At 64.4% G+C, this 56,487-nt stretch carries 51 protein-coding genes and 2 pseudogenes (1 of these 53 only partly in view); 22 read left to right on the forward strand and 31 right to left on the reverse strand.

All coding sequences use genetic code 11. The features are described 5' to 3' along the window. Nucleotides 1–179: 179 nt before the first annotated feature. The 9 genes and pseudogenes from EAV90_RS41785 to gltX all read right to left on the reverse strand — a co-directional run. Nucleotides 180–251: pseudogene (locus tag EAV90_RS41785) on the reverse strand (hypothetical protein); the annotation flags it as partial. A 174-nt stretch (nucleotides 252–425) separates the two neighbouring features. After that, nucleotides 426–1,193 (reverse strand): SDR family NAD(P)-dependent oxidoreductase, encoded by a 768-nt coding sequence (locus tag EAV90_RS25355; protein ID WP_122403059.1) that lies wholly within the window; start codon nucleotides 1,191–1,193, stop codon nucleotides 426–428. Continuing rightward, complete coding sequence (locus tag EAV90_RS25360) at nucleotides 1,190–2,299, reverse strand: ABC transporter ATP-binding protein (RefSeq protein WP_122403060.1); 1,110 nt, start codon at nucleotides 2,297–2,299, stop codon at nucleotides 1,190–1,192. Before EAV90_RS25360 ends, EAV90_RS25355 begins: the two co-directional genes overlap by 4 nt. Before the next feature lie 10 nt (nucleotides 2,300–2,309). Next, nucleotides 2,310–3,167 carry a carbohydrate ABC transporter permease gene (locus EAV90_RS25365; protein ID WP_162500260.1) on the reverse strand — a complete coding sequence of 286 codons (858 nt, stop codon included), beginning with the start codon at nucleotides 3,165–3,167 and terminating at the stop codon, nucleotides 2,310–2,312. Further along, a complete protein-coding gene (locus EAV90_RS25370; RefSeq protein WP_162500261.1) occupies nucleotides 3,160–4,083 on the reverse strand; it encodes a carbohydrate ABC transporter permease in 924 nt (307 codons plus the stop codon). Before EAV90_RS25370 ends, EAV90_RS25365 begins: the two co-directional genes overlap by 8 nt. After that, nucleotides 4,080–5,366 (reverse strand): ABC transporter substrate-binding protein, encoded by a 1,287-nt coding sequence (locus EAV90_RS25375; protein WP_122403063.1) that lies wholly within the window; start codon nucleotides 5,364–5,366, stop codon nucleotides 4,080–4,082. Before EAV90_RS25375 ends, EAV90_RS25370 begins: the two co-directional genes overlap by 4 nt. Before the next feature lie 58 nt (nucleotides 5,367–5,424). Next, entirely contained in the window at nucleotides 5,425–6,603 is a 1,179-nt protein-coding gene (locus EAV90_RS25380; protein WP_174221580.1) for an ROK family transcriptional regulator, read from the reverse strand. 232 nt (nucleotides 6,604–6,835) lie between these two features. Beyond that, the gene (gene gltA, locus EAV90_RS25385) at nucleotides 6,836–8,137 is read right to left on the reverse strand and encodes a citrate synthase (protein WP_122403065.1); all 1,302 of its coding nucleotides are present in this window, start codon (nucleotides 8,135–8,137) and stop codon (nucleotides 6,836–6,838) included. A gap of 146 nt (nucleotides 8,138–8,283) precedes the next feature. After that, the gene (gene gltX / locus EAV90_RS25390; RefSeq protein WP_129145025.1) at nucleotides 8,284–9,708 is read right to left on the reverse strand and encodes a glutamate--tRNA ligase; all 1,425 of its coding nucleotides are present in this window, start codon (nucleotides 9,706–9,708) and stop codon (nucleotides 8,284–8,286) included. A gap of 154 nt (nucleotides 9,709–9,862) precedes the next feature. Here gltX and EAV90_RS25395 point away from each other — a divergent pair, with 154 nt between their 5' ends. Next, entirely contained in the window at nucleotides 9,863–11,539 is a 1,677-nt protein-coding gene (locus EAV90_RS25395) for a glutamine--tRNA ligase/YqeY domain fusion protein (protein ID WP_122403067.1), read from the forward strand. 97 nt (nucleotides 11,540–11,636) lie between these two features. Here EAV90_RS25395 and EAV90_RS25400 read toward each other — a convergent pair whose 3' ends face one another. From EAV90_RS25400 to EAV90_RS25410, 3 genes are read right to left on the reverse strand one after another with little or no spacing between them, the layout of a single operon-like run. Further along, entirely contained in the window at nucleotides 11,637–12,122 is a 486-nt protein-coding gene (locus EAV90_RS25400) for an adenosine-specific kinase (protein WP_122403068.1), read from the reverse strand. A 34-nt stretch (nucleotides 12,123–12,156) separates the two neighbouring features. Further along, on the reverse strand, nucleotides 12,157–12,837 hold the full coding sequence (locus EAV90_RS25405) for a phosphoribosylanthranilate isomerase (protein WP_122403069.1): 681 nt from the start codon (nucleotides 12,835–12,837) through the stop codon (nucleotides 12,157–12,159). Nucleotides 12,838–12,857: 20 nt separating this feature from the next. Further along, nucleotides 12,858–13,859, reverse strand: coding sequence for a ribonuclease Z (locus EAV90_RS25410; RefSeq protein ID WP_122403070.1), 1,002 nt, complete (start codon nucleotides 13,857–13,859; stop codon nucleotides 12,858–12,860). Between the two features lie 118 nt (nucleotides 13,860–13,977). Between EAV90_RS25410 and EAV90_RS25415 the strand changes: the two genes are divergently transcribed. Continuing rightward, complete coding sequence (locus EAV90_RS25415) at nucleotides 13,978–14,427, forward strand: YbhB/YbcL family Raf kinase inhibitor-like protein (RefSeq protein ID WP_122406644.1); 450 nt, start codon at nucleotides 13,978–13,980, stop codon at nucleotides 14,425–14,427. Nucleotides 14,428–14,445: 18 nt separating this feature from the next. Here the strand turns inward: EAV90_RS25415 and glnA are convergent, their stop codons facing one another. Both glnA and EAV90_RS25425 read right to left on the reverse strand, forming a co-directional pair. After that, nucleotides 14,446–15,876, reverse strand: coding sequence for a type I glutamate--ammonia ligase (gene glnA / locus EAV90_RS25420; protein ID WP_122403071.1), 1,431 nt, complete (start codon nucleotides 15,874–15,876; stop codon nucleotides 14,446–14,448). Between the two features lie 124 nt (nucleotides 15,877–16,000). Continuing rightward, entirely contained in the window at nucleotides 16,001–16,183 is a 183-nt protein-coding gene (locus tag EAV90_RS25425; RefSeq protein WP_122403072.1) for a hypothetical protein, read from the reverse strand. 243 nt (nucleotides 16,184–16,426) lie between these two features. On the opposite strand from EAV90_RS25425, the gene EAV90_RS25430 reads away from it, so the two are divergent. Further along, on the forward strand, nucleotides 16,427–16,789 hold the full coding sequence (locus EAV90_RS25430; protein ID WP_162500593.1) for an SPW repeat protein: 363 nt from the start codon (nucleotides 16,427–16,429) through the stop codon (nucleotides 16,787–16,789). A 193-nt stretch (nucleotides 16,790–16,982) separates the two neighbouring features. Here the strand turns inward: EAV90_RS25430 and EAV90_RS25435 are convergent, their stop codons facing one another. After that, on the reverse strand, nucleotides 16,983–18,311 hold the full coding sequence (locus EAV90_RS25435; protein WP_122403073.1) for an MFS transporter: 1,329 nt from the start codon (nucleotides 18,309–18,311) through the stop codon (nucleotides 16,983–16,985). A gap of 398 nt (nucleotides 18,312–18,709) precedes the next feature. On the opposite strand from EAV90_RS25435, the gene EAV90_RS25440 reads away from it, so the two are divergent. Then, nucleotides 18,710–18,943 (forward strand): DUF2171 domain-containing protein, encoded by a 234-nt coding sequence (locus tag EAV90_RS25440; RefSeq protein WP_122403074.1) that lies wholly within the window; start codon nucleotides 18,710–18,712, stop codon nucleotides 18,941–18,943. A gap of 96 nt (nucleotides 18,944–19,039) precedes the next feature. After that, nucleotides 19,040–21,317: pseudogene (locus EAV90_RS25445) on the forward strand (ComEC/Rec2 family competence protein). 122 nt (nucleotides 21,318–21,439) lie between these two features. Here the strand turns inward: EAV90_RS25445 and EAV90_RS39680 are convergent. The 6 genes from EAV90_RS39680 to EAV90_RS25475 all read right to left on the reverse strand — a co-directional run bounded on the left by EAV90_RS39680 (nucleotide 21,440) and on the right by EAV90_RS25475 (nucleotide 27,211). Further along, the gene (locus tag EAV90_RS39680) at nucleotides 21,440–21,874 is read right to left on the reverse strand and encodes a hypothetical protein (protein ID WP_162500262.1); all 435 of its coding nucleotides are present in this window, start codon (nucleotides 21,872–21,874) and stop codon (nucleotides 21,440–21,442) included. A 552-nt stretch (nucleotides 21,875–22,426) separates the two neighbouring features. Further along, nucleotides 22,427–23,128: a transcriptional repressor LexA gene (lexA, locus tag EAV90_RS25455; protein WP_129145026.1), complete on the reverse strand. Its 702-nt coding sequence runs from the start codon at nucleotides 23,126–23,128 to the stop codon at nucleotides 22,427–22,429. Nucleotides 23,129–23,303: 175 nt separating this feature from the next. After that, entirely contained in the window at nucleotides 23,304–24,515 is a 1,212-nt protein-coding gene (locus EAV90_RS25460) for a molybdopterin molybdotransferase MoeA (protein ID WP_122406647.1), read from the reverse strand. A 549-nt stretch (nucleotides 24,516–25,064) separates the two neighbouring features. Continuing rightward, nucleotides 25,065–25,268 carry a hypothetical protein gene (locus EAV90_RS25465; RefSeq protein ID WP_122403076.1) on the reverse strand — a complete coding sequence of 68 codons (204 nt, stop codon included), beginning with the start codon at nucleotides 25,266–25,268 and terminating at the stop codon, nucleotides 25,065–25,067. Nucleotides 25,269–25,424: 156 nt separating this feature from the next. Beyond that, a complete protein-coding gene (locus tag EAV90_RS25470) occupies nucleotides 25,425–26,048 on the reverse strand; it encodes an HAD family hydrolase (RefSeq protein ID WP_122403077.1) in 624 nt (207 codons plus the stop codon). Nucleotides 26,049–26,077: 29 nt separating this feature from the next. After that, nucleotides 26,078–27,211 carry an alpha-hydroxy acid oxidase gene (locus EAV90_RS25475; RefSeq protein WP_122403078.1) on the reverse strand — a complete coding sequence of 378 codons (1,134 nt, stop codon included), beginning with the start codon at nucleotides 27,209–27,211 and terminating at the stop codon, nucleotides 26,078–26,080. A gap of 303 nt (nucleotides 27,212–27,514) precedes the next feature. Here EAV90_RS25475 and EAV90_RS25480 point away from each other — a divergent pair, with 303 nt between their 5' ends. Then, complete coding sequence (locus EAV90_RS25480) at nucleotides 27,515–28,852, forward strand: S41 family peptidase (RefSeq protein ID WP_122403079.1); 1,338 nt, start codon at nucleotides 27,515–27,517, stop codon at nucleotides 28,850–28,852. A gap of 83 nt (nucleotides 28,853–28,935) precedes the next feature. Here EAV90_RS25480 and EAV90_RS25485 read toward each other — a convergent pair whose 3' ends face one another. Continuing rightward, nucleotides 28,936–31,671 (reverse strand): bifunctional diguanylate cyclase/phosphodiesterase, encoded by a 2,736-nt coding sequence (locus EAV90_RS25485; protein ID WP_162500594.1) that lies wholly within the window; start codon nucleotides 31,669–31,671, stop codon nucleotides 28,936–28,938. A 123-nt stretch (nucleotides 31,672–31,794) separates the two neighbouring features. On the opposite strand from EAV90_RS25485, the gene EAV90_RS25490 reads away from it, so the two are divergent. After that, a complete protein-coding gene (locus tag EAV90_RS25490) occupies nucleotides 31,795–32,019 on the forward strand; it encodes a hypothetical protein (RefSeq protein ID WP_129145027.1) in 225 nt (74 codons plus the stop codon). Here the strand turns inward: EAV90_RS25490 and moaC are convergent. From moaC to EAV90_RS25510, 4 genes are read right to left on the reverse strand one after another with little or no spacing between them, the layout of a single operon-like run. Further along, nucleotides 32,007–32,537 carry a cyclic pyranopterin monophosphate synthase MoaC gene (moaC, locus tag EAV90_RS25495; protein ID WP_122403081.1) on the reverse strand — a complete coding sequence of 177 codons (531 nt, stop codon included), beginning with the start codon at nucleotides 32,535–32,537 and terminating at the stop codon, nucleotides 32,007–32,009. The genes EAV90_RS25490 and moaC overlap by 13 nt on opposite strands. 1 nt (nucleotide 32,538) lies before the next feature. Beyond that, complete coding sequence (gene trpC, locus EAV90_RS25500) at nucleotides 32,539–33,360, reverse strand: indole-3-glycerol phosphate synthase TrpC (protein WP_122403082.1); 822 nt, start codon at nucleotides 33,358–33,360, stop codon at nucleotides 32,539–32,541. A gap of 7 nt (nucleotides 33,361–33,367) precedes the next feature. Next, nucleotides 33,368–34,381 carry an anthranilate phosphoribosyltransferase gene (trpD, locus tag EAV90_RS25505; RefSeq protein WP_122403083.1) on the reverse strand — a complete coding sequence of 338 codons (1,014 nt, stop codon included), beginning with the start codon at nucleotides 34,379–34,381 and terminating at the stop codon, nucleotides 33,368–33,370. 14 nt (nucleotides 34,382–34,395) lie between these two features. Next, a complete protein-coding gene (locus EAV90_RS25510; protein ID WP_122403084.1) occupies nucleotides 34,396–36,294 on the reverse strand; it encodes a SurA N-terminal domain-containing protein in 1,899 nt (632 codons plus the stop codon). 221 nt (nucleotides 36,295–36,515) lie between these two features. Here EAV90_RS25510 and tpiA point away from each other — a divergent pair, with 221 nt between their 5' ends. The 3 genes from tpiA (at nucleotide 36,516) to pyrG (ending at nucleotide 39,592) form a co-directional block, all read left to right on the forward strand. Continuing rightward, nucleotides 36,516–37,271, forward strand: a complete 756-nt coding sequence (tpiA, locus tag EAV90_RS25515; RefSeq protein ID WP_122403085.1) for a triose-phosphate isomerase — start codon at nucleotides 36,516–36,518, stop codon at nucleotides 37,269–37,271. A gap of 139 nt (nucleotides 37,272–37,410) precedes the next feature. After that, nucleotides 37,411–37,794 carry a preprotein translocase subunit SecG gene (gene secG, locus EAV90_RS25520; RefSeq protein WP_122403086.1) on the forward strand — a complete coding sequence of 128 codons (384 nt, stop codon included), beginning with the start codon at nucleotides 37,411–37,413 and terminating at the stop codon, nucleotides 37,792–37,794. A gap of 166 nt (nucleotides 37,795–37,960) precedes the next feature. Next, entirely contained in the window at nucleotides 37,961–39,592 is a 1,632-nt protein-coding gene (gene pyrG / locus EAV90_RS25525; protein ID WP_122403087.1) for a CTP synthase, read from the forward strand. Nucleotides 39,593–39,596: 4 nt separating this feature from the next. Here pyrG and EAV90_RS25530 read toward each other — a convergent pair whose 3' ends face one another. The 3 genes from EAV90_RS25530 to EAV90_RS25540 form a co-directional block, all read right to left on the reverse strand. After that, entirely contained in the window at nucleotides 39,597–40,259 is a 663-nt protein-coding gene (locus EAV90_RS25530) for a class I SAM-dependent methyltransferase (protein WP_162500263.1), read from the reverse strand. Between the two features lie 112 nt (nucleotides 40,260–40,371). Next, a complete protein-coding gene (locus EAV90_RS25535) occupies nucleotides 40,372–41,748 on the reverse strand; it encodes a sensor histidine kinase (protein ID WP_122403089.1) in 1,377 nt (458 codons plus the stop codon). After that, nucleotides 41,745–42,419 carry a response regulator gene (locus EAV90_RS25540; RefSeq protein WP_122403090.1) on the reverse strand — a complete coding sequence of 225 codons (675 nt, stop codon included), beginning with the start codon at nucleotides 42,417–42,419 and terminating at the stop codon, nucleotides 41,745–41,747. The genes EAV90_RS25535 and EAV90_RS25540 overlap by 4 nt, the downstream gene beginning before the upstream one ends. Nucleotides 42,420–42,606: 187 nt before the next feature. On the opposite strand from EAV90_RS25540, the gene EAV90_RS25545 reads away from it, so the two are divergent. The 3 genes from EAV90_RS25545 (at nucleotide 42,607) to EAV90_RS25555 (ending at nucleotide 45,103) form a co-directional block, all read left to right on the forward strand. Continuing rightward, a complete protein-coding gene (locus EAV90_RS25545; protein WP_122403091.1) occupies nucleotides 42,607–42,933 on the forward strand; it encodes an NIPSNAP family protein in 327 nt (108 codons plus the stop codon). Between the two features lie 116 nt (nucleotides 42,934–43,049). Then, nucleotides 43,050–43,898: a 3-deoxy-8-phosphooctulonate synthase gene (kdsA, locus tag EAV90_RS25550; protein WP_122403092.1), complete on the forward strand. Its 849-nt coding sequence runs from the start codon at nucleotides 43,050–43,052 to the stop codon at nucleotides 43,896–43,898. Then, on the forward strand, nucleotides 43,898–45,103 hold the full coding sequence (locus EAV90_RS25555; RefSeq protein WP_122403093.1) for an MFS transporter: 1,206 nt from the start codon (nucleotides 43,898–43,900) through the stop codon (nucleotides 45,101–45,103). The genes kdsA and EAV90_RS25555 overlap by 1 nt, the downstream gene beginning before the upstream one ends. A 222-nt stretch (nucleotides 45,104–45,325) precedes the next feature. On the opposite strand, the gene queF is transcribed toward EAV90_RS25555, so the two are convergent. Next, complete coding sequence (gene queF, locus EAV90_RS25560; protein WP_122403094.1) at nucleotides 45,326–45,787, reverse strand: preQ(1) synthase; 462 nt, start codon at nucleotides 45,785–45,787, stop codon at nucleotides 45,326–45,328. A 39-nt stretch (nucleotides 45,788–45,826) separates the two neighbouring features. Further along, a complete protein-coding gene (locus tag EAV90_RS25565; protein ID WP_122403095.1) occupies nucleotides 45,827–46,804 on the reverse strand; it encodes a virginiamycin B lyase family protein in 978 nt (325 codons plus the stop codon). Nucleotides 46,805–46,978: 174 nt separating this feature from the next. On the opposite strand from EAV90_RS25565, the gene eno reads away from it, so the two are divergent. The 9 genes from eno to EAV90_RS25610 form a co-directional block, all read left to right on the forward strand. Next, nucleotides 46,979–48,262 carry a phosphopyruvate hydratase gene (eno, locus tag EAV90_RS25570; protein ID WP_122406648.1) on the forward strand — a complete coding sequence of 428 codons (1,284 nt, stop codon included), beginning with the start codon at nucleotides 46,979–46,981 and terminating at the stop codon, nucleotides 48,260–48,262. A gap of 34 nt (nucleotides 48,263–48,296) precedes the next feature. After that, nucleotides 48,297–49,430: a zinc-binding dehydrogenase gene (locus EAV90_RS25575; protein ID WP_122403096.1), complete on the forward strand. Its 1,134-nt coding sequence runs from the start codon at nucleotides 48,297–48,299 to the stop codon at nucleotides 49,428–49,430. Between the two features lie 116 nt (nucleotides 49,431–49,546). Beyond that, nucleotides 49,547–50,545, forward strand: coding sequence for an MBL fold metallo-hydrolase (locus EAV90_RS25580; protein WP_122403097.1), 999 nt, complete (start codon nucleotides 49,547–49,549; stop codon nucleotides 50,543–50,545). A 197-nt stretch (nucleotides 50,546–50,742) separates the two neighbouring features. Further along, on the forward strand, nucleotides 50,743–51,294 hold the full coding sequence (locus tag EAV90_RS25585; protein WP_122403098.1) for an NADPH-dependent FMN reductase: 552 nt from the start codon (nucleotides 50,743–50,745) through the stop codon (nucleotides 51,292–51,294). A 96-nt stretch (nucleotides 51,295–51,390) separates the two neighbouring features. Beyond that, complete coding sequence (locus tag EAV90_RS25590) at nucleotides 51,391–51,708, forward strand: FtsB family cell division protein (protein WP_122403099.1); 318 nt, start codon at nucleotides 51,391–51,393, stop codon at nucleotides 51,706–51,708. 310 nt (nucleotides 51,709–52,018) lie between these two features. Next, nucleotides 52,019–52,978: a helix-turn-helix domain-containing protein gene (locus tag EAV90_RS25595; protein ID WP_162500264.1), complete on the forward strand. Its 960-nt coding sequence runs from the start codon at nucleotides 52,019–52,021 to the stop codon at nucleotides 52,976–52,978. Between the two features lie 250 nt (nucleotides 52,979–53,228). Beyond that, nucleotides 53,229–54,746: an aldehyde dehydrogenase gene (gene adh / locus EAV90_RS25600; RefSeq protein ID WP_122403101.1), complete on the forward strand. Its 1,518-nt coding sequence runs from the start codon at nucleotides 53,229–53,231 to the stop codon at nucleotides 54,744–54,746. Nucleotides 54,747–55,048: 302 nt separating this feature from the next. After that, the gene (pdhA, locus tag EAV90_RS25605; protein ID WP_122403103.1) at nucleotides 55,049–56,071 is read left to right on the forward strand and encodes a pyruvate dehydrogenase (acetyl-transferring) E1 component subunit alpha; all 1,023 of its coding nucleotides are present in this window, start codon (nucleotides 55,049–55,051) and stop codon (nucleotides 56,069–56,071) included. 29 nt (nucleotides 56,072–56,100) lie between these two features. Then, nucleotides 56,101–56,487 carry the start of a pyruvate dehydrogenase complex E1 component subunit beta gene (locus tag EAV90_RS25610; protein WP_122403104.1) on the forward strand. It continues 1,005 nt past the right edge of the window, so only the first 387 of its 1,392 coding nucleotides appear in the window; it begins with the start codon at nucleotides 56,101–56,103; its stop codon lies off the right edge, out of view.

The raw sequence follows: 56,487 nt of genomic DNA on the forward strand, positions 1-56,487 counted from the left end.
CGAGTTCGTCTTCCCATCCCAGCATGGTCAGCCCTCCAAGAGCCGACCACCCATGAATCATTGAAAAATTGATTCGGGAATCCTATAAAACGCGCCAAAATCAACAATCTGCCAAAGTAGTGCTAGCACGTGTACTCATATCGCGTGCATCAGCCGCTAACTTGTTGAGACCTTAAGCGCTACGTTGTGGGCAAGGGAGACCGGTGCAGATGGACGATCATCCATTCCGAGCCACGTTTCGCAACTACGAAGGTGACGCGCCCCCTGCCGACTGTTTAGTGCTCCATCGAAAAAGCGGACCCGAGTCGATGTTGGGTACGCGCCCTGTAGCGCGATGAGATTTGGATGAATCGTCATCGCGCTTTAACTTGTTGTTTACGCATGAACTTTCCGGAAAACCGCTTCGCACTTTTCCGGATCATGCTTTAGCCGAGGCCCGCGTCGACCCGGAAACACTGGCTGGTGATGCGCCGGCTTTCGTCTGAGGCGAGGAACAGTGCCATGTTGGCGATGTCATCGGGCGTCACCGCGTCGGGAACGGCCTGGCGCGCACGCATCCCGGCGATGACCTGCTCGTCCGGATACCACAGCCGGCGCTGGCGCTCGGTGATCACCATGCCCGGCGCTATCGCGTTGACGCGAATGCGGTCGGGGCCGACCGACCGCGCCAGCGAGTTGGTGAAGCCGACGATCGCCGCTTTCGCCGCGGCATAGACCGGCAGCGCCGGCGCGCCGCGCATCCAGGCGATCGACGACATGTTGATGATGGAGCCGCCGCCGCGCGCCCGCATCTGCGGCACCACTGCCTGTGCGGCAAAGAAGACGTGCTTGAGATTGACACCGATCATCCAATCGAACTCGGCCGGCGTCACCTCGGCGAGAATCTGGCGTTGATCGTTGGCGGCGTTGTTGACGAGAACGGCGGCATCGCCGAGCGAACGGTGGGCCTCTGCCATCGCGGAGCGCAAGGCATCGATGTCGAGGAGATCGCAGGACACGAACAGCGGGGCGGTCCCGGACGAGGCCGCTACTTCCCGCACCAGCGTTCCGCCGGCGTCCGTATCGATGTCGAAGAAGGCGACCCGGGCCCCCTGGGCCGCAAAGGCCCGGACGAAGGCGGCGCCGATGCCACTGGCTCCTCCGGTAATCAACACCACGCGGCCCGCAAGGCCTGAATAGGTCGTCTTCGTCATGCGATCAGTCGCTCCGTCTCGGGGTCGAACAGGCAAATGCGGCGGGTGTCGAGCGCGAAGGCGGCGGTCGTGCCGGGCGCGGGACGGATATCCGGCGAGATCCGCGCCATCGCAGGCTCGCCCCCGAGCCGCAGCAACACCATCGTCTCGGCACCGGTCGGCTCGACCAACTCCACCGGCGCGTCGACGCGGACAGGCGCATCGCTGGAAAAGGTGCGGCTGGCCTCGGCAATGCATTCCGGTCTGATCCCGAACACCACCTCGCGCCCGACAAAGGAGGCTGCGGCGTCGTATCCCCTGAGGCGCAGACGAACCTCGTCGGGCCGTCCCGCGCCGATCACGACCACCGCCCCGTCACTGGCGGCCTCGAGCCGCGCCGGCATGGTGTTCATCGGCGGCGAGCCCATGAAGCGCGCCACGAACAGATTGGCGGGGTAGCGGTACACGGTATCGGGGTCGGCAAACTGTTGCACGCTGCCCTGATGCATCACGGCGATCCGCGTCGCCATCGTCATCGCCTCGATCTGGTCGTGGGTGACATAGACGATGGTGGCGCCGATGCGCTGATGCAGGCGCTTGATCTCCATCCGCATCTCGACGCGCAGCTTGGCGTCGAGATTGGAGAGCGGCTCGTCGAACAGGAAGAGCAGGGGATTGCGCACCAGCGCGCGCCCCATCGCCACGCGCTGGCGCTGGCCGCCGGACAATTGCGCCGGCTTGCGGCCGAGCAGCGGCTCGATCTGGAGCAGCTTTGCGACATTCGCGACCGCTTTCTCTTGCTCCGCCTTGGGCACGTGCCGGCATTCCATGCCGAAGGTGATGTTCTGGCGCACCGTCATCGAGGGATAGAGCGCGTAGGACTGAAACACCATCGCGATGTCGCGGTCTTTCGGCGCGACGTCGTTGACGATGCGCCCACCGATTTCGATCGTCCCCGCGCTCGGACGATCGAGCCCGGCGACCATGTTGAGCAGCGTGGACTTGCCGCAGCCGGACGGCCCGACCAGTACGGTGAACTCGCCGCTCTCGATGTCGAGATCGATGCCCTTCAGCACCTCCAGATTGGCGTAACGCTTGGATAGGGCGCGAATGCTCAGTGCTGCCATGATGGCCTCATCATTTCACGGCCCCGGCAGTCAGGCCGCGGACGAAGTACTTGCCGCCGAGGAGATAGATCAACAAAGTGGGCAGCGCCGCGATGATCACCGCGGCGCTCTGCACGCCATGCTGCGGGATGTCCGCGACTGCGGCCGATAGTGCGATCAGAGCCGCCGTGACGGGCTGCTGCTGGCCCGTCGTGAATGTCACGCCATAGAGGAACTCGTTCCAGATATGCGTGAACTGCCAGATCACCGTGACGATCAGGATGGGACCCGAGAGCGGCAGGATGATGCGCCAGAAGATACGAAAGAAGCCCGCCCCGTCGATGCGCGCGGCCCTAATCAATTCATGGGGAATGGCGACATAGTAGTTTCGGCAGAACAGCGTGGTGAAGGAGAGTCCCTGGATCGTGTGAATCAGCACGAGACCCGTCAGCGTGTTGATGAGACCGATGTCCCGCAGCACGATGGTCCAGGGCAAGAGGCGCATCTGCTGGGGAAGGAACAGGCCAAGGGTCACGATGCCGTAGATCCAGTTGTCGCCGCGAAAGCGCCAGAGCGACACGGCGTAGCCGGCGATCGCACCGAGCATGGTCGAGAAAATCGTCGCAGGGATCGTGACGAGCGCGGAGTTCAGCATGTACGGCCGGATGCCGGCGCAGGTCTCGGCGACGCAGAAGCCGCTCCAGGCTGCGGCGTAATTGCTCCAGGCCCATTGCCGCGGCCAACCGATCATCGAGGCCTGCGCGATCTCCTCGTTGCTACGGAGCGAGTTCAGCACCACAACGACCAGCGGCGCGAGCCAGGCCGCGGCGACCAGCGAAACGGCGAGATAGATCAAGATCCGGCTCGGTGCGAAGCTGCGATCACGCATGGGCGGCCCGCCGTCGCTGAACATATCGCCACGCCGCATAGGGCAACAGCACCGTGAGAAGAATGAGCAGCATGAGCACCGCCGCCGCCGCGCCGCGGCCGAGCAGGCTGCGCTGGAACATGAGGTCGTAGACGACGAGGGCCGGCAGCTGCGTCGCGATTCCCGGTCCACCGTTGGTGAGCGCGCGTACGAGATCGAACGTCGAAATCGCGAACTGCAACTGGATCACGACGACGGTGACGGTGATCGGCCAGAGCGACGGCAGAATGATGCGCCGGTAGATTCGGACCGGGCCTGCACCGTCGATCTGAGCGGCCTTGATGATGTCGGCGTCGACGGACCGCAGGCCGGCAAGGAAGAGCGCCATGGCGAAGCCCGACGACTGCCAGATCGCAGCAATGACAATGGTCCAGATGGCCATGTCGCGGTCGATCAGCCAGTCGAACTTGAAGGAGGTCCAGCCGAGGTCGTGGACCAGCTTCTGGATCCCGAGGCCAGGATTGAGCAGCCAGCTCCAGACCGTGCCCGTGACCACGAAAGACACGGCAAGGGGATACAGGAAGATGGAGCGCAGCAGGTTCTCGCCGCGAATGCGCTGATCGAGCAGGATCGCAAGGATGAGCCCGGTCGCTGCGCTCAGCAGCACGAAAGCGCTGCCAAACAGCAGCAAATTGTCGAAGGCGATCTGCCAGTTCCGCGATGCCGTGACCGCCGTGTAGTTGCGCAAGCCGACCCAGCCCGCGACCGGGACCAGAGTGGATGGCGTGAACGATATCCAGATCGTCCACAGCGCGAACGACACGAGGTGCGCCGCGGACAGCAGCAGCGGCACCCAGATCAAGAGATATTCGGGCAGCCGGCGCACCAATTCGGTAGCCGCCGACCGCCCCGGTCTTGTCAGGACGGCATCGGTCAACGTGCGCCCTCGACGGCCTCGGCGAGGCGGGTGACCGCTTGCTCCGGCTTGATCGTCTTGTTCTTCACGTACTCCGTGATCACGTCGATCATCGCCGCGGTCATGCCGTTTTCCTGCGCCATGTTGTGCGCAAGGCTCAGGACCGCCTGATTGCTGGCGATCGCGTCCTTTAGAGCTGCTGCGGTCCGCCGTTGACCTTCTGACCAGCCTTCGCCGGAAAGGTCAACATCGGTGCGCACGGGGATCGATCCGGTGATCTGCGAATACATCGTCTGGATCGCCGGATCCATGACGAGCTGGGCCATCAGCATCTGGCCGGCTTGCAGGTCCGGCTCCTTGCGCTGCCAGAAGATGAAAGCATCGGCATTCAACAGGAAGACCGGCTTGCTGTTGTCGCTGGGGCCCGGTGCAATCATGAAGTCCTCGAACTTGAAGCCGGCATTGCGCAACACGCCCTGCGCCCAGCCGCCCATGATCATCATGCCCATGTCGCCGTCGACGAAGCGCTTCAGGTTGGTCGAAAAATGTTGGGCGCCGACGTTGGGGTCCATCCAGTCGGAGATCTTGCGCACCTGCGCGAACGCAGCCTTGATCTCGGGTCCCTCGAGAGCTTTCGTGTCGAGATTCATGATGGCTGCGCGGTATGCGGTGGGACTGATGCCCGCGAGCGCGGCCTCGAATTTCTGCCCGTCGTCGGGGCGGGTCCCACCGTTGGCAATGGGATAGGGGACACCGCCCGCTTTCATCTTTTCGGCGAGGTCATTGAAGTCGGCCCAGGTGACGGGGATCTTGTCGGCCTTGGCCTTGTCCATCGCGCGTTTGGACAGGAACAGCATGTTGGTGCTGTAGATCTGCAACGGCAATGCAATCCATTTGCCCGCCGGCTTGTGCAATCGCGCAAGATCGGGAGCGACGACCTTTTCGTAACCGGCGGCAGCGACGACGCCGTCGAGATCGACGGTCGGAGCAATCTTCGACCAGGCCGCAATCTCCGGACCCTTGAGCTGCGAGCAGGCCGGCGGATCGCCGGCCATGATCTGCGCGCGCAGCTTGTTCATCATCTCGGTGGTGAAGCCGGGGACGGGCGAGTGCTGCCAAACGCCGCCTTTCTCCTCGAATTTCTTGCCCAGCGCCGTGATCGCCGCTCCGTCGCTGCCCGCGGACCATTGCGAGATCGCGGTCAGGCGCGGCTTGACCGCGCCTTGCGCGCGGGCAAATGCCGGCAGGGCGAGTGTGGCGACGGATCCAGCGAGCAGACGGCGCCTTGTTGTTGTGATCGGCATTGCAATTCCTCCCGGTGTGAAGTCTCGGCACATATGGGACGTGCAGGTTCAGCGCATGTCAGGCCGCCTCCGTCGATGCCGCCGGCATGCCGCCGCGGCTGGCCAGACAAAAGGCGGCGAAAGCCAGTGCGGCTTGCGGATCGTTGCCCGTCGAGGGCGGCACGAAGGCGAGGGATAGCCGCGCCAGTTTGCGTCCGCCCAGCAGGCAGGCGTCGATCCCATCGACCACCGCCTTCCGATCCTCTTCGGACAGAAGCGAGGGCCAGCCGCTGATCGCGACGCCGCCGCATGGCTTGACGTTCAGCGTGTTGCCGACCGCAAGGCCAAGCCGGAACAAGCGTCGCCGCAACTCCTGGCGCACGCGCGCCGAGAGCGGGATCGTGTGCACCCATTCGCTGCCGTGCTGGAGCAATTCAGCCTCGGAGATGCCGAGGAGCGCGGCCAGAGCGGGAAGCGAGGTATAGGCCTCGACGCAGCCGTGATGGCCGCAGCGGCAGCGCGGTCCCTCAGGCCCGAACACCATGTGGCCGAGTTCGATCGGTTGCAGGGCATCGGCCTCGGCCGGATCATCCATCCAGGCGCCGGCAACGCCGTGGCTGACGAGGACGAACAGATGCGTGTCGCTGAACGGATAGTTCTGCGTGCGGCAGCGGTGAAAGATGGCGTGCGCCACCACCGAATTGGTGAATTCCAGCGGCACCCCGGCAAACATCTCGCCGATCATGCCACTGAGACGCGCGACATGGCAGGGGATGATCGGGTTGCCGGATACGGTGAGCCGGCCAAGGCCCGGAATGGAGACGCCGATTTGTGAGAGCGTGATGTGGCGGCGGCGTGTCCAGTCGCGCAGCAATGTCATCGCCTCGCCGAACACGCGGCCGACCGTTTCGACCGTGGGTACCTTCGGCAGTGGCAGACGCTCCGTGTAGTGCAATTCGCCGGCGAGACCGCCGACGCCGACGCTGAGCCATTGAGCGCTCAGCTCGACGGCTGCGAGCGCCACCGCACCGTCGAGTGACACGAGGCCCGTCGGGCCGCCGACGTAAGGAGCAGGGCGCCGCACTTCCTCGATCAGGCCTTCGGCCTTCAGGTCGAACAGGATGCGCGACAGGCTCGCTTCCGACAGGCGCACGGCCTTGGCCAGAGGCGGACGAAACGAGCCGCCCGACTGAAGCAGATGAGTCAAAATGGCAGCGCGCGTCTGCCGCCGACTTCGCGGCTGCTCCGGCATTTCCATCCCTGTCGTCATTCTTACTTAGTGTAAGAATTTGCGCGCGGAGCGCTTCGGCTGTCAAGCGGTGGCCGGCGCGGTGCGCCGACTTGTTGTTGTGCGCGGCAGCATGGTTGCCGCGTCAGCTGCCGAGGAAATCGTGAGGTTGGGCAGCTGCGCTTTACCACTCGACGGGTCCCGCAAACGAAAACGGCGCCATCTTTCGATGACGCCGCTTCGAAGCCGTTATGGCCGATTGTTAGCGCTTGTCGATCGGAACGTAATCGCGCTTGGCGACGCCGGTGTAGAGCTGGCGCGGACGGCCGATCTTCTGATGCGGATCCTCGATCATCTCGCTCCACTGGCTGATCCAGCCGACGGTGCGGGCGACCGCGAACAGCACGGTGAACATCGAGACCGGGAAGCCCATCGCCTTCAGCGTGATGCCCGAATAGAAGTCGACGTTCGGGTAGAGCTTGCGATCGATGAAGTACTGGTCGCTGAGCGCGATCTTCTCGAGCTCCATCGCCACCTTCAGCATCGGATCGTCGCCATGGCCGGTCTCCTTGAGCACGGCGTGACACATCTTCTGCATGATCTTGGCGCGCGGATCGTAGTTCTTGTAGACGCGGTGACCGAAGCCCATGAGGCGGACTTCCGAGTTCTTGTCCTTCACCTTGGCGATGAACTCGGGGATCTTATCGACCGTGCCGATCTCGTAGAGCATGTTGAGCGCGGCTTCGTTGGCGCCGCCATGCGCCGGGCCCCACAGGCAGGCGATGCCGGCTGCGATGCAGGCGAACGGGTTGGCGCCCGAGGAGCCGGCGATGCGCACCGTCGAGGTCGAGGCGTTCTGCTCGTGGTCGGCGTGCAGGATGAAGATCTTCTCCAGCGCGTCGGCGAGAACCGGGCTGACCTTGTAATCCTCGCAGGGCACCGCGAAGCACATGTTCAGGAAGTTCTCGGCAAAGCGCAGCGAGTTCTTCGGATAAACGAAGGGCTGGCCGACGGTATACTTGTAGGCCATCGCGGCCAGCGTCGGGATTTTGGCGATCATGCGCATGGAGGCGACCATGCGCTGCTTGGGATCGTTGATGTCGGTCGAGTCGTGATAGAACGCGGCCAGCGCGCCGACGGCCGCCACCATGATCGCCATCGGATGGGCGTCGCGGCGGAAGCCCTGGAAGAAGCGGGCCATCTGCTCGTGCACCATCGTGTGATGGGTCACGCGATAGTCGAAATCCTTCTTCTGCGCGGCGGTCGGCAGATCCCCGTAGAGCAGGAGATAGCAGGTCTCCAGGAAGTCGCCGTGCTCGGCGAGCTGCTCGATCGGGTAGCCGCGGTATTCCAGCACGCCCGCATCACCGTCGATATAGGTGATCTTGGACTGGCAGCTCGCGGTCGAGGTGAAGCCCGGATCGTAGGTGAACAGGCCGGATTGGCCGTAGAGCTTGCCGATATCGATGACGTCAGGCCCGACGCTACCGCTGAGGATCGGGAGATCGTAATTCTTGTTTCCGACCGTCAGCGTCGCGGTCTTTGGGCTTGGTTTTGCGTCCATCAGAGGTCCCCGATGTGTGGTGAAACGGGCCGGAGCCGGAGGCCCCCAGGGAGAGCATGGGGGCAGGCCGGATGTTCCAGAATGTACGGGGGAGATGGGTATATTATTGCTATGTGCGCTGCAAGATCGCCGCACGCATGGTCGACTTACGTCGTAGACTGATCCTTAAGCCGGCCGAGGCTCTCCTGGCGCCCCAGGACGTCCAAAACCTCAAATATACCAGGCGACGTCGTCCGTCCGGTGAGCGCCGCCCTGAGCGGCTGGGCGACCGCGCCGAGTTTGAGACTATTTTCCTCGGCAAAGGCGCGCAGCGCGGCTTCAGTTGCCGTACCGCTCCACGTCTCGACCTTCTCCAGCGCGGAATGAAGCTGGCCGATCAGCTTGCGATTCTCGGGCGTCAGCAATGCTTCCGCCTTGGGATCGAGCGCCAGCGGCCGGTCGGCAAAGATGAAATGGGCGCCGTCGATCAGCTCGATCAGCGTCTTGGCGCGCTCCTTCAGGGCCGGCATGGCCTTGAGGAGCTGCGAACGCGTGGTGTCGTTTAACTTGGCCTTGAGCTCGCTCCGTCCGGGCACATGGTCGAGCACGTCCTCGAACATCTTCACGAGCGATTGATCGTCGGTGTGGCGGATGTAGTGGCCGTTGAGGCTTTCCAGCTTGGCGAAGTCGAAGCGGGCGGCGGCCCGGCCGACGCTGGCGAGGTCGAACGCCGCGATCATCTCCTCGGTCGAGAAGATCTCCTGGTCGCCATGGCTCCAGCCGAGCCGGACCAGGTAGTTGCGCAGCGCCGCAGGCAGGTATCCCATGGCGCGGTAGGCATCGACGCCGAGCGCGCCATGCCGCTTCGACAGTTTCGAGCCGTCCGGGCCGTGGATCAGGGGGATGTGGGACATGCTCGGCAGTGCCCAGCCCATCGCATCGTAGATCTGCTTCTGGCGCGCGGCGTTGATCAGATGGTCGTCGCCGCGGATCACGTGGGTAACGCCCATGTCGTGGTCGTCGACGACCACCGCGAGCATATAGGTCGGGTTGCCATCGCCGCGCAGCAGGACGAGATCGTCGAGGTTCTCGTTCTGCCAGACCACGCGGCCCTGGACCTGGTCCTCGATCACGGTCTCGCCGGTCTGCGGCGCGCGCAGGCGGATGGTGGGCTTCACGTCGCTTGGCGCCGTCGCGGGATCCCGGTCGCGCCACATGCCATCATAGAGGCGGGTGCGGCCTTCCGCGCGCGCCTTCTCGCGCATGGCGGCGAGCTCCTCGGCCGTGGCGTAGCAGCGATAGGCCTTACCGTCGGCCAGCAGCTGCTCGGCGACCTCGCGGTGGCGGGCGGCGCGGCTGTACTGGTAGATCACCTCGCCGTCCCAGCCGAGCTCGAGCCACCTCAACCCGTCGAGGATGGCGCCGATCGCAGCCTCCGTGGAGCGCTCCCGGTCGGTATCCTCGATCCGGAGCAGCATCTTGCCGCCGTGCTTCTTGGCATAGAGCCAGTTGAACAGCGCCGTGCGGGCGCCCCCGATATGGAGAAAGCCGGTCGGGGAGGGAGCAAAGCGCGTGACGACGGAATCGGACATTCTTGGCAAGGCCTATGCATTGGAGGCGGTGGTGTATAGCAGGAACGGGACATAACTAAAGCCCGACGCGGACCTGGCAGGCCTTGCTTAAGCTCTTGGCGCGGCCACGCGAATTTGGCAGAAGGACCGCTGATTTCCCTACAGGATTTTCGTAATGACAGAACCGGTGGCAGCTGAGGTTGGGCGCGATTTCATTCGTGACATCATCCAGGCCGATCTCGATCAGGGCAAGTACCAGGAGATCGTGACCCGGTTCCCGCCGGAGCCGAACGGCTACTTGCATATCGGCCACGCCAAGTCGATCGCACTCAACTTCGGCATCGCCCAGGAGTTTCCGGGCCGCTGCCATTTGCGTTTCGATGATACCAACCCGGTCAAGGAAGAGCAGGAATATATCGATTCCATCCAGGCCGACGTGCGCTGGCTCGGTTATGACTGGGGCAAGAACCTGTTCTTCGCCTCGGACTATTTCGACCGTCTGTACGAATGGGCGGAGCAGCTGATCCGCGACGGGCTCGCCTATGTCGACGACCAGACCCAGGAGGAGATCCGCCTCTCGCGCGGCACGCTGACCGAGCCGGGCAAGAACTCGCCGTTCCGGGACCGCAGCGTGGAGGAGAACCTCGACCTGTTCCGGCGGATGAAGGCCGGCGAATTCCCCAACGGGGCGCGTGTGCTGCGGGCCAAGATCGATATGGAAGCGGGCAACATCAATCTGCGCGATCCCGTGCTGTATCGCATCCTGCATGCGCACCACCCGCGCACCGGCAACGCCTGGTGCATCTATCCGAGCTACGACTACGCCCACGGCCAGTCGGACGCCATCGAAGGCATCACGCATTCGATCTGCACGTTGGAGTTCGAGGACCACCGGCCGCTCTACGACTGGTTCATCGAGAAGCTGCCGGTACCGTCCAAGCCGCACCAGTACGAATTCGCGCGGCTGAACCTGACCTACACGCTGCTGTCCAAGCGCGTGCTGACCCAGCTTGTCCGCGACGCCCATGTCGCGGGCTGGGACGATCCGCGCATGCCGACCATCGCGGGAATGCGCCGCCGCGGCGTGCCGCCGGCCGCCTTGCGCGAGTTCGTCAAGCGCATCGGCGTCGCCAAAGCCAACAGCGTGGTCGACGTCGGCATGCTGGAGTTCTGCATCCGCGAGGAGCTGAACCGCACGGCGCAGCGCCGCATGGCGGTCTTGAGGCCGCTGAAGGTCGTGATCGAGAACTATCCGGAAGGGCAGACCGAGGAGCTCGAGGCGATCAACCATCCCGACGATCCGTCGGTCGGCACGCGCAAGATCACGTTCGGCCGCGAGCTCTATATCGAGCAGGACGACTTCATGGAGAACCCGCCGAAGAAGTTCTTCCGCTTGTCGCCGGGCAACGAGGTGCGGCTGCGCTATGCCTACTTCGTCAAGTGCACCGGCGTGATCAAGAACGACAAGGGCGAAGTGGTGGAGCTGCGCTGCACCTATGATCCCGCGACCAAGGGCGGCAACGCGCCCGACGGCCGCAAGGTCAAGGCGACCATGCACTGGCTGGCGGCGGCGACGTCGAAGCCGGCGGAGATCCGCATCTACAACCAGCTGTTCTCCAATCCGAGCCCGGACGCCTCGAATTTCGCAGCCGATCTCAATCCGAATTCGCTGGAGATCCTGTCCGATGCGCGGATCGAGGCTTGCGTTGCGGAGAGCAATTCGACCGAGCCGGTGCAGTTCGAGCGCCAGGGCTATTTCGTGCGCGACAAGGACTCGACGCCGGGCAAGCCGGTGTTCTCGCGCACCATCGGCCTGCGCGACACGTTCGCGAAGGAAGTCGCGAAAGGTTGAGGGCTGACCTGAGCAAGCGACGCCGACGCCATCGTTTCCGCCATCATCGCGAAATGGTGCGCCGGCTTCGCAAAGCTCGATGCAACGGCTCCGGTCGCTACAGCTTGTAGCCGATCTTCCTCAGGAGGTCCTTCCGCCACGCAATGTCGGCGTCGGTCTCGATACCCAGCGGTGAGGCGCCATCCACTACGCCGAGCACGCCACGGCCGAGCTCCGTTTGTGCGACGATCACCTGCGTGGGGTTGGCCGTCGCGCAGTAGATGCGGCAGACCTCCGGCACCGAGCGCACGGCAGCTAGGACGTTGACCGGAAAGAAGCCGTCGCCCAGGAAGATCAGAAAAGTGTGGCCGGCGCCAATGGCCAATGCGTTGTTGCGGGCGTGGGTGAGGGCCGCTTCGTCATTGCCCGACCAGCGCACCAGCCGCTTGCCGGAGGCCTCGCAGAAGGCCAGCCCGAATCGGATGCCCGGAACCGTGCCAACGAGCGCCTCGTGGAGATCTTCCACGGTCTTGATGAAATGCGACTGACCGAAGATGAAGTTGGCCGCCTCCGGCTTGACGATGGGTACGACGGTGAGTTCCATGGCCGCGCTCCGGGAGAGAGCTACACAATTCATGTTAGGCCGACGGAAAGCGATTGTCAGCCGCTGCCCGAGCCGCTTGGTGGAACCGGCGGACTCGCTCCAGGTCCTTCGCATGCGAACCGTCCTGGTCCGTTTTCGTCTTGGAGTCGACGCCGGCAGGACGGACCGTTCGGATCGCTCCTGCGACATTGTCCGGTCCGAGGCCGCCTGCGAGGACGACCGGTACACGGACGACATCCACGATGCGGCGACTGATGTTCCAATCATGCGTCACGCCGAGCGCGCCGATCTGCCTGTCCGTGCACCGATAGCTGTCGAGCAGCAGAAAGTCTGCGATGCCATCGTAGCTCTCGGCAATTGCGACGCTTTCCTCGGAGAACACCGGTATGCTTCTCATCACGACGATCCCGGGCAACATGCGCTTGAGGGAAGCAACATCTTGCGGGGAAAGCAGTTCGGCGCTGGCTCCCAAATGGACGATCGCGGGGTTGAGCTCGCGCGCCCACGACGCAATCAAGGCGAGATCGCAGGTCAGAAACAGTGCCGAGAATTTCGATGGCGGTACAATTGCCGCGCCGATCTTGGAAGCCGTTGAGATCGGCAGTTCGCGTGGAAATTGGCCTTCTCCGACGAGCACGCCGACATGGTCGACGCCAATGACTGAAAGTGCGGACGCCTCTTCGGGGGTAGAGATTTCATAGATCTGGGTCAACATCGGCGCAACCTCTCCGAGTCTCAGGGAGACGCCTCGAACGCTGCCATCACCTCGGCCAGCATCCGTTCCTGCTCTCCCGCATAGCGCGGAGAGAAGTGAAAAGGCTCGACGCGGCGGACCTTGGCTTCCCGTGCGACTTCTCCGGCAGCCGTGGTGGTAAGATGAGCCCGCTCCTTCGCTATTGCGGCGTCCGCGTCCGCAAACGCCGCCTCGATGAAGAGGATGTCTGCATTCTGAACCAGCGCCACGATGGCGGTGCGATTGGCCGGCGTGTCGGCAACATCGGTCACATAGGCGATTTTCTGGCCGGCAGTGACCGTCACGAGATCGCGCAGGCTTGAGAGTGGCACGAGGCGATCCGACTTGTTCGCTTCTTCGATACGGATCAAATGATCGTCCGCGCGACGCTCGACGACGGCCTTCTTTAGCGACAGCAACCAGGGACCGACGGGTAGTCCACGCTCCGACAGCCTGTTCTTCCATACGTTGACATGGGCCGCCTCCTGCAGCGCAAAGGCGAGGCAGGGCGTGCCATGCTCAAGGATCGCGGCTGACACGCGATGGGTCGGTTCATCGCAGAGCACGCCCGCAATGGTGTTGCCAGAGACGGATGGCTCTGCTGCGAAGCCTTTCCTCAGCCGGAACCGGGTGGTGAAGGTGGAATTTTCCGCTCCAAGTTCGCTGACGTCGAAAACAAGATCGCAGGAATAGTTTTCGACCAGGTTCCAGCGATAGGCCTGAAGCTTGTGAAAGACGTGCTCGGCTAAGCCGGCCGGACCGAACAGCTGTACCGATTTCTCGTGCCCGACGAGCAAACGCAGCAGATGGTCGAAGCCAACGAAATGATCGATATGCGCATGCGAGACAAAGACCTGGTCGACGCGTCGGATCTTCCGCGGCGCCAGTGAAGCAATCTCTCCAATGTCGAACAGCAGACTTCGCTTCTCGAACAGCGTTTCGACATAGACCGTAGGATCGCCGTAGCGACCGTTGACCAGGCTAGGATGGAAAAGCGGTCGCATGACAACAATTCTGCTGCAACAGTCCCAAATGCATCTCTCCTCATCTTAGGGGACGGCGATGGATTTCGCACCGGGCAGGATCGAGCTAGAATACATCTATCGGATCGAGGAGAGAGCCATGAAACTCGTTTCAAGCGCCTTCGCCGATGGTGCCGCAATTCCGCGACGGTTTACCTGTGATGGCGAAAATCTTTCGCCACCTCTGCAATGGAGCGACGCGCCGGAGGGGGCGCGGAGTCTTGTCCTGCTCTGCGATGATCCCGATGCGCCCGCCGGCAAATGGCATCATTGGGCAGTGTACGACATTCCGCCGGAGGTCACGCAATTTGCGATCAACGCCGCACAGAACGCCAGAATGAAGCAAGCCGTCAATGATTTTCGGAAGGCGGGTTATGGCGGCCCGTGTCCACCGCACGGCCATGGGCCTCATCACTATCATTTCCGACTGCTTGCCCTCTCGACGGAGGGCCTGCCGGTAAAGGCCAATGCATCCTGCGGCGACGTCGAGCGAGAGGCGCGCAAGCACGTGATCGCGGAAGCGACCCTCGTCGGTTGGTACGAGAGGTAAGCGAAAGAATGCCCTAAACTAGATATCGTAATACAGATGGAACTCGTAAGGATGCGGTCGCAGCCGGATCGGGTCGATCTCCTTCTTGCGCTTGTAATCGAGCCAGGTTTCGATCACGTCGGCGGTGAAGACATCCCCGCGTAGCATGAATGCGTGATCGCGCTCGAGCGCGTCGAGCGCCTGGTCCAGAGATCCCGGCGTGGACTTCACCTCCTTCGCCTCGGCAGTCGGGAGGTCGTAGAGATTCTTGTCGATCGGGCTGCCAGGGTCAATCCGCCTGTCGATACCGTCGAGGCCGGCCATCAGCATTGCAGCGAAGGCCAGGTAGGGATTGCAGGACGGATCGGGTGAACGAAATTCGACGCGCTTTGCGCGCGGATTCGGCGAATACATCGGAATCCGGCAGCAGGCGGAGCGATTGCGCTGGGAGTAGACGAGATTGATCGGAGCTTCATAACCCGGCACCAGGCGCCGGTAGGAGTTCGTGGTGGGGGCGCAGAGCCCGCACAACGCCCAGGCGTGGCTCAAAAGCCCGCCGATATAGTAGCGCGCGAGCTGGCTCAGCTCGGCGTAGTCGCCCTTGTCGTAGAACAAGTTGGTCTCGCCCTTCCAGAGCGACTGGTGAACGTGCATGCCCGAAGCGTTGTCCTCGAACAGCGGCTTCGGCATGAATGTCGCGGTCTTGCCATGCTGATGCGCGGTGTTCTTGACCACGTATTTGTAGATCATCAAATTGTCGGCCATGCGGGTCAGCGTGGTGAAGCGCATGTCGATCTCGTTCTGGCCGCCGGTCGCGACCTCATGGTGATGGGCTTCGATCTGGATCCCCAGAGATTCCATCGTCAGCACCATTTCGGTGCGTAGCGCCTGCATGCTGTCGGTCGGAGGAACGGGAAAGTATCCCTCTTTCGGGCGCGGCTTGTGGCCGAGATTCGGTCCTTCATCCGTGGCGGTGTTCCAGCTGCCTTCGCTGGAGTCGATTGCGTGCATGGCGAAGTTGATGCCCTGTCCGTAGCGGACCTCGTCGAAGACGAAGAACTCGGCCTCCGGGCCGAAATAGCTCGTATCGGCAAGCCCGGTACCCTTGAGGTAGGTTTCGGCCTTCTGGGCGATGTAGCGGGCGTCCCGGCTATAGGATTGGCCGGTCACGGGGTCGCGGATGTTGCAGATGAGAACCAGCGTCTTGGCCGGACTATAGGGGTCGACGAAGGCGGTCGTCGGATCCGGGACGACGAGCATGTCGCTTTCCTGGATCTCCTGGAAGCCGCGGATCGATGAGCCATCGAATCCAAGGCCCTCGTTGAGTGCATCGGCATTCACCGCGCTCGGCGGTACGGAAAAATGTTGCCACATCCCCGGCAGATCGGTGAACCGCAAATCGATCATCTGGACGTTCTCGTCCGTGATCGCCTTCACGAGGTCTTCGGCTGTCGTACATTTTGCAACCATGGCTTCGCTCCCAGGTCAGCGTCCCGAGATCGCGTAGCCGTTCGGCCGCAACCTGGCGGCTCGCGACGGACTGTGGTCCACGTTCGGCGTTGTCGCCGCAGTCAGGCAAGCTTTGCGCCGACTGTCAGCTTTGGTGTGGCCCGCGCATCAGCTTCATCGCATCTTCGATGTGCCGCCAGGTTCTTGCCAATTCGAGCTCGCCCTTCTGCTCGAGTTCGATGGCGTTTTGAGCGGCTTCCGCAATGGCCTTGGGGCCATGGGCTTCCAGCAACTGCCGCGCATAGTCGTGAATTTCCATTTCTCGCATGGCGTCATCTCCCTCTGCTCCGGGCGCGACCTTCCGCTGCGCCGGGAACGGTCGACATTGACACCTGTCTAGCGTCGTCAGTCTGCATCCGGGTGCGCCGCACTCGCAAGGGCCCTCTCCTGGATGCGCGGCCGGGCTTGGCGCCGGCTCCCGGACCGCCCTCGCGGCCACACAATGCAGGCCGGACGGATGATTTTTTCATCGGTGCGTCCCCAGATAAGTAGGAGAGGGGAGGTGAGCATTATGCGCATCCAACATTGGCAAGACGCTGCCAGCCTGTTGGTGGGCGTATGGCTGGTCCTGTCGTCCCCTATCCTTGGTTTATCCGGGGCGGCTGTCTGGATCACCATCGCGCTTGGGCTCGGCGTCATGCTGTTTGCCGTAGAGGCCTTTGTCATCCCGTCCTACCTGGAAGAGTGGGGCGAAATGCTGCTGGGACTGGCGCTGGTGCTGGTGCCTTGGACCATTGGCTATGACCAGGTAGCAGCCACGGCGAGCAGCGTATTGTCGGGCCTGCTGGTGATCTTGCTCAGTGGCTGGGAGCTGATGACCGATCGTGACTTCAGCGCCTGGTGGCACGATCGCTGGCATCACCCGGCCGGCTGACAAAGAGCAATCGGCCAAACTCGCCGCCGACCGCTATCGGCTGGCGGCCGGAGGCGAGGCTCGATTTGAGCACGCCAGGGACAACGCCTTGGCGCGACGGGGATTCCAATGGCCGTCGTCGCGCTGAAAGGCCGATGCGGCCATTGTGCAGGCCGTGCGGATCCTGCACCTAGACCTGCACAAGACCATTCCGTCACGATGCGGTTCTGGGCTCGATCGGCTGCCAGATGCTGATCTTGCGCGTCTCCGGCATCAGGAACAGCGCGAGCAGGAAGCATACCGCGGGGACCGCGATCGGGTAGATCAACGCGTAGCCGATGCTCCCGGTCGCCGCGAATGCCGCCGACGTGATGAACGGCACCAATCCACCACCCCAGCCGTTGCCGATGTGGTATGGCACCGATACCGACGTATACCGGATCCTGCCCGGAAAGAATTCCGCCAGGAACGCGCCGACCGGCCCATAGACCATCCCAACGTAGCAAACGAGGATGAAGATGATGAAGATCGCGGTCGGATAGTTGACGTTGCCGGGCTGCGTGACTGCTCCCAGCCATAGATACAGCGGATAGTACGTGATTGCGGCCAGCAGCATGCCGCCCAGGATTACCGGCTTGCGGCCGATCTGATCCGACAGCCAGCCGAAGAAAATCAGGCTCGGTGTGGCAATCAGCAGCGCGGCTCCCACGATATAGGCGGAGGTCAGCGGATCCAGCTTCGAGACCTGCTGAAGGAAGTACAGCGCCCAGAACTGACCGCTGTACCAGACCACCCCTTGCCCGATCAGGACCACGATTGCGATCCCGATGAATTTGATGTTCGAACTGAGGAAGGCCTCCCTCCACGGATTCGTCGTCATCTGGCCGCGGGCCCTGATTTCCTGGAAGATCGGCGTCTCCTGGAGCTGGAGCCGAATGTAGATTGCGATGGCCACAAGCAGGAAGGACACCAGGAACGGAACGCGCCACGCCCATTCGTCGAACGCCTGATTGCCGAACCAGGTCCGTGTCAGGATGATCACGGCCAGGGACACGACGATGCCGAGAGTCGGAGAGGTCTGCAGCCAGCCGGTGTAGTAGCCGCGCTTGTCGTCCGGAACATGCTCTGCGACATAGGTGATGGCGCCGCCATATTCGCCGCCCAAGCACAGACCCTGAATCATGCGCAGACCGAACAAAAGGAACGCCGCCGTCAGACCGATGGACTGGTAGGTCGGGATCAACCCGATTGCTCCCGTACCCAGTCCCATTCCGCTCAGCGTGATGAGGAACGTATATTTTCGCCCGACGCGGTCGCCCATCCATCCAAAGAGGAAAGCTCCCAACGGACGGATCAGGAATCCTGCAGTGAACAGCGCGATCGTGCTGAGGAGGGCTGCAACCGGGTGGGACTGCTCGAAGAACTTGACCGACAGAACTGCGGCCAGGCTGCCGAAGATATAGAAATCATACCATTCGATGACGTTTCCCACCGACGCAGCAACAATCACGCGGCGAAAATCGCTCGGTACTTGAATTGCCATGTGCTGCTCCTGTCAAATTCAAACGCTACTCTCGGCGCTTTTCAGCGTCCTTCGCTCGCGCGCTACGCTTGGTGCGCGACGCCACAGGCGAGAATTGCGAGTTGCGTCGGCAGCGCCAAATCTCAGGGAGGCTTGAGCCACCCGAGAAAGAGCTCCAGCGGTCGCTTCGTTACCGCGAGCTATCACAACCTGCCCGTATTGCCGGGGAGGCGGAGACGCAGTGTAGTCCCGCCGGGGCTGGCGTCTTATGAGACTTTCGGCTCAATCGACCGAACCGGGGCTGCCCAAGTCCTGCAAGTCCTGAGATGGAACGGGGTCGCCAACCGCGCTCGGCGATTTTGTCACGAACGAACGGAAAGGCCTCTCAGGCGTTGTGTGGGTCCAACGAGGATCCCGCCATGCAGAACATCGCAGAGCATATGGAAGTGATCGGCGCCGACGGCGTCCATGTCGGCACGGTCGACCGCGTCGAGGGCAATCGCATCAAGCTGACTAGGAAGGACAGTGGGGAAGGCAGCCACAAGGGGCACCATCACTTCATCGACAAGGGGCTCGTTGCCGATGTCGAAGGCAATAAGGTCCGGCTGTCCGCCAAGGCGTCGGTGGCCGTGACCATGGAAGAGGAAAAGTAGGGCCCGCCCGACTTCGTTCCTGATCTGTACCGCTATTCGCGCAGCCGCACGTTCCGGTAGCCTCCGCACCCGTCGCGTATCGTAAGGTGCAGGGGAATGGCGGAGCCGGGGCGGCCAGTACGCTCCCAGGGAGTTGCGGGGACGTGGCCGGTCGGCCGCGCCGCACCGGCTGGCGGCTTTGCGCCGGCGGGCTTTGGCGTCTGGCCGGCTAGCGTCGCAACGTTGCGCGAATGGGCCCGCGCCGAGGCCGGGCCTGGTCGGCTGTTGCCGTGGGTGCCGGTCGCCTTCGGCGGCGGCATCGCGCTTTATTTCGCCGCAGATCATGAGCCGGTGCCGTGGGTGGTCGTCGCGACCGCGGCCGTTCTCGCGCTTGGCGCCGTGCTGCTGCGGCGGAGCCGGTTGTTTGCGCCCGCGATCGTGATCGCGGCGGTCGCCGCCGGCTTTGCCACGGCGACCTGGAAGACGGCGCGCATCGCCCACATCGTTTTGGCCAAGCCGCTCTATTCGGTGTCGCTGTCGGGCTTTGTGGAAGCACGCGACATCCGCGAGCGCACCGATCGCTTCGTACTGCGTGTCAGCGCGATGGAGGCGCAACGCAGCGACGTGAAGCTCGAGCGCGTCCGCCTCTCGGTGCGCAAGGGCACGGCGCCTGAAGTCGGCAGCTTCGTGCAATTGAAGGCGCGGCTGTTGCCGCCGATCTCGCCGGTGCGACCTGGCAGCTATGATTTCTCGCGCGATATGTTCTTCCAGGGCATTGGTGCCTCCGGTTTCGTGATGGGCGCGATCACGGCTTCGGTGCCGCCGGATGCCGGCGGCTTGCGGCTGCGCTACGCCGCCTTCATGCAGGGCCTGCGCGATGCGATCGACGCGCGCATCCGCTCAACGCTCGAAGGCGACAACCGCGCGATTGCGACCGCGCTGCTCACGGGACGGCGCGATGCGATCAGCACGCCCGTCAACGACGCCATGTTCATCTCGGGGCTCGGCCATGTGCTGTCGATCTCCGGCTATCACATGGCGGTCGTCGCCGGCGTCGTCTTCTCGCAGTGCGCGCGCTGCTGGCGCTGATCCCGGGACTGGCGGCCGGCTTCGCCATCAAGAAATGGTCGGCGGCCGCTGCGCTGGCGGCGGCAGCGTTCTACCTGCTGCTGTCAGGCGCGGAGGTCGCGACACAGAGATCGTTCTTCATGACCGCGGTGGTGTTGATCGCCGTGATGGTCGATCGCCGCGCCATCACCTTCCGAACCCTCGCTGTGGCCGCGCTGATCGTGCTCGCGGTCGCGCCCGAAGCGCTGGTGCATCCCAGCTTCCAGATGTCCTTCGTCGCGACGCTCGGGCTGGTGGCGCTGGTGCAGATCGGCATGCCGAACCTGCTTGCATCGCCCGATCATTCGACGACAGCGCGCATCGCGCTGTGGGGCGGCCGCGAGATCGCGATGCTGTTGCTGGCTTCGTTGATCGCGGGGCTTGCGACCACGCCCTATGCCGCTTTCCACTTCCATCGCGTGACGCCATACGGCGTGCTCGCCAATCTCGGCGCGATGCCGGTGGTCTCGGCGCTGGTGATGCCGGCGGGGCTTTTAGGGTTGCTCGCGGCGCCCTTCGGCCTCGACGGCGTGTTCTGGTGGCTGATGGGGATCGGCATTGACTGGATGGTCGCGGTCTCGCGCTGGGTGGCGGCCCTACCGGGCGCAGTTGGCCGCATTCCGGCGTTCGGAATCGCGCCGTTGATCGCGGCCAGCCTCGGGATCATCGTGATGGGCCTGTTGCGCACGCCCTTGCGCTTGTCCGGCGCCCTGGTGCTGCTGGTAGCGATCCTCTGGGGACTGTCGGTGCGGCAGCCCGATATCCTGATTGCCGGGGATGGCGCGAGCGTCGCGGTCCGGGGCGGCGACGGGCGTTTGCATGTGATCCGCGCGAGCAAGGATGGCTTTCTGCTGAGGGAATGGTTAGCCGCCGATGCCGATCCGCGCGATGCCGCAACGCCTCGTTGGCGAGCGGTGTGTCAGGTGACGAGTCCGGCTGCGTGGCGCCGCTTGCGGACGGGCGGCTGGTCGCGCTTTCTCTGCGCATCGACGCGCTGGCTGATGATTGCAGCCGCGCTGCGTTGGTGGTGACGGCGCGGCCCGCGCCGCCCGATTGCGCAGCGATGGTGGTCGATCGGTCGCGCCTTGCCAGTCAGGGCGCGCTGGCTCTGACGCAAAACGGAGAGGGTTTCTCGGTGCAGGTGGTGAGGGCGAGAGGCGCAAGCCGCCCTTGGCTGCCGGCCGGCGCCGGCGAGGGGGATTTCGACGGCAGCCTTGCGCCGAAGACGGCCGTGCCCCGCAATCGGGACGCAACGCCATCGGAGGCCGACTTGCAGGCTGACGATTGAGGATCGATGCGGAGGAGGCGCGGGATTCTGCAGGACGCAAACCATACCATCTCGCCGGCCTCAGCCGGCGATGGCATTTCAAGTTCTGGCCCTCGACAAATCGGCCGGGGGCGCGCCGACGATCAGCCGATCGGCAGGCGTGTGATCGTGGACCTCGTCTCGGCGACGATCTGCGGCTTGTGCTCGCGCTCGCCAACCGGCTGGGTCACCGGCAGTTGCAGCACGGTCGCGCGCTGGCCTTCGACGAGCTGCGTCACCAGCACGTACTTGCCGTCGGGAAATTCGATCGCGTCATGATGGCGATCGGGAATGTGCGGATCGATCTTGCCGAACTTGCCGACGCGGGAGTTGACGGTGCGCGTCCAGATCCAGCGGTTGTCGTAACGAACGTTGTCGGCGAAAGCGAGCTCCGTTCCCGGCAGCAGGCAGACCGCGACGGAGAGATCGGCTTCAGAGGCGAAGCCGCGTGTCGAGGTGCCGCGGAAGGTTGTCGTGACGATCGTCTCGCCGACTTCGGCAGGGCGCGTCGCGACGGCATGCAGGCTATAGTCACACATCGGGTGCTCCTCATGCGAAGATAGCAAGCCGCACCTCTCTTGGAGGCGCAGGCCTCTATCAGGGTGAAGCATACAACGTTCTGCTCGGTTGTGGGCAAATCTGCGGCTGGGCTTCGCGAGCCGCGATCACATTATCTTTCCCGGATTCGATAGGAACAAAGCCGACGCCTGTGCATTCGAACGGCGCCAATGTCAGCGCCCCGCGGGTGCTGACCGGCTCGCTTATTGCCGGCTCGATTGCGGAGAGCTGCGCATCACATTCCGCGCGTCGCGAATTCGTACTGGCTCGATTGCTTGCGCACATGGCGGTGCGACTGTGTGGCAATGGCCTGCGACGCTGATGCTGCGATCAGCGCTGCAATGATTGTCCATGAAACATCTGGCGGGTGGCGTCTCCTCGAAGCTGTGGCCGCGAAGCGATGTTGCTTCGTGCGGCGTGCCGAGGATCTCGCACCGGAAAAAGGACCGGATAGTCTGAGCAGAACCGGAAAGACCATCCAGCCAGAGCGGAAAATGATCCGCTCCAAGAGGTGTCCAACGACCGCAGACCGCTCAGTACTTCCGGTAGAGCCCGATCAGCTTGCCCTGAATCTTCACGCGGTTCGGCGGAAGAATGCGGACCTCGTAGGCGGCATTGGCTGGCTCGAGTGCGATCGAGGCGCCGCGGCGGCGGAAGCGCTTGAGCGTGGCCTCCTCGTCATCGATCAGCGCCACCACGATGTCGCCGGTATCGGCGCTCTCGTTGCGCTGGATCAGCGCCATGTCGCCATCGAGGATGCCGGCCTCGACCATCGAATCGCCGCGCACTTCGAGAGCGTAGTGCTCGCCCGCGCCGAGCATGTCGGGCGGTACGCTGATGGTGTGGCTGCGGGTCTGCAACGCCTCGATCGGCGTGCCGGCCGCGATGCGGCCCATCACGGGCACCGCGACGGGACGCTCGCCCTCGTCAACAGGCGGGCTGGAGCTCGCGCGCACCTTGCCGAGATTGCCCTCGATGACGCTCGGCGTGAAGCCGCGGCGATTGCCGGGAGCGGCCTGGAGTTCGGGCAGCTTGATCACCTCGATGGCGCGGGCGCGGTTGGGCAGGCGGCGGATGAAGCCGCGCTCCTCGAGCGCAGTGATCAGGCGATGAATGCCTGACTTCGAGCGCAGGTCGAGCGCATCCTTCATCTCGTCGAAAGACGGCGGCACGCCGCTTTCCTTCAGACGTTCGCTGATGAACCGCAGAAGCTCGTATTGTTTGCGCGTCAACATCTCGACCAAAGTCCCCCGGTTGATGTCGTTCGATTCCGAGACGATGAATTCAGCGATAAGCCGCTACATCCTCGAAACAAATCATGAACGGACACTATATGTTCGATATGTGTTCCGCAACTGCTTAATTTACGGTGAACGGGGCAAATCTCGCGGAATGCGTGTGCCGTGCAGCTCAGACGGGGAGCCGCAGCACCTCGCAAGGCGTGCCGGCCTCGGCCTTCGGCGCGAACGGCGCGCGTACGAGAAGTACCTGTGCCGCAGCGAGATTCGCAAGCAGAGAGGAGTCCTGATGGCGGACGGGAAGGGCGACGAGCGTGCCGTCGCCGCGCAGTTCCAGTCGCGCACGCAGATAATCCTCGCGCTGGTCATTGGCCCCGAGATCGCGGCCCAGCACGGCGCATTCGCGGCGATGATGAATCACCGAACGGCCTGACAGGGCGCGAATCAGCGGCACCATGAACAGGAAGGCGCACACGTATGATGACACGGGATTGCCGGGCAGGCCGATCACGCGCATGGCGCCGAGCCGTCCGTGCATCATCGGCTTGCCGGGCCGAATCGCGATCTTCCAGAACGCCATCGAGATGCCTTCGCCCTTCAGCGCCTGCTGAACCAGATCGTGATCACCGACCGATGCGCCACCGGTCGTGATCAGGATGTCGGCGCCGCTCTCGCGAGCGCGGCGGATGCCGGCGGAAGTGGCCTCCAGCGTGTCGGCGGCAACGCCGAGATCGATGGTCTCGGCGCCCTCGCTGCGGGCGAGCGCGTGCAGGGCATAGCCATTGGAATAGACGATCTGGCCGCGACCGGGCGCGGTGCCCGGCATCACCAGCTCATCGCCGGTGGCAAGGATCGCGACCCTCGGACGGCGGCAGACGGCGAGCTGCGGATGATTCATCGCAGCGGCGAGCGCGAGATCGCGCTCGGTGAGACGGGTTCCTTTGCGCAGCAGCACGTCGCCCTCGCGGAAGTCGACGCCGGCGGGACGAATGTGCCGTCCGGGAATCGCGGCTTCCTTGATCATGATGTGCTTGCCGTCGGCGACCGTGTCCTCCTGGATCACGACCGCATCGGCGCCGTCGGGAATAACGCCGCCGGTAAAGATCCGCACCGCTTCGCCGACGCCGACCGTTCCCGCGAACGGACGGCCCGCTGCGGCTTCGCCGATCACCGCCAGTCTGGAATCGATCGTTGCCGCGTCTGCCGCGCGCACGGCATAGCCGTCCATCGCCGACATCGCTTCCGGCGGCTGCGTGCGCCGCGCCGCGACGTCCCGCGCGAGCACGCGATGGTAGGCGGCGTCGAGGGCGACCGTCTCCTCGGCCAGCGGCTCTGTGCCTGCGAGCACGGCGGCAAGCGCGTCGGATACCGGCATCAGGGCCACGGCGAACTCCCGCAACAAATCGAACAAATCGAAGGACTCGGTCGGCAAAGTTCTAGCCGAGCGGAGGGGCTGAAGCAAAAGACCTCCTCAACCCGGCGAAAAGCCACACTTCCTTTCCGCACTGGCTGTCGATGACAAAACTGCTCGAAAAGGCACTTCAAGCCGTGCGGCGGCTTCCTGCGGATAGCCAGGACGAGATTGCGTGTTCGATATTGGCTTTGATCCTGACGTCGAAGCCCCGTTCCGCCGCTTCGAGCGAAGAGGCGCAGGTTCACGGAACGCGCGACCCACGATCTGATTAGCATTGCCGATTATGTTAGGGAGCACAGCCCGTAAGGCGCGTTGCGATCCTTGAATCGCTTCAACCGGCTGGACGAAAAGGCTGGCGAAATCGTCATTCTCACGATTCAGCATCCCGCACGGGAACGCGAGCACTCGGATGCCTAAGGTGGCTCAAGTCCGCCGCGGCATGATCCGGAAGGCGAGGCAGACCGGCACGAGGACGGCCATGGCGAGCACGAGGAGGACGAGCGCCACGGCCAGCATCGGTCAACGCTCCGTCGGATCGTCCGGACTGACGTCCGCGACGTCGGGCGCCCTGGGACCTTGATCCTTGTCGGGCAGCGGATCGGCCTGGGATTTCAGGTCGGCGGCCTTGCTGATCAGCTTGGCGGAGAGGTCAGAATCCGAGGTGGTTCTGGCGAATTCGAGCAGGAGCGAGGCTTGCTTGGTGAGATAGGTCTTGCCCAGCACGTCGATCAGTCCAATGTAGAAGTCCCAACGGACTCATGAGTCCGATGGGTGGTATTCCGTTCCCGGAACTCTGTATAAAAATGCACAAAGTGATTGGGTTCCTCATCGCGTGCAATTTAGTTTCGGGAACTGAGCACGAACCGGGCCTCCCGCGGCTCAGATACCCAGCGCTTTCAATGCGTTTCCGACGTCACGCGGCGAGGTGACATGCACGGTCTTCAAGCCGCGCGCCCGCGCTCCCTCGACGTTCTCGGCGAGGTCGTCGAAAAAGACAATGCGATCCGCCGGCACCCCGATCGCCGCCACGACGTGATCGAAAGCCTCCGCGTCCGGTTTGCGCAGTCCGATGCTGGACGACAAATACAGCTCGCGGAAATGGCCGAGCAGGCCGGCGTATTCTTTCGAGAAATAGTCCACATGCGGCCGATTGGTGTTGGAGAAGGCGTAGAGCGGCATCTGCTTCGCCGCGCGCGGCAGCAGCTCGGCGATATCTGGCATCTCACCGGCGAAGATCGCGTTCCAGCCTTCCAGGAACTGCGCGTCCGAGATGCCGATTCCGAGCGAGGCACGCAGCGAGGCGAAATAGTCCGCGTCGCTGATCTTGCCCATCTCGTGCAGCCGGTAGGCCTCGTCACGCACATAGCGCGCGACGATGGCCTCGGGCCGGCAGCCCGCATGTCCCGCCCAGCAGGCGATCGCCTTGGAGAAGTCGATGTCGAGCACCACGCGCCCGAGGTCGAACAGCAGCGCATCGGCGCTGCCGGGAGAGAGTGATGTCATTGCGTCCTTTTCACTTCAATATCGGCAACTCAGTAGCGATAGGGCTCATGGTCGAACAGCGGGAACGCGCTGAACACGCCGGGTGCGTTGGTGGCGGTCGCCGGATGCAGGCAGGATTTATCGATCTCGGCGAATGAGGTGGCGCCCAAGAGGCCAAGGCAGCGCAGCGCCTCGTCCTCCAGCAGCTCCAGCATTCGCGCGACGCCGCCTTCGCCGGCGGCCGCCAGCGCCCAGCACTGCAGCCGGCCGATGCCGACGAGGTCCGCGCCCGCCGCGATTGCCTTGACGATGTCGGTGCCGCGGCAAAAGCCGCCGTCGACCATGATCTTGGCGCGGCCCTTCACGGCATCGACGATCTCCGGCAGCACATGCATGGCGCCACGGCCGTGGTCGAGCTGGCGGCCGCCATGGTTCGAGACGTAGATCCATTCGACACCGTGCTCGAGCGCGATCTGCGCGTCCTCGGCGGTGGCGATGCCCTTCAGGATCAGAGGGATCTTGAACTTGTCCTTGATCATCTTGACGGTCCGCCACTCCAAGCCCTTCTGGAAATCGCCTCCGGTGGCGCGCAGGCGGCTCTCGCGCACATAGCGCTTGGCGATGTCACGTTCGCGACGGCTGTAATGCGCGGTGTCGACGGTCAGGCAGAAGGCGGCATAAGCGTTCTTTTCGGCCCGGCTGACGACATCGGCGACGAAGGCATCGTCGCCGCGGACATAGAGCTGATAGAGCCGCAGCGCGTCGGGCGCAGCCTCGGCGGTCTTCTCCAGGCCGGGCTCGGACACCGAGCTCAGCATGTGCGCCGCGCCGAAGGTGCCGGCGGCGCGCGCGACGCTTGCCGCGCCATCCGGATCGAAGATCTCGAGCGCGCCGACCGGGGCGAGCACCACCGGCAGGCGCATCCTGCGGCCGAGCTGCTCGACGGAACCATCGACCTTGCGGACGTCGCGCAACACGCGTGGCCGGAAGGCGATCTCGTCAAGCGCCATGCGGTTGCGCCGCATCGTGGTCTCGGTCTCGGCCGCTCCGACGATGTAGTCCCAGGCATTCTGGTTGAGGTTGGCGCGCGCCTTCCGGATGAACTCGTGCAGGTTCTGGAACGGCTCGTTGCTGGCGCCGAGTTCGACGTTCCGTTCCGGCCGGATGCGGGGCGCTTCATTCATTGTTGTCCTCCCGAGAATTTGAAGTCTTGTCGCCATCGCCTATCGCGTCCAGCCCTCCAAAACCATCCTAAAATCGCATAGCTGTGAGGCGCGGGCGGCCGACCGGTTTCCGCTTTGCGCGAAACAGTTTCGGAACGTTGCCAAAAGTTTAGGCCAAGGCGAAGGGATTTCTTCGGCGCGGCCGCTAGCGCGGCATCCGGCCTTGAAGAAACCGGAATGGTATTGTGAGAAGCGGGCTGGATCGCCATTTGCATGGCGCCCCCCAGCCCCAAGAGAACCGCCAAGCAAAAGGCTAGCCCATCCATGCGGAAAACCCTGCTGTTCCCCCTGGGCGCGCTCACTGGAGCGTGTCTGACCCTTCTGGTAGCCAGCCCGCACAGCGGAGTATGGGCGGCACGGGCGGCGGCGAGCGCGGATGATGCCTACTCCCAGCTCAATCTGTTCGGCGCGGTGTTCGAGCGCGTCAAGGCCAGCTATGTCGAGAAGCCCGACAATGCCAAGCTGATCGAGGGTGCGATCACCGGCATGGTGACCTCGCTCGATCCGCATTCACGCTACATGAACGCCAAGGCCTGGACCGAGATGCAGGAGACCACCTCCGGCGAGTTCGGCGGCCTCGGCATCGAGGTCACGATGGAGGACGGCCTCGTCAAGGTCGTCTCGCCGATCGACGATACGCCGGCCTCGAAGGCCGGCATCATGTCCGGCGACCTCATCAGCAAGATCGACGGCGAGGCCGTGCTGGGTATGACGCTCGAGCAGGCGGTCAACAAGATGAAGGGACCGGTCGACACCAAGACCAAGCTCACCATCGTGCGCAAGGGCGCGGACGCCCCGCTCGACGTCGCAATCACGCGCGAGATCATCCATGTGCGCCCCGTGCGCTTCCACGTCGAGAACGGCGACATCGGCTATATCCGCGTCACCTCGTTCAACGAACAGACCACCGACGGCCTGAAGAAGGCGATCGCCTCGATCTCCAAGCAGGTCGCCCAGGAGAAGCTCGTCGGCTACGTGCTTGATCTGCGCAACAATCCGGGCGGGCTGCTCGACCAGGCCGTGTCGGTGTCGAGCGCCTTCCTGCAGCGTGGGGAGGTCGTGTCGACCCGCGGCCGCAATCCGGAAGAGACCCAGCGCTTCACCGCGCATGGCGGCGATCTCACCAAGGGCAAGCCGCTCGTGGTGCTGATCAATGGCGGCTCGGCCTCGGCCTCGGAGATCGTGTCTGGCGCGCTTCACGACCACAAGCGCGCGACGCTGATCGGCACGCGCTCGTTCGGCAAGGGCTCGGTGCAGACCATCATTCCGCTCGGCGCCGGCAATGGCGCGCTGGCGCTGACCACGGCGCGCTACTACACGCCGTCGGGCCGTTCGATCCAGGCCCAGGGCATCGCGCCCGACATCGAGATCCTCCAGGACGTGCCGCCCGAGCTGAAGGGCCGGATGGACACCATGGCTGAATCCCAGATGCGCGGGCATTTGCAGGCCGCCGACGGCACCGAGCAGACTGGATCGCAGTCCTATGTCCCGCCGGAAGAGAAGGACGACAAGGCGCTGCACGCGGCCTATGACTTCCTGCACGGCGTCACCGCGAATGCGGTCGCCGCCAAGCGCGCGACGAAGGCTGCGGTTCCGAATTAAATCCGACGACCTCCAGATATGGATCGCCCGGGAGTGGATCACCGCTTCCGGGCGAATTCGTTTGGGGACGCGGTCTCGAACACCTAACCGGCCTCGCGGCGGCGACCCTCGCTGCCTTCGCGTCGCGCGAGCCGGCTGCGATGCAGCGCGAATAGCTCCAGCATCTTGTCGGCCGGCTTGGCGGCGCTGAACAGATAGCCCTGCATCTCGGCGCAGCCGAGCGTGCGAAGCAGGCGCCGCTGCTCCTCGGTCTCGACACCCTCGGCCGTGGTGGTCATGCGGCGGGCAGCCGCCAGATTGACGACGGCCTGGACGATGCTGGCGGAGCCGTCGGGGCGGGCGATGTCGTCGACGAAGCAGCGGTCGATCTTGATCTTGTCGAAGGGGAAGCGGTGCAGATAGCTCAGGGATGAGTAGCCGGTGCCGAAATCGTCGAGCGCGATGCGCACGCCGATGGCACGAAGCTGGTGCAGGATCGCGAGCGCGGCATCGTCGTCGCGGATCAGGACCGCCTCGGTGATCTCGAGCTCGAGCCGGCTCGCCGGCAGGTTCGACGCGGCGAGCGCGGCCATGATCTTCAGCGCCAGCGTGCCGCTCTTGAACTGCACCGGCGAGACGTTGACGGCGAGGCGGATGTCGTCGGGCCAACCCGCCGCGTCCCGGCACGCGGTCGCCAGCACCCATTCGCCGATCTCGTTGATCAGGCCGGTGTCCTCGGCGATCGGGATGAATTCGGCCGGCGAGATCATGCCGCGCTCGGGATGGCGCCAGCGCACCAGCGCTTCGCAGCCGGTGATGCGGTCGTCCTTGAGGCCGAGGCAGGGCTGGTAATACACCTCGAGTCCGCCTTCGCGCCCCCCTTGGGCAATGGCGTGGCGCAGGTCGCTCTCGAGCTGGCGCCGCTCGCGAACCTTGGCGTCCATGTCCGGCTCGAAGAAGCGGAAGGTACGCCGCCCGGTCGACTTGGCCGCGTACATCGCCATGTCTGCGTTCTTGAGGATCTGGTCCAGCATTGTTCCGTGTTCCGGCGCGAGCGCAATGCCGATGCTGGCGTCGGTGGTGAGATGATGGCCCATGCAGTCGAACGGCGTGCGGATGGCTTCGAAGACCCGCGCGACGAGCTCGTTGACCTGGTCCAGCGACGTCGCCGCGCTCTGTACTATGGCGAATTCGTCGCCGCCGAGTCGCGCCACGAAGTCCGCCGGGCCGGCACAGCGGCGAAGGTTCGCCGCGACCGATTTCAATAGCTCGTCGCCGACGAGATGGCCGAGCGCGTCGTTGACGCTCTTGAATTCGTCGATATCGATGTAGTGCACCGCGATCTGTTCGCCGTCGCCGACCGCAGCCAGCTGATGGCGCAGATGCTCGTGAAACATGGCGCGGTTGGGCAGGTCCGTCAGCGCGTCATAATGAGCGAGGTGGGTGATGCGCTCCTCGATGCGGCGGCGCTCGGTGATGTCTTCATGGGTCGCGACCCAGCCGCCATCAGCGAGCGGTTCGTTGAGGATGTGGATCGAGCGGCCGTCGGAAGTGTCGATCACCATTGAATTACGGACATGGATGTCCTTCAGCACGAGCGCGACGTAAGCGTCGACGTCGCCCGCGAACGAGCCGGTTGCCTTGCAATGGGCGATGGTGTCGTGGAAGCTGGAGCCGGGCTTTACGATCTCGGCCGACAATCCATACATCTCGATGTAGCGCTGGTTACAGACCACGAGCCGCTGCTCGGCGTCGAACAGCAACAGGCCTTGGGTCATGTTGTTGACGGCGCGGTCGAGCCGCTGCTTTTCCAGCGTGAGCCGCTCGCGCGAAAGGCGGTGCTGCTCCAGCAGCTTGCGAACGATCGCGATCAGCAGGCCTGCGATGGCGAGCGCTGACGAGGCGGCAACCGAGATCAGGATGCCGATCTGCTCGCGCCAGTCCGTCAGGGCCGCCGCGCGCGTCGTGGTGGCCATCATCAGGATCGGGAAATGGGGCAGGGCGCGCGAGGAGATCAGCCGGTCCTCTCCGTCGACAGGGCTTACGAAACGGCCGGCGAAGTGATCGAGCCCGAACACCCTCTGGAGCTCGAACGCGCCGCTTTTGAAATTCCGCCCCATCAATTCGCTGGAATGGGGATAACGGGCGAGCAGCGTGCCGTCCCGATGCAGCATCGAGATCGTCGCGCCTTCGCCGAGCACGACGGAGGCGAAGAATTTTTCGAAGTTGGCGGGCTCGATTCCGCGCCCGACGATACCGAGGAACTCGCCGCTTGGCCCGACGATCTTCCGGGCCACCAGAATGGTCCATGCGCCGGAGATGCGGCTATGCAACGGCTCGATCAGGACATCAGGCGCATTGGGATCATACTTGAAGGAGCGAAAATAGGCGCGGTCGGCCATCTTGACCCCGGGAACCGGCCATGCCGTCGACGAATTGATCAGATTGCCTTCGGCATCGATGATGTTGACACCGCCGATATAGGGCAGCGCCTCGATCTTCGACCGCAGCATCCGGTGGACGTCCTCGCCCGAGAGGCGCTTGCGAAAGTCTTCCGCGGTCGTGATTCCGGTCGTGCGGACGTGGTCGACGAAGTCCTTCTGGATGACCGCGAAATCCTGCAATTGCTGGTCGAAATGGTGAGCGAGCAGCAGCACCGTGTTTTCCAGCTCGCGGCCGGAGTTGCGCAGCGCGCGCTCGCGGAAGTTCTGTGCCATCAGCGTTGCGCCAACGGCGATCGCGGCGATCAGGAAGATCCCGCCCACCACCAGCCAGCGGATCGGCCCGCTGCGCGTGAGCACGGCCTGGTCGACGAGGCGGTTGCGGAATTTGGTCATGATCTCGATCGCTGTCGTACACACGCCAGGATCAATTCTTGAGCCCGGGCACATCCGTTGGTTTACGGGAACGGCGTGGAGGTAAAGTTAGGAAGCGTGGTTAACGCAGGATGAAGGCGCGCGCACATGCAAACGATGCGCGGCACGGCGAGATGCAGCAATTCCCCGAGTGTGCCGTGGTCTCGATCCCTGCCGGTCGTCGCAACGCAACCGGTGCTTAACCATCTCACGTGCGCGCTCAATGACGCGCTCGCGCCGTTTCCATTGCGGGTGGCGGCACGCGCCGGGCGCGGCGCGCTGCTGTCGGCAGCGCGCGAGGATGCGCTTGCCGCCTGCGATCAGACGCGATAATGGCCCGACTTGCCGCCGAGCTTCTCGACGAGATGGATGCCTTCTATGTGCACGCCGCGTTCGACCGCCTTGATCATGTCGTAGATGGTCAGGCAGGCAACCGAGACTGCGGTCAGGGCCTCCATCTCGACGCCGGTCGGGCCCGTGACCTTCACGCTGGCGCGAACGAGGCAGCCCGGCAGTTTTGCGTCCGGCTCGATGTCGACCGTCACCTTCGACAGCGCGAGGGGATGGCAGAGCGGGATCAGCTCGGAAGTGCGCTTGGCGGCCATGATGCCGGCGATGCGCGCGGTGCCGAGCACGTCACCCTTCTTGGCATTGCCGGAAACGATCAGGTCGAGCGTTGCCTTGGTCATGACGACGCGGCCTTCCGCGACCGCAAGCCGCTCGGTCGCGGGCTTGTCCGAGACGTCGACCATCCGCGCCTCGCCGGAGGCGCCGATATGGGTGAGCGCGGGACCGGCGTTGGATTTGGCCGTCCTCGTCGTGCCTGGCTTCTTGGCTGGCTTGCGCGCCATGTCAGCGCGTGCCCGTCGCGCGCGCCGTCGTCTCGCGCGCGAGCAGCGCGCGCGTCGCCGCGGTGACGTCGGCCTGCCGCATCAGGCTCTCGCCGACCAGGAAGGTCGACATGCCGACGCGCTCGAGCCGGGCGAGATCTTCGGGCGTGAAGATGCCGCTCTCGCCGACCATCAGCCGGTCGCCGGGGATGAGCGGCGCCAGGGCCTCGCTGGTCGCGAGCGTGGTCTCGAAGGTGCGCAGATTGCGGTTGTTGACGCCGATCATCGGCGACCGCAGCTTCAGCGCCCGGTCGAGCTCGGCGCGGTCGTGGATCTCGATCAGCACGTCCATGCCATAGGCGATGGCAGCCTCTTCGATATCCCTGGCAGCGGCATCATCGAGCGCCGCCATGATGATCAGGATGCAGTCGGCGCCGTGCGCGCGCGCCTCGACCACCTGATAGGTATCGAACATGAAATCCTTGCGCAGCACCGGCAGTGACGTTGCCGCGCGCGCCGCCACCATGAAGTCGAGATGGCCCTGGAACGACGGCGTGTCGGTCAGCACCGAAAGGCAGGCTGCGCCACCCGCCTCATAGGCTTTTGCGAGTGCCGGCGGGTCGAAATCGGCGCGAATGAGACCCTTGGAGGGCGAGGCCTTCTTGATCTCGGCGATCAACGCATAGTCGCCATCGGCATGCTTGCTCTTGATCGCTCGCAGGAAACCACGCGGCGCGGAGGCGGCCTTGGCTTGCGCCTCCACGGCGGAGAGCGGACGCGTCCGCTTCGCTGCCGCGATCTCCTCGCGCTTGTAGGTCTCGATCTTGGTCAGGATGTCGGACATGCGCAATTCAGCCGTTGGAGACCGTGACCAGGTGCTTCAGCTTCGCGTTGGCCGCGCCGCTGTCGATGGAGGCGGCGCCGATCGCGATGCCTTCCTTGAGGTCCTTGGCGCGGCCGGCCACGACCAGTGCGGCGGCGGCGTTGATCAGCGCCACGTCGCGATAGGGGCTCGGCTTGCCGTCGAGCACGCTTTGCAATGCGATCGCATTGGCGTCGGCGTCGCCGCCCCTGAGCGCACCGGCCTCGCAACGCGAGAGCCCGGCTTCCTCCGGCGTCACCTCGAAATTCCGGATCTCGCCATTGTGGAGCGCGGAGACGAAGGTCGGGCCGGTGAGGGTGATCTCGTCCAGACCGTCGGAGCCGTGCACCACCCAGGCGGATTCCGAGCCGAGGTTCTTGAGCACCTGCGCCAGCGGCTGCACCCATTGCCTTGAAAACACGCCGACCATCTGTCGCTTCACGCCGGCCGGGTTGGACAGGGGCCCAAGCAGGTTGAAGATCGTGCGGGTCGCGAGCTCGACCCGGGTCGGGCCGACGTTCTTCATGGCGGGATGGTGGGCGGGGGCGAACATGAAGCCGATGCCGCATTCGCGCACGCAGCGTCCGACCTGCTCCGGCTTGAGATCGATCTTCACCCCAAGCGATGCCAGCACGTCGGCGGCGCCCGAGCGCGAGGACAGCGCGCGGTTGCCGTGCTTGGCCACCGGCACGCCGGCGCCCGAGACGATGAAGGCGGCGCAGGTCGAGACGTTGACCGAGCCGGAGCCGTCGCCGCCGGTGCCGACGATGTCGACGGCGTCGGACGGCGCCGTCACGGTCAGCATCTTGGAGCGCATCGCCGCAACAGCGCCGGTGATCTCGTCCACGGTCTCGCCGCGCACCCGCAGCGCCATCAAGAGGCCGCCCATCTGCGAGGGCGTAGCCTCGCCACTCATCATGGCATCGAAGGCGGAAGCGGCTTCGTCACGCGACAGGCTGGCGCCGGTCGCCACTTTTCCAATGATAGATTTCAGGTCGTCCATCGCGTGCTTTCAACTCACTGGTTCGCGCCGGTCACCTGCGCGAAGGCGGCCTGATTAATGGTGGTCCCGATGTCGGTTTCAAGCTTGTTGACGTAGGATGCGACCTGCTCCTCGGTCTGGGCCCGGTCGAGGCTCTCCTTCAGCTTCTTGACAGCATCGGAGGCAAAGTCGACCGCGGGGTCGACGATGTCGGTGACGCGGAAGACGATCACCTCGCTGCCGCCGCTCACGGGCGTCTGTCCGACGCCGTCCTTGGCGGCACGGAACGCGGCCGACACGATGGTGGCGGGCACGCCGGCGGGCGTATCGTCGCGCTTGAAGCCGGTCGCGGTCTCGACCTTGGCGCCGGCCGCTGCCGCTTCATCCGCGAGCTTGCCGCCCGCTTCGAGCTTCTGCACCATCTCGGTCGCCGTGGCCTTCAGCTTGGTCGCGATCTGGTCCTGGCGCCAGCGTGCCTCGACCTGGTCGCGGACCTCGTCGAGATTGCGGTCGCGCGAGGGCGTGATGGCGAGCACGTCGTACCAGACATAGCCGCCCTTGAAGGAGATCGGGTCGTTGTCGACGCCGACATCGGTGTTGAAGGCCTGCGACACCACGTCGAGACCCTGCGGGATGTTGGCGACCGGTTGGCCGTTCGGGGCGCGGCCGGAGCGGTCGACGGCGTCGATGGTCACGGCGGTGAGGCCGAGCTTCTGTGCCGCGTCGATCACGCTGGCGCCGCCGCCGCGCTCGTCTTCCATCTTGTCGCGGAGATCGGCGACCTTGACGCGCGCGCGCTCGGTCGCGATCTCGCGCTTGATGTCGCCGGCGAGGCTGGCGTAGTCCGCCTCCTTGCCCGGCTCGATCTTGTCGACCCTGACGATGGACGTGCCGAGAGCGCCCTGGATCGGTTGGCTGATCTCACCGGCCGGAAGCGTGAAGGCGGCATCGCCAACCGCGGGGTCGAGCGAAGACTTGGTGACGAGGCCAAGGTCGACGTCGGAGGCGCTCAGCCCGCGTTCCTTGCCGAGATCCTCGAACGACGTCCCGCCGACGAGGCGCTCGCGTGCGGCTTGCGCTTCGGCAACGTTCGGAAACACGATCTGCTGGATCTGTCGCTTCTCCGGCGTGCCAAGCCGGTCCTTGCGCTGCTCGAATACCTTCTTGGCGTCCTCGTCGGAAACCTCGGTCCACTTGCCGATCTCTTCCGGTGAGATCACGACGAAGGCGATCTTGCGGTATTCGGGCGCGCGGAACTGGACCTTGTGATCCTCGAAATAGGTGGCCAGGGCTTCGGGCGAGGGCGCCTCGATGGTGCCTGCCTGTGCAGCGTCGAGCTTGACGAATTCAATGGTACGCTGCTCGTTCTGGTACCGCGTCAGGACGTCGATCATTGCCTTCGGCGGCTCGATGCCCGCGCCGATCGTGCCGGTGATCTGGCGGCGAAGCGACACCTTGCGCTGCTCGGCGACATAACGCGGTTCGGTGTAGCCAAAATTGCGGATCACGGCCTGGAAGCGGTTCGCATCGAAGTTGCCGCCGACGCCCTTGAAGTTGGGATCGTTCATGATGACTTGGCGGATCTGGTCATCGGACTGGCCGAGCCCGAGCCGGCGCGCCTCTTCGTCGAGGGCGGCTTCCGCGATGGTCTGCTGGAGGACCTGGCGGTCGAGGCCGAAGGCCCGCGCCTGGTCCGGCGTCAGCGGACGGCCGAACTGGCGGCTGATCTGCTGCAGGCGGTCGGTGTAGATCTGCCGGAACTCGTTCAGCGAAATCTCGGTGTGGCCGATCTTGGCGACCGTGGACTGCCCGAAGCCGCGGAAGATGTCGGCGATGCCCCAAATGCCGAAACTGATGATCAACACGCCCATCACCACGGCCATAATGGTCTTGCCGAGCCAGTTCGATGAGGCCTTGCGCATTCCTCGGAGCATTTGGTCCAACTTGTCTGGTCAGGAGGGAACGGGAGCGCGTCTTAATGCAGATTCCGCAAAAGCGCGTCACCAAATTGATAGATCATCATAAAGTGGCGGCTTTCCCCCCGCAACCTTGCCACGGGTCCCCCTTGAGACCTGCGGTTAAAGGCCTCTAGGTCTGGAACTGCCGCGACAGCTCTGCTAGCGCATGCACAAACCTCATTTTGCTGGACATTGACATGACCGACGCCATCCGACCGCTGATCGCCGGCAATTGGAAAATGAACGGCCTGAAGGCCCAGGCTGCCGAATTCGACGCCATGCTCGACGGTGCGGCAGACGTGGCCGGCAAGGCCGACTTGTTGGTTTGCCCGCCGGGGACCCTCGTTGCGGCGTTCGCCGAGAGGGCACGTGGCAGGAAGGTCGCGGTGGGAGCGCAGGATTGCCACCCCAAGGCCTCAGGTGCCCATACCGGCGATGTTGCCGCCGAAATGCTGGTGGATGCGGGCGCAACCGCCATCATCGTCGGCCATTCCGAGCGCCGCGCCGACCACGGCGAGGGGGATGCGCTGATCCGGCAGAAGGCCGAGGCCGCCTGGCGCGCCGGGGCGACGGCGATCGTCTGCATCGGCGAGACGCAAGGCCAGCGGGACGCCGGCCAGACCCTGGACATCGTGCGCGGCCAGCTTGACGGTTCTCTGCCTGACAGCTCGACCGCAGCCAATCTGGTCGTGGCCTATGAGCCGGTCTGGGCGATCGGCACCGGGCTGACCCCCACAGCCAAGGATGTCGAGCAGATTCATGGCTTTATCCGGGAACTCCTGATCTCCCGGTTCAAAGCCGAGGGAGCGAAGATGCGAATCCTCTATGGCGGCTCGGTCAAGCCCTCGAATGCGGCCGAGCTGATGGCGGTGAAAAACGTCAACGGCGCGCTGGTCGGTGGCGCCAGCCTGAAGGCGGCCGATTTCCTTGCGATCGCCAAAGGCTGTCCCTAGCTAATCCAATGCGTTGATCCCGACCCGATCGGGGGTGGCAATACCCCTCCCGATCGTGTAACACCGCGCAACTTCAGGAAAACCCGCGAAGCGCGATCGGCCGCCGTCAGGCGCCGCCCGCTTGTGACGGAAGGATATCATGCAGACCGTTGTCATCGTCATTCACCTCATGATCGTCGCTGTCATGATCGGTGCCGTGCTGCTCCAGAAGTCGGAAGGCGGCGGCCTCGGCATGGGCGGCGGCGCGGGCTTCATGTCGAGCCGCGGCACGGCGAACCTTCTGACGCGGACCACCGCGATCCTGGCCGTCGGGTTCTTCCTCACCAGCCTGTTCCTGTCCTGGTATGCGGGCTACGACCGCAAGCCGTCGTCGATCATCGGCCAGCCGGCGCAGACCCAGCCAACCGGTGGTTCGCCGGTCGCGCCGCCAACCTCGGGCGGCATCCTGGATTCGCTCAAGAAGGCCGACGAGCAGCAGCAGGCCCCGGCCCCGAGCGGCCCGCAGGTACCGCGCTCGCAATAAAGCAGGGGGGCCATGCAGGGCGGCCGCTACCGTCCTGCATCAAAAATCCCCATCAAGGCACTGTCACCACTCTTAGTTTTGGCTCACCCACAGGCCCGCAAAATCTTTGGGGCGGAATACGAATCGCTTTGGCGAATCGAATTCGAGGGATTAGAGGTTAAGTCCCATGGCGCGGTACATATTCATCACCGGCGGCGTGGTTTCCTCGCTCGGCAAGGGTCTGGCTTCGGCGGCACTGGGTGCTCTGTTGCAGGCCCGGGGCTACAAGGTTCGCCTCCGCAAGCTCGACCCCTATCTCAACCTCGATCCCGGAACGATGTCGCCGTATCAGCACGGCGAAGTGTTCGTGACCGACGACGGCGCGGAGACCGACCTCGATCTCGGTCACTACGAGCGCTTCACCGGCCGGCCGGCGACCAAGGCCGACAACATCACCACCGGGCGCATCTACCAGGACATCATCACCAAGGAGCGCCGCGGCGATTATCTCGGCGCGACCATCCAGGTGGTTCCGCACGTCACCAACGCGATCAAGGAATTCGTCCTCGACGGCAATGACGGCTACGACTTCGTGCTGGTGGAGATCGGCGGCACCGTCGGTGACATCGAGGGCCTGCCGTTCTTCGAGGCGATCCGCCAGCTCAAGAACGAGCTGCCGCGCGATCACGCCGTCTACATCCATCTGACGCTGCTGCCCTACATTCCGAGCGCCGGCGAATTGAAGACCAAGCCGACACAGCACTCGGTCAAGGAGCTGCGCTCGATCGGCATCCAGCCGGACATCCTGCTCTGCCGCACCGATCGCGCGATCCCGAAGGAAGAACGGCGCAAGCTCGGGCTGTTCTGCAACGTGCGCGAAAGCGCCGTGATCGAGGCGCGCGACGTCGACAACATCTATGCGGTGCCCGAGGCCTATCACAATGCGGGCCTCGACGATGAAGTGCTCGCCGCCTTCGGCATCGCCTCGCGGATTCCGCCGGAGCTGCGCAGCTGGCAAGAGATCAACGAGCGCATCCGCAACCCCGAGGGCAACGTCACCATCGCCATCGTCGGCAAATACACCGGCATGAAGGATGCGTATAAGTCGCTGATCGAGGCGCTCTCGCATGGCGGCATCGCCAACAAGGTGAAGGTCAACCTCGACTGGATCGAGAGCGAGATCTTCGAAAAGGAAGATCCGGCGCCGTTCCTCGAGCACGTCAACGGCATCCTGGTGCCCGGCGGTTTCGGTCAGCGCGGCGCCGAAGGCAAGATCAAGGCGGCGCAGTTCGCGCGTGAGCGCGACGTGCCGTATTTCGGCATCTGCTTCGGCATGCAGATGGCGGTGATCGAGGCTGCGCGAAACCTCGTCGGCATCGAGGACGCCAACTCCACCGAGTTCGGCCCGACCAAGGAACCCTTGGTCGGTCTGATGACGGAATGGCTGCGCGGCAACGAGCTCGAGAAGCGCTCGCAGGCCGGCGACCTCGGCGGCACGATGCGCCTCGGCGCCTATCCGGCAACGCTCAACCGCGGCAGCCGCGTCTCGCAGGTCTATGGCGGCGCGACCGAGATCTCCGAGCGTCACCGCCATCGCTACGAAGTCAACACCGCCTACAAGGATCGCCTCGAGCAGCACGGGCTGAAATTCTCGGGCCTGTCGCCCGACGGCGTGCTGCCTGAAATCGTCGAGTACGAGGATCATCCCTGGTTCATCGGGGTCCAGTTCCATCCCGAGCTGAAGTCGCGCCCCTTCGAGCCGCATCCGCTGTTCGCCTCGTTCATTCAGGCGGCGGTGGTGCAGTCGCGGCTGGTCTGACGGCTCAGCGCGCGGCGGAATAGTCGCGCGCGTGATGCATCGGCCCCAACGGGGCCCGCGCTGACGGTTCAGGCGCAACCGATCCCGTGATCAGCTTCATCTGTGGTCGCCGCGTCAGCCTGTAGACGGCCGCGGGCGGCACGTTCAGCAAGGCGCGATCCACCAGCCTTGCGCGCAGGCCCAGCCGGTCGAGCACGGGCCGCGGTACCGGGCAGCTCATGCCATAGGTGAACTGGTAGAAGGCGCCGCCGGGGCGGACATAGCTGAACGCGCCGCTGAGGATCGAGATGACCTTGCGCCTGCTCATGTTGAGCAGCGGCAGGCCGCTCACGACCGCGCCGACGGGGGCGCCGTCATAGAGGCGGTCGGTCGTCAGCCGCGCCGCGTCCATCCACAGCACGCGTGCGCCGGGAAAGCGCAGTTGCAGGAGCTTCATGAAGTCGGAGCCGTATTCGACCAGCGTGAGATCCTGCGGCCGCACGCCGCGTTTGAGCAGCTTGTAGGTGAAGGCGCCGGTGCCGGGCCCAAGCTCGAGAATCGGCCCCGTCGATGCGCTGATCTCGCGCGTGATGAGATCGGCGAGCGCCGCACTCGATGGTGCGACAGCGCCGACCCGACGCGGGGACGACATCCAGGACAGGAAGAAGGAAAGGAAATCGTTGGGCATGCGCACTCCGGCATCTTGGTTTGCACCTGCTGAGATCACAGGTGAGACGGATGCAGTGTTGCGGAGGCGCATTGCGACAGCATTGCGCCGCTAGAGGCGCATGCGGATTGAATCAACTCTGTCGGACCGGCGGCAACGTCATCCGGAAACAGGCGCCGCCCTCCGCTCCGTCCGGCACCGAAACGTGGCCGCCATGCAGCTGCACGATCTCGCGCACCATGTTGAGGCCGAGGCCGGCACCGCGATCGAGCGGCGCGAGCCGATAGAACGGCTCGAAGATCTGCTCGCGCTGATCGGCGGGAATGCCGGCGCCTTCATCGGTGACCTCGATATTTGCGGGCCTGCCGACGCGAATCCCGATCGTGCCGCGGCGAGGACCGTGCTGGATCGCATTCTGCACGAGATTGGTCAGTGCGCGCTCCAGGGCCGCCGCATCGCCGATCGTCTCGACCGGTGTCGAGGGCGCATCGAGCGCCAGCTCGTAGCCGGCGGCAATCGCCAGCGGCGCTAGGTCGGCGGCGACGCTTTGCGCAACGGCAACCAGATTGACGCGCGTGAAGGGATGGCCGCAGCGGTCGAGCCGCTGGATATCGAGCAATTGCTCGGCAAGAGTAGCCAGCCGCGCCGCATCCTCCAGCAGGCGATTCTTGTCCGGCCCAGGGGCAAGTGACTCCAGGCGCGTGTTCAGGATTGCGATCGGCGTGCGCAGCTCATGTGCGGCGTCCGCGACGAAGCGCTTGTGGCGGGCATAGCCCTGGTCGAGCCGGGCCAGCGCGTCGTTGATCGCGGTCACGAGGGGCACGACTTCGAGCGGAATCCGCTCCACCGGGAGCCGCGCGCCGCGTTGGTGGATGTCGATGCGCCGCGCCTCGTCCGCCGCGATATCGAGTCCTCCGAAGGCGCGCCGCACGATCATCGGCGTCGCGATGAACGTCGCCGTTCCCATCAGGAGCAGGCCGGGCAGGGCGATGCCGAGGAACGCAAGGGACGTCATGAACAGCGCCTTGGCGCCGGTCAGGCGTCCTTGTGTCGCCGTGATGACCTGCACGTTGCCCGCATCAGTGTCGACCCGCTTCATGCGCGCCGCCGGCTTGCGCGGATCGTCCTCGAACAACTGCCAACCGAGCCGCGCCTGGCTGATCCGGTCGAGACCTCCGCCGATCGCGGCGAATTCGGCCGGCACGGCGCCTTCGGTGAGGGAGCGTCCCTCCCGGTCGCGTACCAGGAACCAGAGGTCGGGTGTCTCGCTGCGCAACTGCTGCAGTTCGGCCGTTGGCCGCAAGGCCAATCCACCTTGCGCATCGCGCGTGAGCGCACGCTGGACGACATCGATGACGCGGTCCTCATCGCGCGGCGCCAGCACGAAGCCGGAGGCGCAAAGCCCGGTGAGAACGACTGCAAGCAGCGCGACGAGGATGACCGCCTGAAGCGAGAGCAGGCGCCAGCTTAGCCGCGAGCGTAGGCAATAGGGATCGTCGTGTTTGCTCATGGCAACTTCTTGAGGAGATAGCCGACGCCGCGAATGCCGTGGATCTCGATACCCGCGTCGGCTTCCGCGAGCTTTCGCCGCAGCCGCGAGACATGCGTGTCGAGTGCGTTGGACTGGATCTCGTCGTCGAAATTGTAGACCGCCTCTTCCAGCGCCGAGCGCAGCACGGTCCGGCCCATGCGGCGAAGCAACGCTTCGAGCACCAGGAGCTCGCGGCGGGGCAACTCGAACGGCTCGCCGTCGATGCTGGCTTCGCGATGGCCGACATCGAACGCGAGGCGGCCGGCACGGATGATTTCGGGGGAGAGGCCCGCAGGCCGCCGCAGCACTGCACGCAGCCGCGCCAGCAGCTCCTCGACTGCAAACGGTTTTGCCAGATAGTCATCGGCGCCGCCGTCGAGGCCGGCGATGCGGTCGGCGAGCTCCCCGCGCGCAGTCAGGACGATGATGGGCACGCCGTCGGCACGCGCGCGGAGCTTGGGGATCAAGGCGAGGCCATCGCCGTCAGGAAGCTGGCGGTCGAGCAGGACGGCGGCATGGACGTCGGCGGAAATGGCTTCCTCCGCCTCGGCGAGCGTCGGAGCATGATCCACCACCATGTCATAGCGCTTCAGCGCCGAAGCCAGCGCGCCGGCCATTTCCGCTTCATCCTCGACCAGCAAAATCCGCATGTAAGGGCACCTGAACCGCATCTGACGCCTTTGTAGCGGCCCGATCATTGCGGCAGCATTGCGGGAGTCCGGCCCTGCGGCGGAAGCTCAAGCCATGCGCAGAACGCCACAGGGGCGGACGGGCAGGGCTCAAGACACCGTCGGGACCAACCGCTATAACCGCCGGACCTGTTCAGGGAGGCCGTGAATGATCTACGAAATGCGCGTCTACCGCTGCGTCCCCGGTCGCCTGCCGGCGCTCTTGAAGCGGTTCGAGACCGCCACGCTGAAGATCTGGGAGAAGCACGGCATCAAGCAGGCCGGCTTCTTCACGACGCTGATCGGTGAATCCAACCAGGAGCTGACCTATTTCCTGGCCTGGGACTCGCTCGCCGAGCGCGAGAAGAAGTGGGGCGCGTTCATGACCGACCCGGACTGGCTCGAGGCGCGGGCGAAATCGGAAGCGGACGGCCAGATCGTGGGCAACATCGTCAGCCAGATCCTGGCGCCGACCGCCTTCTCGGCGGTGAAGTAGCGATCACTGGCGCGGCGGGAACCATGGCGCAACCCTGATATTCGAGCGGCCCGGGCGGAAGAGGGTTGATCCGACCCTCATGGCGGCTATGGTCGCGCCGAAATGAGGGATTTGCCTTGAGCTCTTCAAATTCAGCGGCGCCGGTCGTCACCATTGGCACGGTCAAATTCGGCAATGATCTGCCGATCTCGGTGATTGCCGGGCCGTGCCAGCTCGAGAGCCGCCAGCATGCGCTGGAGGTCGCGTCCGCGCTGAAGGAGATCGCCGCGCGGCTGAACATCGGCCTCGTTTACAAAACCTCGTTCGACAAGGCCAACCGCACCAGCGCGGCTGCAGCGCGCGGCTTGGGCTTAGCGCAGTCGCTGCCGATCTTCGCGGAGATCCGATCCTCGTTCGGTTTGCCGGTGCTGACCGACGTGCACGAAGCCGCGCAATGCGCAGACGTGGCGCAGGCGGTGGACGTCTTGCAGATCCCGGCCTTCCTGTGCCGGCAGACCGATCTCCTTTTGGCGGCGGCCGCAACCGGCAAGGTCGTCAACGTCAAGAAGGGCCAGTTCCTGGCTCCCTGGGACATGGCCAATGTCGTCACCAAGCTCACGAGCGCTGGCAATCCCAACGTGCTCGTCACCGAGCGCGGTGCCTCATTCGGCTACAATACGCTGGTCTCCGACATGCGCGCACTGCCGATCTTGGCGCGCACCACCGGCGCGCCCGTGATCTTCGACGCCACCCATTCGGTGCAGCAGCCGGGCGGGAAAGGGACCTCGTCTGGCGGCGAGCGCGAATTCGTGCCCGTGCTGGCGCGCGCGGCTGTCGCGGTCGGCGTCGCCGGCGTCTTCATCGAGACCCATCCTGACCCTGATCACGCGCCCTCGGACGGACCCAACATGGTGCCGCTGCGCGAATTCGAGGGACTGATCGCCAGGCTGATGGCGTTCGACGCGCTCGCAAAGAATCCGCGCTGATGCAGCAAGGCGAGGCGCGGCCGCACGATCCCGGCTTGCCGACAGCACTCTACGTCATCTCAGGCGCAAGCTTCGCCGCGGCGCTGTCGGCACGCGCGCTCGATCCGGTGCTGCCGCACGTCGCCGAGGATTTTAGCGTGAGCATCGCGACCGCCGCCGGCTTTGCCGCGGTGTTCGCCTTCACCTTCTCCATCATCCAGCCGATCATCGGCGCCGCCGCCGACCTGTTCGGCAAGACGCGGCTGATGATCGGTTGCCTAGCGCTGCTCGGCCTTGCCAACATCCTGGGTGCGCTCTCAAGCTCGTTCTCATTGCTGTTCGTCACCCGCATCCTCGCGGGCATCGGCTCCGGAGGCGTGTTTCCGGTGGCGCTCAGCCTCACCAGCGATCTCGTCGGGCCCGAAAAACGCCAGGTCGCGATCAGCCGCACGCTGGCAGGCGCCATGACTGGAAATCTGCTGGGCGCCTCGGCCTCCGGCCTGATCGGCGATTTCCTCGGCTGGCGCGGCGTGCTCGCGGTGCTGGGTGCGCTCGTGATCGTCGCCTCGATCGCCGTTGCGGCCGGCTTCCACGGCGCCAAGGTCGAGCATCCGCCGAAGACGAGCCTTTCGGCGCTCAAGGCCGGCTACCGCACCATCTTCACCAATCCGAACGCCTATGTCTGCTATTCGGCGGTGTTCATCGAAGGCTGCTGCGTGCTCGGCCTGTTTCCCTACATCGCCTCGTTCCTGTTCGAGCTCGGTCAGACCTCGCTCTCGATCGCCGGCATCGTCATCGCCGGCTTTGCGGTCGGCGGCCTGTTCTACACGCTGACGGTGTCACGGCTGCTGCCGCGGCTCGGTATGAAGGGCATGATGATCGCCGGCATGACGCTGGTCGCCTCGCAGCTCATAGCCGTCGCTTTCGGCCTACGCTGGGAAGTGCAGGCGCTGAATCTCATCGTGATGGGATGGGGCTTCTACATCGCGCATGGCTGTCTTCAGGTCTTCGCCAGCGAGCTCTCGGTCGAGGCTCGCGCCACCGCGATGTCGCTGCATTCGTTCTTCTTCTTCATGGGCCAGACCGTGGGGCCACTCGCCTATGGCTTCGGCCTTCAGCACGCCGGCAAGATGCCGACCCTGTTCGCGAGCGCAGGGATCATGGTGGTGCTGGGCTTCGTCTGCGCCCGGCTGCTGAAGCAGCGGGCGCCGTCCGACGCGCGCTGAGGCATGGATGCTCGTTCCCCGGATGCAGTGCAGCGCGCCGCTGATCCGGGGTCCATAACGGCACTGGGCCCGGCTCAGCGGAGCAGTGCTTCACGCTGTGCAGCGTCCCGGACAAGAGAGGCTAAAGCATGATCCGGAAAAGTGCGAAGCGGTTTTCCGGAAAGATCATGCGTAAACAACAAGCTAAAGCGCGATGACGATTCATCCAAATCTCATCGCGCTTTAGCCCCGCCCGCGATAAGGCGCGACGCCTTGCTCGGGCACCCACAGGCCCTTCGGCACGCGGCCGGTCTGCCAGAACACGTCGATCGGGATGCCGCCACGCGGATACCAATAGCCGCCGATGCGCAGCCATTTCGGCTTGATCTCCGAGGCGATGCGCTTGCCGATCATCACGGTGCAGTCTTCGTGGAAGGCGCCGTGATTGCGAAAGCTCGCGATGTAGAGCTTGAGCGATTTCGATTCCAGCAGCCACGCGCCCGGCGCGTAGTCGATCATCAGATGCGCGAAATCCGGCTGGCCCGTGACCGGGCAGAGCGAGGTGAATTCCGGCACCGTGAAGCGCACCAGGTAATCGGTGCCCTTTTGCGGATTGGGCACGCGGTCGAGCTGGGCTTCTTCCGGTGTGTGCGGCCACTCGACCGCGCGGCCGAGCTGGAGGGATTTTTTCGCCATCATCGTCATCCTTTGCGGATGCCGGGATGGACGCAAATGCCGCTGCCGTCAACCGGCGGCAATCGTCTGGATCAGCACGATGCGGTCGTTGCCGGACTCGCAGCCCCAAAGCTCGCCCGGACGGCCGTCCAGCTGGCGCACATTGGCGTTGGGCTTGTCGCTGGCGAAGACGTTGAACTTTTCAGTAGCGGGATCGAAGCGCACGATGGCGTTGGCGGAAAAATCCGTCAGCCAGACCTTGTCCTTGTCGTCGACAAAGACAGCGTAGGCGCGGGGGCGTTCGCCCGGCAGCTTCCATGTCTTCCACGAGCCGTCGGCGGGATCGTGCACCGAGACATGCCCGCTGTTCCACTCGCTGACCCAGATCCGGCTCCTTGAATCCGACCAGACGCGCCGTGAGCCCGCATTCGGCGTCGGCGGCTGCACGACGCCGGCGCTGCCGGTCGCAAGATCGATCTTGGCGATGTAGCTGCCGGCAAGCGAGGCGTACCAGATGTCGCCCTTGGGCGTCACGGTGATGCCATAGGGTCCGATCCCCTTTGGCGCCTTGAACACCGTCATCTCGCCGGATTTCGGCGCAAGCCGCCCGTAATAGCCGGACTGTCCGGTGAACCAGTAGGTGCCGTCCTTGTCGAACACGCCGGTGTTGAGATTGGCGGACGCGAACTTTTCCGGGAGGCGAAACAGCGTCACCTTGAGATCGCCGGGGTCGACCCGCGCGATCGCGTTTTGGCCGCCTTCGGTAATCCAGGGTGCGCCGTCGGGCCCGATGGTTACGCCGTGCGGGGCAGCGCCCTGGCCGAGGCTGACCGTCTTGAAACTGCCATCTCGCGGATCGAGCCTGCCGAGCAGGCCCTTGCCCTGCGCCGTGAACCAAACCGTGCCGTCAGGGGCGGGCGTGAGATCGTGCAGGCCGATGCCGGGGCTGATAGGATAATATTTTGTTCGGAACGGGGCTTCCTGCGCAAAACCTGGGCGGATCGCGAGCAGGGCGGCACTCGAAGCAAGAAACTGGCGGCGATTCATGGCGTTACCCCGACTGTTTCAGATTGAGGTTGGACGCGCGGACCAGATGCGGTCGAGCATAAGCTGAGCCGCTTCACGCGTCAGTCGAGGAGGCTCGTCCAAGCGTTCACATTTGCTTGCAGCCCGTGTAAGACCCGCGGCACCGATCAGCCCTAACGAACGGAAGTGGACATCATGACCGCCATCATCGACATCATCGGCCGCGAAATTCTCGATAGCCGGGGCAATCCCACCGTCGAGGTCGATGTCGTGCTGGAGGATGGTGCGCTCGGCCGCGCCGCGGTGCCGTCCGGCGCCTCCACCGGCGCGCACGAGGCGGTGGAACTGCGCGACGGCGACAAGGCCCGCTATCTCGGCAAGGGCGTGACCAAGGCGGTCGGCGCCGTCAACGGGGAGATCTTCGAGGCCCTGAGTGGCCTCGATGTCGAGCAGCAGGCCCAGATCGACCAGATCATGATCGACCTCGACGGCACGCCGAACAAGAGCCGGCTGGGCGCCAACGCCATCCTCGGCGTCTCGCTCGCCTGCGCCAAGGCGGCCGCGAACTCGCTCGACATGCCGCTCTACCGTTATGTCGGCGGCACCTCGGCGCGCCTCCTGCCGGTGCCGATGATGAACATCATCAATGGCGGCGTGCATGCCGACAATCCGATCGACTTCCAGGAGTTCATGATCCTTCCGGTCGGCGCATCCTCTTTCGCCGAAGGCCTGCGTTACGGCGCGGAGGTGTTCCACACGCTGAAGTCCGAATTGAAGAAGGCCGGCCACAACACCAATGTCGGCGACGAGGGCGGCTTTGCCCCGAACCTGCCGTCGGCCGACGCCGCGCTCGACTTCGTCATGAACGCGATCGGCAAGGCCGGCTTCAAGGCGGGCTCCGACATCGTGCTCGGCCTCGACTGCGCCTCGACCGAGTTCTTCAAGGACGGCAAGTATGCCTATGAAGGTGAGGGCAAGACTCGTTCGATCTCGGAGCAGGCGAAGTATCTTGCAGACTTGGTCGCGCGCTATCCGATCGTGACCATCGAGGACGGCATGTCGGAAGACGATATGGACGGCTGGAAGGAGCTTACCGACCTCATCGGCAAGAAGTGCCAGCTGGTCGGCGACGACCTGTTCGTCACCAACGTCAAGCGCCTCGCCGAAGGCATCAAGGCCGGGCGCGCCAACTCGATCCTGATCAAGGTCAACCAGATCGGCACGCTGACCGAGACGCTGGCCGCCGTCGAAATGGCGCACAAGGCCGGCTACACCTCGGTGATGTCGCACCGCTCCGGCGAGACCGAGGATTCCACCATCGCCGACCTCGCAGTCGCCACCAATTGCGGTCAGATCAAGACCGGCTCCCTTGCGCGCGCCGACCGCACCGCCAAATACAACCAGCTCCTGCGCATCGAGCAGCAGCTCGGCAAGCAGGCGCTCTACGGCGGCAAGACGGCACTGAAGGCGCTGGCATAAGCCGGCGCTTCAACACGGACAGGGGAGGATCGACATGAGCGACGGCAAGACCGGACTGCAGTTGCGTTCGCTGCTCAAAAAGAGTGGCGAGCTGGAATTGTCTCTCGTGAATGTCCCGACGCCGGAGCCGGCCGACGATGAGGTCGTGGTTCGCGTCGAAGCCTCCCCGATCAACCCCTCAGATCTCGGACTTCTGATCGGGCCGGCCGACATGTCGGCCGCCCAGGCCTCCGGCACGAAGGAGATGCCGGTCATCACCGCCAAGATGCCGGAGGCGGCGATGCGGATGATGGCGGCCAGGTTCGATCAGTCATTGCCGGTCGGCAACGAGGGCGCCGGTACGGTGATCCAGACCGGATCGTCCGATGCCGCGAAAGCGCTGATGGGCAAGACGGTGTCGATGATCGGCGGTGCGATGTACACGCAATATCGCGTGCTCAAGGTCCGCGATGTCATGGAGCTGCCGGCGGGCACCACGGCCGTGGACGGTGCGTCCTGGTTCGTCAATCCGCTGACTGCGCTCGGCATGACCGAGACGATGCGGCGGGAGAACCACAAGGCGCTCGTGCACACGGCCGCCGCCTCCAATCTCGGCCAGATGCTCAACAAGATCTGCATCAAGGACGGCATCGGCCTCGTCAACATCGTCAGGAGCAAGGAGCAGGCCGACATCCTGCATAAGATCGGCGCCAAATATGTCGTGGATTCCAGCGCGCCTGGTTTCATGGACGATCTCACCAATGCACTTGTCGAGACCGGCGCCACCATCGCCTTCGATGCCATCGGCGGCGGCAAGCTGGCGGGCCAGATCCTGACCGCGATGGAAATTGCAGCCAACAAGACTGCGAAGGAATACAGCCGATACGGCTCCAACGTGTACAAGCAGGTCTACATCTATGGCAGCCTCGACACGCGCCCGACGGAGCTGAGCCGCTCGTTCGGGCTGAGCTGGGGCGTGGGCGGCTGGCTGCTCACGCCGTTTCTTCAGAAGATCGGTCCGGCCGAGGTGGGCCGCCTGCGCCAGCGCGTGGCGTCCGAGCTGAAGACCACGTTCGCCAGCCACTACACCAAGGTGGTCTCGCTTGCCGAGGCGCTCGATCTCGCCAACGTCGCGGTGTACGCCAAACGCGCCACCGGCGAAAAATTCCTCATCAACCCAAACAAATAATGGTGACGGGCGACGGCACGTCACCGAAGGAAAGTCTTGCCTTCTGAGCGAGGCGGGAGATTATTCCGCCGCCATTTGAAGCGGAAAACCGCTAGGCGCTCAGAAGGGACATTTCCATGACCGATCTCAATCGTCGTCACCTGCTCGCAGGCGCCGCCGCCATGGGTGCGGCTGCCGTGACCGGGCTTCGCCCAACCGTTGCCAATGCCGCAGTGCCGCAAGCCGGCACGCAGGCCCCGGGCTTCTACCGCTACAAGGTTGGCAGCTTCGAATGCACTTCGATCAACGACGGCGCGCGCACCTTCCCGATGCCGGACAAGTTCGTCGTCAACGTGCCGAAGGAAGAAGCCGCAGCAGCCGGCGAGGCGGCCTACATGCCGAAGGGCATGGTCACGGTGCCGTTCAACCCGCAGCTCGTCAACACCGGCTCCAAGTTGGTGCTGATCGATACCGGCAACGGCGTCGCCAATCTCGAGCCGAGCAAGGGTGCGGTCGGCCGCACGCTGCAAAACCTGCAGGCCGCCGGTGTCGACCCCAAGAACGTCGATATCGTGCTGCTGTCGCATCTGCACCCTGACCACACCAACGGCATCCGTTTGGCCGACGGCGGGCTGGCCTTCCCGAATGCGGAGATCATGGTGCCGGGCAAGGACTGGGAGTTCTGGACCAGCGAGGACAACGCCGCCAAGGCCGAGTCCAATCCGATGATGAAGAACTACTTCGCCAACGTGAAGAAGACCTTTGCCGGCCTTGAATCCAAGGTCACCAAGTACGAGTGGGGCAAGGAGGTCGCGCCCGGCATCACCTCGATCGCGACGCCGGGTCACACGCCCGGCCACACCTCCTTCGCGGTCGCATCTGGCGATGCCAAGGTGCTGATTCAGTCCGACGTCACCAACATCCCGGAATTCTTCCTGCGCAATCCGGACTGGCACGTGATGTTCGACACCGATCCCGCGCTGGCGCAGGCGACGCGCCACAAGTTCTACGACATGGCGGCGGCGGAGAAGGCCACCGTGATCGGCTTCCACTTCACCTTCCCATCGGTCGGCCATGTCGAGAAGGACGGCGCCAAATATCGCCTGATCCCGTCGGCGTGGAATCCGACGATCTGACCGCGGTTGAACCCTGGTGCGAAAGGTCGGGCCGCCGCTTGGCGGCCCGATTGCTTCGGATCGCTTCCGCCGGAATGGGGACCAATTTCCAGAAACACAGCGTTTCCAAATCAAGCCAGTTCATGCACTTGCATCTATTGGCCCTGATGATTTAAGTGCTTTCGCGGCATTCCCGCTCAAGCTCTCAAGGACACTCAATGGCCTACAACATCGTCACGATCGCCGGCAGCCTGCGCAAGGACGGTTTCTCGCTCAAGATCGCCAATGCGCTCGCCAAGCTCGCGCCTGGCTCGCTCAAGCTCGAGGTGATCACGCCGGCGGGCATCTCGTTCTTCAACCAGGACCTCGAGGGCGCGCCGCCCGCGGACTGGCTCGCATTCCGCGAGAAGCTCCAGAAGTCGAACGGCGTCCTGTTCGTCACACCCGAGTACAACCGCTCGATCCCGGGCGCTCTCAAGAACGCCATCGACGTCGCCTCGCGGCCCTATGGCAAGAGCTCGTTGCTCGGCAAGCCGGTCGGCATCATCTCCAACTCGCCGGGGCCACTCGGCGGCGTCAGCGCGGCCAAGCATCTGCAGAACATCCTGCCGGGCATCTCCGGTCCGGTTCTCCAGCAGCCGGAAATCTATCTCAACGGCGTCGGCGACGCCTTCGATGCGGACGGCAACCTGACCAAGGATTCCCTCAAGACCGTGCTGCAGCAGTACATCGATGCTTTCGCCGCGCATGTGGCGAAGAATCAGGGCTGAGCACTCACTCTCTCCGTCAAGGCCGGGCTTGTCCCGGCCGTCCACGTTCTTGGGGCAATTAGCACTCCCTTAACCAACCTGTCCCATCTTCCCGGGATGGTCTCCCGCGCCCGCCTGAAATCGATCCTGACCGGTCTTGCCCTCTATGCGATGGCGGCGGCGATCGTCGGCTATTTCGGCGTCAACGCCTATACCGGCAAATACGGCCTCAACGCCCGCCAGGAGCTCGATCAGGAGATCATCGCACTGACCAGCGAGCTGGCCCAGCTCAAGCGTGAGCGCGCCAGGAGCGAGCAGCGGGTGTCGCTGCTGCGGTCCGAGAAGATCGACCCGGACATGCTGGACGAGCGGGCGCGCTTCCAGCTCGACTATGTCAATCCGCGCGATCTCGTTCGGATGATCCCGGCGAACTAAAGCGCGACGAGATTTGGATGAATCGTCATCGCGCTTTAGCTTGTTGTTTACGCATGATCTTTCCGGAAAACCGCTTCGCACTTTTCCTGATCATGTTTTAGCGTATCCGCAGCTTTCGAAACCGCCACCGAAAGCCGCTGAACCGATCCCGTGCTCTTTGCTCCTGCGAAGGTCGTAAGCCCGGAACCGGGCGGACGCCTTGACGGCAGCACGGTCGCTGGCACATGGCTTCTGTGGCGTCTGCCGAAGTTGACGCGGATCAACCGGGCAGCACCGGCACGTTCTAGACTGCCATCCGGAGGAAACAGTGATGAATGGGTCAATGCCCCGGCATCACGCGGCCCGCGTCGAGGCCGCCATCGCGTCTGGCCAGGCGGCTCGGTCCGCGCTCGTGGCCTCGTGGTGCCGTTCCTCCAGATTGCATCATCTTGATCCGGGCGGCCGCACCGCGCCGATGCGGCTGACCGAAGCCGAGCTGCGCCAGGCGCGCGAGCGCATCGCGCCGCTTCTGGCCGCCGCGCAAGGCGCGATGGACCGGCTTTATCAGGCGGTCGGCGCCGCGGGCTGCTGCGTGCTGCTCGCCGACCGCGATGGCGTGCCGGTCGATCGCCGCGGCACGGTGGCGGACGACGCGACGTTTCAATCTTGGGGGCTGTGGATCGGTGCGCTCTGGAGCGAGGAGCACGAGGGTACCAATGGCATCGGCACCTGCCTCGTCGAGCAGCGTCCGCTGACGATCGATCGCGACCAGCATTTCTTTGCCCGCAATACGCTTCTGAGCTGCACCGCCGTTCCGATCTACGACCATGAGGCGGCACTCGCAGGCGTGCTCGACGTGTCCTCCTGCCGCGCCGACCGCACCGACGCCTTCGCCAGCCTGATCGCGCTCGCGGCAGGCGAGGCGGCCAAGCGTATCGAGGCCGATCTGTTTCGAAAGGCCTTTGCCCATGCCCGCATCGTGCTGACGCAAGCTGCGGACGGAAGTTGCGGCGGTCTCGTTGCGGTCGATGCGGATGATCTCGTGATCGGCGCGACCCGCTCCGCCCGGGTGGCGCTCGGAATTGCCCCCGGCCGGGCCTTGCAGCCGATGCCTGCCGCCGACCTGCTCGGCGGCGATACCGCGCACGATCACCTTGCCGGCGGCCAGCGCGCGGTGTTGCAGCGTGCACTGCTCCGCGCCGGCGGCAATGTCTCGGCAGCCGCCAAGGCTCTCGGCGTCAGCCGCGCCACATTGCACCGGAAGCTGAAGCGGTTCGAGCTGAACCACTGAGCCGCTGCTTCTCAGCCGCCATTGCGGTGTCGAGCCGGTGGCTCGAAACGCAGGTCTCGTGCCCCGGACGCAGCGCAGCGCGTCCGGGACACGATGGTGATGCCTAGCCCATCACTGTCGCAGAACTGCGACAGGTCCGCTCCGCGATCGCGTCCGCCCGGGCTGACAGAGAACGCCTCCCGCATCATCGTCGGCGCAAGTCGCGGGTCACGCGACGACAAGCGCAAACAGCAAACATCGGGAGTGATCAATGAACAAGGTGGAATTCCTCGGCGTCACCAAAGTTCCCTTTGCCGAACGCTACGACAATTTCATCGGCGGTAAATTCGTCGCGCCGATCTCGGGCAAGTATTTCGACAACGCCTCGCCGCTGACCGGCCAGGTCGTTTGCAAGATCGCGCGCTCCGACGCGCAGGACGTCGAGGCGGCGCTCGATGCGGCGCATGCCGCCAAGGCCGCCTGGGGCCGCACCAGCGTCGCCGAGCGCGCCGCGATCCTGAACAAGATCGCCGACCGGATGGAGGACAATCTCGAGCGTCTCGCCATCGCCGAGACCTGGGACAACGGCAAGCCGATCCGCGAGACCCGCGCCGCCGACCTGCCGCTCGCGATCGATCATTTCCGCTATTTCGCGGGCGTCGTGCGCGCCCAGGAAGGCTCGATCGGCGAGATCGACCACGACACCATCGCCTATCATTTCCACGAGCCGCTCGGCGTGGTCGGCCAGATCATTCCCTGGAACTTCCCGCTGCTGATGGCCTGCTGGAAGCTCGCGCCGGCGCTCGCTGCCGGCAATTGCGTCGTGCTCAAGCCCGCCGAGCAGACCCCGGCCTCGATCATGGTCTGGGCCGAGATCATCGCCGACCTGCTGCCGCCTGGCGTGCTCAACATCGTCAACGGTTTTGGCCTCGAGGCCGGCAAGCCGCTGGCGTCCAGCCCGCGCATCGCCAAGATCGCGTTCACCGGCGAGACCACGACGGGCCGGCTGATCATGCAATACGCCAGCCAGAACCTCATTCCGGTCACGCTGGAGCTCGGCGGCAAATCGCCGAACATCTTCTTCAAGGACGTCACGGCGGAAGACGACGACTTCTTCGACAAGGCGATCGAAGGCTTCGTCATGTTCGCGCTGAACCAGGGCGAGGTCTGCACCTGTCCGAGCCGGGCGCTGGTCCACGCCGACATCTATGACCGCTTCATGGAGCGGGCGCTGAAGCGCGTCGCCGCGATCAAGCAGGGCGATCCGCGCGATGCCACCACCATGATCGGCGCCCAGGCGTCTAGCGAGCAGCTATCCAAGATCCTCTCCTATATCGACATCGGCAAGCAGGAGGGCGCCAAGGTGCTCGCCGGTGGCGGACGCACCCAGCTCGGCGGCGATCTCGCCGGCGGCTTCTACGTTCAGCCGACCGTGTTCGAGGGCCACAACAAGATGCGCATCTTCCAGGAGGAGATCTTTGGTCCCGTGGTTTCGGTCACGACCTTCAAGACCGACGAGGAGGCACTCGCGATCGCCAATGACACACTCTACGGCTTAGGAGCCGGCGTCTGGAGCCGCGATGCCAATCGCTGCTACCGCTTCGGCCGGGAGATCCAGGCGGGTCGCGTGTGGACCAACTGCTACCATGCCTATCCCGCGCATGCGGCCTTCGGCGGCTACAAGCAGTCGGGCGTCGGGCGCGAGACCCACAAGATGATGCTCGACCACTACCAGCAGACCAAGAACCTCCTGGTCAGCTACAGCCCGAAGAAGCTCGGCTTCTTCTGATCGGGAATGCCGCACGCATGAGGCCGTCGTGCCCGGGCTTGTCCCGGGCATCCACGTCCTTCGTGCCGCGGGGCAAGGCGTGGATGGCCGGGACGAGCCCGGCCATGACGCTATCGAGGCGAATCCGCACGCGCACCCTGGCGCGCATAGATTTGTTGCCCGATCAGCGCCAAAGATTTTCCATTATTTCGATCACGTTGCAGTGCGGCATAATGAAAGTCGTGCGATGCCGCCGCGGTGCTTTCCAAGGGCGTTTGACTTGGGTTAGAGAGGGCGAAAGTTTTCTCTGACCCGGAATTCCTATGGCCGCACCCAAGAAAGCCGCCGCAAGCACTTCACAGGACAAGTCCGACGGCGGTTCGCCACCGGAATTCACCAGGGAGCAGGAGCTCAAGGCGCTCCGCGACATGCTCCTGATCCGGCGGTTTGAGGAAAAGGCCGGCCAGCTCTACGGCATGGGCGCGATCGGCGGCTTTTGCCACCTCTATATCGGCCAGGAGGCCGTGGTGGTCGGCATGCAGATGGCCCTGAAAGAGGGCGATCAGGTCATCACCGGCTATCGCGATCACGGCCACATGCTCGCCACCGGCATGGACGCCAACGGCGTCATGGCCGAGCTCACGGGCCGCCGCGGCGGCTATTCCAAGGGCAAGGGCGGCTCCATGCACATGTTCAGCAAGGAGAAGCACTTTTACGGCGGCCATGGCATCGTCGGCGCCCAGGTCTCGCTCGGCACCGGTCTTGCCTTCGCCAATCACTATCGCGGCAACGGCAATGTCAGCGTCACCTATTTCGGCGACGGCGCGGCCAACCAGGGCCAGGTCTATGAGAGCTTCAACATGGCGGAGCTCTGGAAGCTGCCGGTGATCTACGTCATCGAGAACAACCGCTACGCCATGGGCACCTCGGTCTCGCGCGCCTCGGCGCAGCAGGATTTCTCCAAGCGCGGCGTCTCCTTCAACATCCCCGGCAAGCAGGTCGACGGCATGGACGTCCGCGCCGTCAAGGCCGCGGGCGAGGAGGCGGCGGCCTGGTGCCGCGCCGGCAAGGGGCCCTACATCCTGGAGATGCAGACCTACCGCTATCGTGGCCACTCGATGTCCGATCCTGCAAAATATCGCACGCGCGAGGAGGTCGAGAAGGTCCGCCACGACCAGGATCCGATCGAGCAGGTGCGCAACCGCCTGTTGGCGGCCAAGGTCAGCGAGCAGGACCTGAAGGCGATCGACGCCGAGGTGCGCGACATCGTCAACGCCTCTGCCGATTTCGCCCAGCATGATCCCGAGCCGGACGCCGCCGAGCTCTGGACCGACGTTTACCGCTGAACGCGCGCAAGCTTTCTTTTGGAGAAGATATGCCAATTCAAGTGCTGATGCCCGCGTTGTCGCCCACGATGGAGAAGGGCAACCTCGCCAAATGGCTGAAGAAAGAGGGCGAGACGATCAAGTCCGGCGACGTCATCGCCGAGATCGAGACCGACAAGGCGACGATGGAGGTCGAGGCGACCGATGAGGGCACGCTCGGCAAGATCCTGATCCCCGAGGGCACCGCCGACGTCGCGGTGAACACGCCGATCGCGACCATCCTCGCCGACGGTGAGAGCGCTGCTGATCTTGCCAAGGCGCCGGCCCCCGCCAAGCAGGAGAAGGCTGCCGAGTCGGCGCCGCCTGCGGCGGCCAAGGCCGAAGTGCCGCAGCCCAAGGCTGCGCCGTCTGCACCGCAGGCCGTCGCCGAGCCCGAT

This window comes from Bradyrhizobium vignae (assembly GCF_004114425.1).
GTDB lineage: Bacteria > Pseudomonadota > Alphaproteobacteria > Rhizobiales > Xanthobacteraceae > Bradyrhizobium > Bradyrhizobium vignae.

Coding starts and splice junctions, on each gene's coding strand:
- EAV90_RS25355 (WP_122403059.1), bottom strand. CDS start 1,193: ATGACGAAGACGACCTATTCAGGCCTTGCGGGCCGCGTGGTGTTGATT.
- EAV90_RS25360 (WP_122403060.1), bottom strand. CDS start 2,299: ATGGCAGCACTGAGCATTCGCGCCCTATCCAAGCGTTACGCCAATCTG.
- EAV90_RS25365 (WP_162500260.1), bottom strand. CDS start 3,167: ATGCGTGATCGCAGCTTCGCACCGAGCCGGATCTTGATCTATCTCGCC.
- EAV90_RS25375 (WP_122403063.1), bottom strand. CDS start 5,366: ATGCCGATCACAACAACAAGGCGCCGTCTGCTCGCTGGATCCGTCGCC.
- EAV90_RS25380 (WP_174221580.1), bottom strand. CDS start 6,603: ATGGAAATGCCGGAGCAGCCGCGAAGTCGGCGGCAGACGCGCGCTGCC.
- gltA (WP_122403065.1), bottom strand. CDS start 8,137: ATGGACGCAAAACCAAGCCCAAAGACCGCGACGCTGACGGTCGGAAAC.
- gltX (WP_129145025.1), bottom strand. CDS start 9,708: ATGTCCGATTCCGTCGTCACGCGCTTTGCTCCCTCCCCGACCGGCTTT.
- EAV90_RS25395 (WP_122403067.1), top strand. CDS start 9,863: ATGACAGAACCGGTGGCAGCTGAGGTTGGGCGCGATTTCATTCGTGAC.
- EAV90_RS25400 (WP_122403068.1), bottom strand. CDS start 12,122: ATGGAACTCACCGTCGTACCCATCGTCAAGCCGGAGGCGGCCAACTTC.
- EAV90_RS25405 (WP_122403069.1), bottom strand. CDS start 12,837: ATGTTGACCCAGATCTATGAAATCTCTACCCCCGAAGAGGCGTCCGCA.
- EAV90_RS25410 (WP_122403070.1), bottom strand. CDS start 13,859: ATGCGACCGCTTTTCCATCCTAGCCTGGTCAACGGTCGCTACGGCGAT.
- EAV90_RS25415 (WP_122406644.1), top strand. CDS start 13,978: ATGAAACTCGTTTCAAGCGCCTTCGCCGATGGTGCCGCAATTCCGCGA.
- glnA (WP_122403071.1), bottom strand. CDS start 15,876: ATGGTTGCAAAATGTACGACAGCCGAAGACCTCGTGAAGGCGATCACG.
- EAV90_RS25425 (WP_122403072.1), bottom strand. CDS start 16,183: ATGCGAGAAATGGAAATTCACGACTATGCGCGGCAGTTGCTGGAAGCC.
- EAV90_RS25430 (WP_162500593.1), top strand. CDS start 16,427: ATGCGCATCCAACATTGGCAAGACGCTGCCAGCCTGTTGGTGGGCGTA.
- EAV90_RS25435 (WP_122403073.1), bottom strand. CDS start 18,311: ATGGCAATTCAAGTACCGAGCGATTTTCGCCGCGTGATTGTTGCTGCG.
- EAV90_RS25440 (WP_122403074.1), top strand. CDS start 18,710: ATGCAGAACATCGCAGAGCATATGGAAGTGATCGGCGCCGACGGCGTC.
- EAV90_RS39680 (WP_162500262.1), bottom strand. CDS start 21,874: ATGTGTGACTATAGCCTGCATGCCGTCGCGACGCGCCCTGCCGAAGTC.
- lexA (WP_129145026.1), bottom strand. CDS start 23,128: ATGTTGACGCGCAAACAATACGAGCTTCTGCGGTTCATCAGCGAACGT.
- EAV90_RS25470 (WP_122403077.1), bottom strand. CDS start 26,048: ATGACATCACTCTCTCCCGGCAGCGCCGATGCGCTGCTGTTCGACCTC.
- EAV90_RS25475 (WP_122403078.1), bottom strand. CDS start 27,211: ATGAATGAAGCGCCCCGCATCCGGCCGGAACGGAACGTCGAACTCGGC.
- EAV90_RS25480 (WP_122403079.1), top strand. CDS start 27,515: ATGCGGAAAACCCTGCTGTTCCCCCTGGGCGCGCTCACTGGAGCGTGT.
- EAV90_RS25490 (WP_129145027.1), top strand. CDS start 31,795: ATGCAAACGATGCGCGGCACGGCGAGATGCAGCAATTCCCCGAGTGTG.
- moaC (WP_122403081.1), bottom strand. CDS start 32,537: ATGGCGCGCAAGCCAGCCAAGAAGCCAGGCACGACGAGGACGGCCAAA.
- trpC (WP_122403082.1), bottom strand. CDS start 33,360: ATGTCCGACATCCTGACCAAGATCGAGACCTACAAGCGCGAGGAGATC.
- trpD (WP_122403083.1), bottom strand. CDS start 34,381: ATGGACGACCTGAAATCTATCATTGGAAAAGTGGCGACCGGCGCCAGC.
- EAV90_RS25510 (WP_122403084.1), bottom strand. CDS start 36,294: ATGCTCCGAGGAATGCGCAAGGCCTCATCGAACTGGCTCGGCAAGACC.
- tpiA (WP_122403085.1), top strand. CDS start 36,516: ATGACCGACGCCATCCGACCGCTGATCGCCGGCAATTGGAAAATGAAC.
- secG (WP_122403086.1), top strand. CDS start 37,411: ATGCAGACCGTTGTCATCGTCATTCACCTCATGATCGTCGCTGTCATG.
- pyrG (WP_122403087.1), top strand. CDS start 37,961: ATGGCGCGGTACATATTCATCACCGGCGGCGTGGTTTCCTCGCTCGGC.
- EAV90_RS25530 (WP_162500263.1), bottom strand. CDS start 40,259: ATGCCCAACGATTTCCTTTCCTTCTTCCTGTCCTGGATGTCGTCCCCG.
- EAV90_RS25535 (WP_122403089.1), bottom strand. CDS start 41,748: ATGAGCAAACACGACGATCCCTATTGCCTACGCTCGCGGCTAAGCTGG.
- EAV90_RS25540 (WP_122403090.1), bottom strand. CDS start 42,419: ATGCGGATTTTGCTGGTCGAGGATGAAGCGGAAATGGCCGGCGCGCTG.
- EAV90_RS25545 (WP_122403091.1), top strand. CDS start 42,607: ATGATCTACGAAATGCGCGTCTACCGCTGCGTCCCCGGTCGCCTGCCG.
- EAV90_RS25555 (WP_122403093.1), top strand. CDS start 43,898: ATGCAGCAAGGCGAGGCGCGGCCGCACGATCCCGGCTTGCCGACAGCA.
- queF (WP_122403094.1), bottom strand. CDS start 45,787: ATGACGATGATGGCGAAAAAATCCCTCCAGCTCGGCCGCGCGGTCGAG.
- EAV90_RS25565 (WP_122403095.1), bottom strand. CDS start 46,804: ATGAATCGCCGCCAGTTTCTTGCTTCGAGTGCCGCCCTGCTCGCGATC.
- eno (WP_122406648.1), top strand. CDS start 46,979: ATGACCGCCATCATCGACATCATCGGCCGCGAAATTCTCGATAGCCGG.
- EAV90_RS25575 (WP_122403096.1), top strand. CDS start 48,297: ATGAGCGACGGCAAGACCGGACTGCAGTTGCGTTCGCTGCTCAAAAAG.
- EAV90_RS25580 (WP_122403097.1), top strand. CDS start 49,547: ATGACCGATCTCAATCGTCGTCACCTGCTCGCAGGCGCCGCCGCCATG.
- EAV90_RS25585 (WP_122403098.1), top strand. CDS start 50,743: ATGGCCTACAACATCGTCACGATCGCCGGCAGCCTGCGCAAGGACGGT.
- EAV90_RS25590 (WP_122403099.1), top strand. CDS start 51,391: ATGGTCTCCCGCGCCCGCCTGAAATCGATCCTGACCGGTCTTGCCCTC.
- EAV90_RS25595 (WP_162500264.1), top strand. CDS start 52,019: ATGAATGGGTCAATGCCCCGGCATCACGCGGCCCGCGTCGAGGCCGCC.
- adh (WP_122403101.1), top strand. CDS start 53,229: ATGAACAAGGTGGAATTCCTCGGCGTCACCAAAGTTCCCTTTGCCGAA.
- pdhA (WP_122403103.1), top strand. CDS start 55,049: ATGGCCGCACCCAAGAAAGCCGCCGCAAGCACTTCACAGGACAAGTCC.